The following is a 51876-nucleotide window of genomic DNA, read 5'->3' as shown; positions in this document are numbered from 1 at the left end:
CGGACTTCAACGAAGGCGGCGATTTTGCTGCTGACGATGATGATGCCTCAGTGCTCGCGCTTTATGCGCAGGCGGCGCGCCTTTATTCCAACCGTAAACCGGTCATAGCAATCGTCCAAGGTGCGGCCATTGGCGCAGGACTTGGATTGGCTTTGGTCGCGGACTTCCGGATTGCATCTGAACAAAGTCGCTTTGCTGCCAACTTCGTCAAGCTCGGTTTTCACGCGGGCTTTGGTATCTCAACCCGGTTACCTGAGATCATTGGCCAACAAAATGCTGCCCGTATGTTACTGACGGGTGAACGCGTTAACGGCGCGAATGCCCTTGATTGGGGGCTAATAGACATGCTGGCGACGACCGAAGATTTGGAAAAGTCTGCAATGCATTTTGCACTTCAGATTGCGGAGAATGCTCCGCTAGCGGTTGAGGCGACAAGGGCAACATTACGTGGGGATATCTCTGGCCGCGTGCAGTCGGCCACGCGTTTCGAAGCAGGGGTTCAAAGCCGGCTGAAGAAAACCGCGGACTTTGCTGAAGGCGTTCAGGCTGTTGCTCAGCGCCGTCGAGGACAGTTTAGCCGCAAATAGGTATTAAGTGAGGCTTTCCAGAAAGGATCGAAGCGCAGTGGGAATTGATGCTGGCCGCCTTGTCCGGGCATCTACATAGACATGCACGAAAAAGCCTTCGGCTGCCGCGATATCCTCACCATGTTTGAACAGACCAACTTCATAACGGACACTGGAGTTTCCAATATGTGCAACGCGAATGCCTGCGTCGACGGTTTCCGGAAAGCTTAGTGCAGATGCGTATCTACATCCGGTTTCAACGACCAAGCCAATGACATTGCCATTTTGTGGATCAAGCAAACCTTCGTCAATCAAGGTTGCATTGACCGCCGTGTCAAAGAAACTGTAATATACTACGTTGTTAACATGGCCATATACGTCATTGTCCATCCAGCGCGTGGTGATCGTCCGAAAGCGGGCGTAGTTGGACCGCATCCCGGACTCTTTGGAAGATTTTTGAGGGTCGGCCGGAGCGATTTTCGTACTATTGTTCACAAAAGCTTCCATGATTGACTGGAACCCGCCAATGGTCAGGGGCACCTGATTTGGGGTTGTCGGTTCAACGGGTGTAATGAGAGAGGGTTCTAAAGTGAAGGTAAAAGCTGCAATCTTGCGGGAAATGGGGGCAACAGCGCCCTATGCGTCGTCTCGGCCTTTATCCATCGAGGAAGTAGAGCTTGATGCACCCGGGTTTGGCGAGGTTCTGGTTAGAATTGCCGCCGCTGGTCTGTGCCATTCCGATCTTTCGGTTATCAACGGCAGCAGACCGCGTCCGATGCCGATGGCCATTGGCCATGAGGCCGCAGGTGAGGTGGTCGCTATTGGCGATGGGGTAGATGATCTGTTGCCGGGCGACCATGTTGTGATGGTTTTTATGCCAAGCTGTGGGCATTGCCTTCCATGTGCCGAGGGGCGCCCTGCGTTGTGCGAACCCGGAGCAGGCGCCAATGGTAAGGGCACGTTGTTGTCCGGAGGCATCCGCTTGCATCAAGAAGGCGCGGCATTGCATCATCATCTCGGCTGCTCTGCCTTTGCTGATCATGCGGTAGTTTCGCGCCGGTCGCTCGTTAAAATCGACAAGGACCTGCCGTTTCAGGAAGCTGCCCTATTCGGGTGCGCTGTTTTGACAGGGGTTGGTGCAGTGGTGAACACTGGGCGCGTTCAGGCGGGCGAAAGCGTTGCGGTAATCGGCTTGGGCGGCGTTGGCCTTGCCGCTGTCTTGGGCGCAATCGCGTGCGGCGCGTCACAAATCATTGCGGTTGATGTGTCGGATAAGAAGCTGGCGCTCGCAGCATCTATGGGCGCGACTGATACCGTTGACGCACGTGATCCTGACGCAATCGAGAAAGTCCGCCAATTAACAGGCGGTGGGGCGGATTTCGTATTTGAATTTGCCGGTGTTGGCGCGGCGTTGGAGAACGCTTACAAAATGACAAAAAGAGGCGGTACAACCGTTACCGCTGGTCTCCCGCCGCCTGACGTGAATTTGGCATTAAACATTGTCAGTTTGGTGGCCGAGGAGCGCACCGTCAAAGGAAGCTATATTGGCACCTGCGTTCCCGTGCGCGACATTCCGCGCTATGTTGCATTATACCGCGCCGGACGTTTGCCTGTGAATAAGTTGTTGAGTGGAACAATCAGCCTTGACGAGATTAATGAAGGCTTTGACCGGCTGCATGATGGGTCAGTTGTGCGGTTGATCGTTGATTTCGATAAGCATTAGAACCGCGCTCTTTATGCTTGCGGGGCATAACCTTTTGGCAGAATATCGATATTGATACCAATTCTCTCGGTCGGAACAGTCAATGGACGCTCGTAAGAGGAGTCAGAGTTGTCGCGGGCAACGACACCACTTTCCCGCAGCATAGACATGAATTCGGCTGGAACTTTCGATTGTGCCGGAACCCCGCCCCATTCGGAGACGCATTTGCGCGCTGCAATGCGCCAGACGCCGTCGCGCTTTTCCATCCGGTCAATGTACCGACCTCCGCCGATGGAAAAGGAATAATCCTTCGCATCCATTCCAGCAAACATCCAATAAGTTTCCGTATGCGCGACATCGCCATCCAGATCGCAGCTATGGTTGGTGATGATATGCTGATGCCCGGCCTGCGCGTTATTGTGATAATGGTTCACCCATTCCCAAAATGCCTCCGGCCCGCCTACGAAAAAGCCGTGATCGTCAATGGCATCGGGGTGATAACAGGATAGCAAGAGCGCGCGATCCATCCGGTCCACGCCCCGGCAATAATTTGTCACCACGTCACGAATTTTTTGCCGGTCATGCAATTCGCGGACCATATCTTCGACGCTCGGTTCCATATAAAGCTCCTGATATGCTTTTTAATTGGGAGCCTGTCCCAAAGCGTGCCGTGCGGCGACCCATCCAAAGATGAATGCAGGCGAAATACTGGCCCCGGCACCCGGGTAGGTTTTACCCATGACTGATGCGGTTGAGTTGCCGGTGGCGTAAAGCCCCTGAAGTATGCTGCCGTCTTCTTTGATGACGCGGGCAAACTCATCAGTAAGGATCCCGCCAAAGGTTCCAACGTCACCGGGGTAAATAGCAACAGCATAATATGGTGGCTTTTCAATTGCACCGAGTCCCGGATTGGGGCCATGGGACGGATCGGCAAAGACTAGGTCATAGGCCTTTGACCCGCGCCCGAAATCCTCGTCTTTGCCTTTGCGGGCGAAGCCGTTGAAACGCTCTATAGTGGCCTTCAGGTTATCAGCAGGCACATTAATCTGCGCCGCAAGTTCTTCAATGGTATCGGCTTTTTTCATATAGCCGCTATCGAAAAAGGATTGCGGCGTCTTGCCTGCCAGAAACGCCCAAGGATAACGATCGCGGTGGCGCGACTCGACGATCGCCCAAACCGGCACATCGCCGCCCGCATAAACGGCCTGGCCGTTAGCCATATAGCTTTGCGCCTCGTTGGTATAACGCTGACCTTTCTGATTGACCAAAATGCAATGCGGCTTGGGCAAATCGAGTACATGGATATAGCGTTCCCCAGTGGGCGGGGTGGATGTCAAAATCCAAACTGCACCATCCATGAAATCCAACGCAGCGCCGTGCGACTTGGCAATTTCAATCATTTCGCCGGTATCGCCAGGGTTGGCGTTCGTCCAAGCGACCGACGAAGGTTGAGGCCCATATTGTTTGCGCATGGCTTCATTGTGCGAGAAACCACCTGCGTTAATCAGCACGCCATCGCGCGCTTCAATACGCCAAGGTTTCCCGTCTTTTTGCGTAACCACGCCTGTTACTTTGCCGTTTTCTTCAATGAGTTCGGACACGCCTGAATTGACACGAATGTCTATATTCTGGCGAAGAGCCATTTGAAGCATGCGTCCCTGGATTGCCGTACCCGCTGCGACATACTCCCGGCCTAGAAGCTTTGCCTTGATTATACGCATGCCAAGGGAAAGCGCGGCCAGCTTGCCATCAAAGGTCGTCTTCATCACCATGAGGCGGCGGCCTTCAATGCCCCTGATAGGAAGGCTTGAAAGGCCACGCCGAAGCTTTGCAGCCCATTCAACCGGCAGTTCTTTTACGTTGAACGGTTCGACTGCAAGTGATCTGCTCTCAGGAAGGCCGCCGGGAAGGTCGTCATGATAATCGGACCATCCGTCGCAACGTATGAATGGCATGCCTTTGGTTTCCAAATAATCCACCAGCTTTGGACCTTGGTTTAGGAACATGTCTTTGCGATTGCGGGATGTGGCGGGGCCAATATCCCCCACAGCAGCGTCCAGATATGTGCGCCCTTTCTCAGCGCTATCGTTTATACCATCGCGCGCCTGAAGGGGGTGGTTGGGTATCCAAAACACGCCGCCAGACATCGCAGTCGATCCGCCTATCTTATCGGTTTTCTCGAGAATAAGCGGCTTCTTGCCTGAATCTGCAATCGTAAGTGCCGCCACAATCGAACCGCCGCCGCTGCCGGCAACAATGAAGTCTACACTTTCGTCCCATTGGCTCACGTCGCACTCTCCTCATCCGTCTCTAGGTCGTCGATCCTTGCCGACCACCCTATTTGGTTTTGCTTACTCTTATGTTTATCATCTAACTAATTTATATGGACGTTTGCAAGCACTGTTCTTGACGGTGATGCTTGCGAAATAGGTGGCTTTTCGGCTAACAGCGTTATCGATTATAAAGGAATTTAAATTGTCTAACGGATTTGTAGCCATTCCCGTCGGTAGCCGGAGCAACGCGGTCGCCGTCAGGGTCCCTAAAACAGCGGAACTTGTAGCCAAGCAAATACGAAATGCGATCATCAGAGGCGAGTTAAGCGACGGTGATACATTGCCGGCTGAGTCACACCTCATTGCTGAATTTGAGGTTTCGCGCCCAACAATCCGCGAGGCGGTTCGTATTTTGGAGTCGGAGGGCTTAGTTACTGTTGCCCGGGGTGCCCGGGGTGGGGCGCGTATAAGTTCGCCCGATTATGAAATGATGGAGCGGGCAGCGGGCATCATTCTGCAATCGCAAAAGGTGGCTATCGGCGATCTTTATGAGATGCGGACCCTTATTGAACCTCCTGCGGCGCGCCTTGTGGCCGAACGCAACAGCGAAGTGGCAGTTCCTATTTTGCGGCGCTTTATCGAAGACGAAATGAGCCTGATGACCGATAGGTTTGCAGTCACTATTAAGATTGCCGAATTCCACCGGCTTTTGATGGAACTTTCCGGAAACAAAACGCTAAATGTATTCTCTCAGGCGTTGCGCGGTCTGGTGGAGGGGCATCTCGCATTGGCTCAACGGCGCAGGCCGGATGCTGACTCCGAGTTCTCTCAGAAACAGCTGCGTTTCGGTTTGAAGTCGCATTCCCGTTTGGTGGATTTAATCGAAGCTAAAGACGGTGATGCTGCTGAAGCGCATTGGAAAGAGCATATGGAGGCAGCCGGTCGGGTTTGGCTGTCTCAAGTTGGCCCTGCGTCATTGGTGGATTTGTTGGACTGAAAATAGCATCTTCGCCCTCGACAGGCCCTCCCCAATCATATAACGGATATTATCGATTATCCGTGTTAGAAAAAAGGAGAGCTTCGCATGGCTGACAAGCAGTTTGTCGCAGATTCCCCCGCATTGTTGGATATTTACAAGCGGGCCGCGCTGTTGAAAGCGAACGATGAGCGCGCCCGGAAGGTGATTCTTTCAGGGCAGGTCGCAATGGCCTATTACTCCTATCGCGGCCAAGAAATTATTCCGTCAGTGATGGGTAATGTTTTGCGCGACGACGACACGATTTGTACAATCTATCGCGGTATCCACGACATGTTGGGTAAGGGCTTTCCTTTAAAGGAATTATGGGCGGAACTTGCTGGCCGCTCGACGGGCTCATGCAAGGGTAAAGGCGGCCCGATGCATTTGACCTACCCACCGAAAGGCATAATGGTTACAACCGGTATTGTCGGTTCATCGGCGCCAATTGCTAATGGCCTTGCTTGGGCGGCGCAGCTCGACAAAAGCGATCGGGTATCGGTTTGTACATTTGGCGATGGTGCATCCAATATTGGGGCAGTTCACGAGGCCATGAACCTTGCTTCGGTATGGAAACTGCCCACTATCTTTGTATGTCAGAACAATCTGTTCGCCGAGCACACGAAATTTGAAAAGATGACTGGCGGACAGAATATTGCCAATCGCGCAGACGGTTACGGAATGCCCGGTGTTCGTGTTGATGGTAATGATCCCGAAGCCATGTATTCCGCATTTGCAGAAGCAGTTGCCCGCGCCCGTGCGGGCGAAGGCCCAACGCTGCTCGAGTGCATGACATTCCGCTTTTTCGGACATAACTTCGGCGATGATGACAGCTATATTCCGCCGGAGCAAAAGGCTGCGGCAATGGAAGCAGACCCAGTACCCCGTTTCCGGGCACGTTTGATTGCCGATCGTATCGCGTCGGAAGATGAGCTTGCCGCATTCGAATCTGATGTTGAAGGACAGATTAGCGAAGCGCTCGAGTTTGCATTGTCTTCACCCTGGCCCACAGCCGATGAACTGCGGTTTGATGTATTTGAAAAGGAGATCGCGGCATGAGCGCGGCGCAAAAAGTGGCAAAGCCTACCGTTACCATATTGGCGGCTATTTCGAAGGCCTATCGCGACGCGTTGGCAGAAGATTCGAAAGTCATTACCCTTGGCGAAGACATTGGTGACGCGGAAGGTGGCGGCATTGTAAAGATCACCAAGGGCCTATCCGCTAGCTTTGGCGAGGAACGTGTTCGGTCGACCCCAATTGCCGAACAAGCCATTATGGGCGCAGCAATCGGGGCAAGCTTGGCCGGATATAAGCCGATCGCTGAAATCATGCTTATGAACTTTACAACTGTGGCGATGGACATGATTGTCAATCATGCTGCCAAGTTGCGTTTCATGTCGGGTGGACAAACCAGTGTCCCAATCGTCATTCGCACCATGACCGGGCTCGGTTTTGGTTCCGGCGGCCAGCATTGTGATTATCTGGAGGCTTGGTTCGCACATACCGCCGGTATTAAGGTATGCGCACCATCAACTCCGGAAGACGCTTATGGACTTCTGCGGGCTGCCATTGAAGATCCCGATCCGGTGATTTTCATCGAAAATCTTCCAACTTATTTTACACCCATGTCTTTTGAATTGCCAGACAACAGTCATCGTGTGCCCTTGGGCAAGGCTGCGGTTCAGCGTGAGGGCAGCGATGTCACGTTGGTTTCTTATGCGCGCATGGCAGTTGAAGCACGGATGGCGGCGGCTAAGGCTGCAGAACAGGGCATATCTGTCGAAGTTATTGACCTCCGCACGATTGCGCCGTGGGATCGCGAAACGGTGCTTGCTTCGGCCCAAAAAACCGGTCGGGTCCTGATTGCACACGAAGCGGTAAAACAACACGGCGTCGGTGCGGAAATTGCTGCTGTCATAAATGAAGAGCTTTTTGGTCAGCTGAAAAAGCCAGTGAAGCGGCTGGGCGGCGCATTTTGTGCGGTTCCCTATTCAAAACCGCTCGAATCTGCTTTTGCTCCGGATGCGGCATCGATCCTGGCGGCCATCGTCCAACTTGCAAGCTAAGGAGCCTTAACATGGCATTTCAGGTAACACTTCCAAAAATCGGCTTTTCCATGAACGAAGGCATTCTAAGCGAATGGCTCTTCGAGGACGGAGCGCAGGTGGCTGAGGGGCAGCCACTTTATTCAATTGAAAGCGACAAATCGACCAATGAAGTCGAAAGCCCCGCTTCTGGTACGCTCAAGATCATTGGGGAAATCGGTGAAACCTATGAAGTAGGGACCGTGATTGCCGAAATAGGATAAGCTAATCGCGCGGCTGGAGGCTGAACCCTCCGCCGCGCACTTGGCCGTCGTTGGTTACTGCGGTTGATGAAGATTGTTTGGCCAACAATATATCGGCATTCCAGAATAGCCAAAAAGGCAAGAAGTCCTGATATGTCCTTTGGTCCTCCATCTTGCCTCCTCAATCAAATATGAAACTTCCGTAGGGTTTCAATCACTTCACGACGTGACCGATTATACGCCTAGTCGTCCAAATGTATCATGGTCGATCATGGCCATTGCGAACCGAACCGCGGCTGCAGTGTTGTTGGCTTCTGTCTGAAATTGCGAGCTATTCAGCAGCCATATCAGCAAGCCCCAAATGACATCGCGGCGGTAAGCGGCCCAAGCACCATCAAAGGACGGGGTGTCTACGCCCTCCTGTGCAAGGCAGTGCAGATAATGCTGTAGCAATGCAGCCTCCCAACGTCGGCGGTCCACAACGTCTAGGCCTGCAATCAAGAAATAGCTGACGTCAATCGACCATGCACCGCGCCGCGGTTGCATATCGAGAAAGCCAGGGGTGCCGTCTGCGTCCAGATAGAGATTGCCTAAATGCATGTCACCATGGTTGACAACCATAGCCATTTTTTCAGTCTTATGCGCCTCTGTCATCGCCAGATGTGCGGCGCGGATCCTTTCGGGATCAAGCAACATCTTCGGCATGGCAGCGCCGCGCGGTGCGGTTGCGTAGCGCTGGAACTGGTCGGCGGTCTTGAGCAAATGGAAGTAATGTGCCACGCCATTTTCGCTGGTGTCCGGTGCCCAGGCAAAGCGCGTGTTTAATTCTGGTGCATTCCACCATTGCGCGTGAAACTTTGCCAGTCCTTCAAGATATTGTTTGGCAAGATCAAAGCCTATCGGCTCTTGCAAGGTCAGAAATTTTACGTCGCGCAGGCACAAATCCTCCAGCACCACCAGCGCCCGGCCATCTTCGTTCAAGGCAGAACCAAAGCATTTGGGAGCATTGAGCTGCACCGTAGGTAATAGATCAGCATAAGCGTGATATTCGTTCACATGCATCGCGCGCATGTTTGTGCTGTGTGGTTCAAACCCGACCTTCATCATTAGACTTGAAGGAAAATCGTTACGATTGGTGCGTGCAGCCAATCGCACCTTTGTGCAGGCTCCGTGTTGCACATCCACTATCGCAACTGAGTCAACAACTAGCCCAGGTTCGTTCGTTGCCAACAACTCGGTCAACCATACCGCTGATATATCTGTTAGGGTCGATGGGAGGTGCATATTCGCTCCTAAAAATATTATAGTTTTGGTTCTAATCAGTTAAATAAATGATATTATTCTTGTTGAGGCAAGTGCTATCTGTGATGCGATGATTATAGCCACAATTTCATCAGATTTTGCGCCATGATAGGAGAGAATTGGTGACAAGCTTGGCAGGCAAAACGCTATTTATAACTGGTGCTAGCCGCGGCATTGGCCTTTCGATTGCGCTACGTGCGGCGCGCGACGGTGCCAATATCGTGATTGCCGCCAAAACAACGGAGCCACATCCAACCCTACCCGGGACAATTTACACGGCGGCAGCGGCTATAGAAGGTGTTGGGGGAAGGGCGCTTCCAATTCCTGTGGACCTGCGTGACGATGATGCTGTCGACGCCGCTATCGCTCGGGCGGTAGACCATTTCGGCGGTATTGATATTGTCATTAACAATGCAAGCGCGATGCATCGAAAGCCTACGCTTGAAACCGATATGAAGCGGTTCGATTTACTGTTTGGCATCAATACCCGTGGTACCTATCAGTTGACACGTAAGTGCCTTCCCCATTTGCTGAAGGCGCAAAACCCGCACGTGCTGACGATCGCGCCGCTGCCGATTTTTGATCATCCGGAAAAATTCAAACCTTATCCTGCCTATATGCTATCGAAAATGAACATGACCTTGTTGAGCATGGCGTGGGCCGAGGAGTTTGAAGGGCAGGTTGCGTTCAACACTCTCTGGCCGCGGACAGCCATTTGGACCGCTGCTGTTCAAGCGTTGCGCGGTGATGATGGTGCGGCGCGTGCGCGAAGCCCTGAAATCATGGCCGATGCCGCATGGCATATACTAACCCAAGATGCCGGCAGTTTCTCTGGTCGGTTCATGCTGGATGACGATGTTCTGCGTGATGCCGGCGTAACCGATTTTACGCATTATTATCATCCGGACGCTGATCCGGCAGATATGAACTCGAGCCTTTGGGTCAGCTATGGCTTGGTATCGGTGGAAGATTCCTTGCGCAAACCAAAATGAAGGCTTCGAACAAGGCAAGCTTATATTAGATTTCTTCCATTTCAAATTCTGCCTTCAGGGCACCGCAATCAGGACATTTCCAGTCGTCGGGAACATCGTCCCAAGATGTGCCCGGCGGTATGTCACCGATTGGATCCCCCACAGCTTGGTCATAGACCCACCCGCAATTCATACACATCCATTGTTTCATAAATGCACCTCAGCCGTCGAACCGAACATGCATATGTTCCGGTGAACGCAAAATGTGCCCGATCATCTGCGGCGGCGGCATATCGGGGTCAAGGCGCAAATTAGGCAGATTATCAAGCAGCGCATTCATCGCGCGGGTCATTTCGACCCTTGCCAGATGCTGCCCGATGCACAGATGCGGTCCGCTTGCAAAAGCGAGCGAGCGGTGTTTGCGATCGCGGAAAATATCGAACTTATCGGGGTTTTCGAATTTGCGTGGGTCCCGGTTTGCCGAAGCGAGAACCAAGTTGATAAACGTACCTTTAGGAATCGTGACGCCATCAATTTCTGTATCTTGGCTTGCATATCGCAAGGTAGATGTGACCGGTCCTTCCCACCGCAAAGCTTCATCTATGGCTTGCGCAATAAGCGTTCTGTCCTCCTGCACGGCTTTCAACTGATCAGTCTTGGTCAGCAATCCGGTCAATAAAGCGCTGGTCCCGCGAAAAGTGGTGTCACCGCCAGCATTCATCAGCTGCCGCAAAAACGAAATAAGAACGATGTCGGGCAGGCGCTCTCCATCCGATTCTACTGTCGCGAGGTGGCTCACAAGATCAGTCCCAGGGCGCGCACGCCGTTGGGCAAGAAGCTCAGCGAAGAAATTGCCAAGCTTGATAGAGGCTTCGCGCCCTTGCGGTGCTCCTATAGAAGATAACAACTGAGCAATTGCTAACTTGTGAAATATTGGCCCCTGTTCTGGCTCGAGTTCCAGTTGGGCATAGATTACCTGAAACGGATAATGATGCGTGAACTGTTCAATCAGGTCCGCTTTGCCCGTGCCAATGAAGGCATCCATCAGGCGGTGTACCACCGGATCAACAACGGTTTCACCCCATTTCGAAACCACTTGCGGCAAAAATGCCTTTTGAAAAATGCGGCGATAACGTGTGTGGTCTGGTGCATCCATGACGGATACCGATTCACCAAAAGATACGCCAAGGCTCGGTAGAAAAGCCTCGCGGTTGGTGAAAATTTCTGGATGGGTCAAAACGTGCAGAACGGCGTCGTAACCCAGCACCATCATTTGCGGCAGGCCACCATGTTGCACATCAGGCACATCGGTAAACTGGTTCCGATAAACGCCCTCAACAACGCTACCTTGCTGCATAAGTTCGTGAATGCGCGGATATGGGTCGGGGCAACGGCCAGTCGACATCCGTTCCATTTCGAATGCGTTGAAAGTAGGATCAGAGAGATCCTCAAGTTTGGGCAACGTGATCATGATTTCCACTCCAGTCCTAATGCGGAGATGATGGCTTTAGATATTGGCAGGATCGGGTCGTCCTTGGGATCGCGTGCGTTAAACATGCGGTTGTGGCAAATGGCGACGGCCAAATTTTGCTCTGGGTCTGCCCAGCCCAATGATCCGCCCGCACCGGGATGCCAAATAGCGCGCGGGGTGCTGACCCTGTGCCCACCCAACCAATAGCCGCCAACGCTAATGGGAATAGGCATGCCGAACATGACAGGATCAGGCTCATCGCCATTGTCACGAACGTTAGAGAAATTCGCAACACGGTCTGCCGAAAGCAAGCGAACGCCGTCTAATTCACCGCCACCTGCGAGCATCGCCCAAAAGCGTGCCTCATCACGAGCGTTAAAAATACCGCCAACGCCTGCAATGCAGGCGCGCTGCACATCGGGGCGACCAAATACGCGTGGTACCAGATCGACGGCATGGGGCATTGAGCGCGCGTAAAGCGTTGCCTCAGGGGGAGGGGGATCATTTTCATTGCGGTTGGACATCACCGCAACCCGGTCCGCAACTGCATCGGGAATTCCAATCCACAGGTCGGCCAGCCCCAGCGGAGCAGCAATCTCTTCTTGCACAAAGACGTTCAGGTCACGGCGCTTAGGGTCCGCACGCTTCACAATTTCACCAATGATCCAACCAAAGGTCATGGATTGATAAAGGGTTTTTTCACCGGGAGGTGCCAACGGCTCCATTGCGGCAATGGCGCTTGCCATCCAGTCGCTGTCGCACATATGTTCAGGCGTTACGCCCTCCGGCATCAATGGAACCCCGGCTCGGTGGGTCAATGCGTGGCGGACGGTCGCGCTTGCTTTTCCATTTTGCGCAAATTCGGGCCAATAGTCAGCAATCGGCGCGTCATAATCGACATATCCTTTTTCCGCCTGAATATGTAGAGCCGTCGCCGCCACAGCCTTGGTAACCGAATAGACATTGTAAAGTGTATCGGCTGATGCAAGCGTGCCATTGGCTGGGTCAGCTAGTCCATCCCAAACGTTGAGCACCAATTTCCCCTGATGGTACGCAACGGCATGCACAGCCTCTTCCAGCCCATTGTAAATCGCTGTTCGTATGGCCGCTCTTACCGCGGTGTCATCAATGATGCCCATGGCTTCATACTTTCCACTTCAAAGGCAGGGCCAGAACCCCGTTAACGGGTCCTGATTTCATGATTAGTGGCTTGTCTGTCTCAATTTCGAAATCGGGGATCATTGGCAACCATTCGTCCATGAAAACCATGATCTCGCGACGGGCCAACACTGCACCTGGGCAAACATGTGGCCCGGCTCCAAATGCGGCGTGTTTAACCTCGGACGGTTTTCGATCGAAGTTGACAGTCAGCGGGTCTGCGTTCTTTCTGTCATCGAGACCGAATAGGCATTTCGGTAACTGTATCAGATCGCCTTCTCGGAACTGAATGCCCTTGTAGAGATAGTCTTTGGTCAGCACGCGGGCAGTATTAGGCAGGCCATAGCGACGCAAAAGTTCTTCAGTGGCGCGTGCGCGCATTTGTGGTTGTTCATGCAAGGCACGTCGCTGTTCTGGATTACGCGCCAAATGCATCGCGATAAAGCCTAATTGGGATGCCACTGTATCAAGGCCGCCGAACAGTAGGAGGCTAGACATTCCAAACACTTCATCGCGTGACGGGGGACGTCCATTGATGTCGCTCGTGATAACCATACTAAGCACGTCATCACCCGGGTTTTGCATCCGCGCATCGATATATGGCGTCAAATACTCCCGCATTTTCGCGTGCACTTCTGCGCGCAACGCGACGTCTGGCGAACGGACCGCAATTTCGGCCCATTCGAGCAAGAAACTACGATGCTCCAGCGGCAAAGCCACCATGCCAAGAAAGACGTTTATCGGGAGAACTTTCGCAAAATCCTCAACGAATTCGCATTCGCCGCGTGGTGCAATCTCAGCTACCAAGCTGCGCGCGGTTTCCCTTGCAATGTCCTCGAGGGTTTTGATCGTTCTGGGCTGAAACGCAGGCATGATGGCCTTGCGAAATGGTGTGTGCACGGGGGGATCAAGACCAAGCGGAAGGGAATATTGGTCATAGTCGCTACGAGGCAGATTGAAGTTTTTATGACTGAAATGTTCATAATCAACCTGCATCTCACCGATATCATCGGCGCGGGTCGCAATCCAATGACCACCATTGTGGGGAGTCCAGACAATGTCGGGTCCGTCGTGGAGAGTTGCCCAAGCAAGTTGGATGTCCTCTTTTCCAAGTTGATCCAGCGCGAAAAAATCGAAATCTACGACAAGTTCGGGCGGGACATGGTCAGGTATCAGCGCGTTGGTGGACATGATTTTCTCTCCTTATTGAAACGCAATCTGACAAAAAGGCAAAAAATGTCAATATGACTTTCAATGCGATTTGTCGCTTTTTCCATGTAGCCAATCTAAGCGGCATGAAGCTTAATCAGTTAAAGGATTAATGCTTGACTCAATCGCTCAACAAGTTTTCAGATGTTGCCTTAATAGTCTAAAGGATTAATCGATGGAATTGGACTTCGGTACTGAGTTTGACACGTTCCGTGAGGAAGTTCGCGCCTTTATCAAGGGGAACTGGCCACCTGCGGATGGCAATCTAAAATCGCACGAAAATGAGCGGGCATTCGTCATGGCGGGCGTCGACCGCGGGTATATGCATCGCAGCATTCCAAAGGCTTATGGTGGGTCTGAACAGCCATCGGATATCATAAAGGCGGAAATCATCCGCGAGGAACTAACCAAGGCACGTGCGCCTGCAGGCCGGATTCCTGGGAATGGACTTGTTGTTCCCGTATTACTCGAATGGGGAACGGAAGAGCAGAAGCAAAAATGGATTGCTCCAACCTTACGCGGCGACATTATCTGGGCGCAGGGTTTTTCAGAACCAAATGCAGGGTCTGATCTGGCTGCGCTGCGGACCAAGGCCGAGCTAACGGCCGACGGGTCCAAATGGATTATCAACGGTCAGAAGATCTGGACAACGCACGGCCACAAGGCAACGCACATGTTCTGTCTGGTGCGCACGGAACCCGATGCGCAGAAGCATGCTGGAATTTCCTATCTGCTCGTCGATATTCGCCAGCCTGGCGTGACGGTGCGCCCGCTCGTACAAATGACTGGCCAGAAAGAATTCAGTGAAGTCTTTTTTGACAACGCCGAGACGCCGGCAGACATGCTCGTTGGTGAGCGTGGCAAGGGTTGGAACGTCACGCGCTCAACATTGAAGCATGAGCGGTCCGGCATTGCCACTATGACTTGGAGCCTCTCGATGTTCCGAGACTTGGTCAAGCTTGCAAAAGAGGTTGAGCGCGACGGCCAACCTGCGATCAAGAACCCACGAATTCGTGAGGAGCTCGCTGCGATTGAAGGGCAGTTGATGAGCCTAACCTATTCCACCTATCGAGCGACGTCGCATGATGTACACGGCCGTGATGTCGGCCCGTTCCAGACGATGCCTAAAGTGTACATGACAGATTTGGCCGGACGCATATCCAAGCTGGCGCGCGACATCGTTGAAAACGACTTCGTAGACATGGGCGGCGAGCGGCTTAAATGGATCGAACGATTTATGATCTCGCTCTCTATGTCGATTGCGGGCGGCACCTCGAACATTCAACGGAACATCATTGCGGAGCGCAGCCTTGGCTTGCCCCGTGATAAAAGCCAGGGGGCAACGCCATGAATTTTCTTCTATCCGAAGAGCAGCTCGCCTTAGTTGATAGCGTGACCAATTTATTGCGGGACAAATGCGATCCATTGCGTGTCCACAAGATATTTGACGCCCTCGGCGATGCGCAGTTTGATGCGGAGCTCTGGAGTGCACTTTGTGAAATGGGCGTGCCTGCAATCATCGTTCCTGAGGAAAATAGCGGCCTTGGCCTCGAACTGGTCGATGTAGCTATTGTAGCTGAAGCACTTGGCAAAGCCGCAGCACCGGTTCCTTTGCTTGGGCATAGCCTTGCCACTATTGCCATTTCACTTGCCGGCTCCGACGCACAAAAGTCTAAATGGCTTCCGTTGCTTGCCACTGGTGAGGCGCTTGGCACCGTTGCCTTTTGTGAAGGTAAAAGCGGTTGGATGCCCGACGAATGGACTATGGCGGGGCTGAACCTGACCGGGACAAAGACATTGGTTCCCAATGCTGCTGAAGCGGACGTGATCATCGTTGGCACAGCAGATGGATTGGCATTGGTTGAAAAGGGAAGCAATTATACCACAGCGCGGGTTAACAGTGCAGACCGGACACGCCCAGTTGATACCGTCACTTTTGACGCGACTTCTGCTGAATTGCTGCCGCGCGGTAAAGAAACTGCAGCGCATCTAATGGACGCGGCTTCTGTGTTATTGGCAGCAGACTCGTTTGGCGGTGCAGAGCATTGCGTGAACATGTCTGTCGATTACGCTAAAATGCGTGAGCAATACGGACAGGCAATTGCTGGTTTCCAAGGCCTGCGTTATCAGTTGGTTGCAATGGCAATGGCCACTGAGCCTTCGCGTGGTCTTTATTGGTATGCTGCGCATGCTTGGGATGCGATACCGGACAAATCATCCCACGCGGCCTCGCAAGCCAAAGCGCACCTTACTGACATATATCTGCAAGTTACGCGCGATACGGTTGAAGCGCATGGAGGTATTGGGTTCACTTGGGAGCATGACACGCATCTCTATATGAAGCGGGCGATGCTCAATTGGGCTTGGGCGGGAACGCCATCGCGTCATCGCTTGCGCGCTGCTGATCTGGCGGGCTGGTGACTGTAAGCGGGGCAGGCTCTGTTTTATACGCCGTGGAAGACGGCGTGGCGCGGGTGACACTGAACCGGCCAGACCGGCTGAATGCTTCAAACGGGGACATGTCTCGTGGGTTGACAGAGGCTTTCTCCAAAGCTGCTGCCGATCCTGACGTGCGTGTTGCTTTGCTCTCGGGTGCTGGGCGTGGCTTTTGCGCGGGCGCCGACATGCAAGTCCTAAATGAGTTGTCTGCAGGACCGGAAGTGACGACAACACGATCAGGCGGCTTACGCTATGATGGATTGATGGCTCTGCCAAAGCCAGTGATTGCAGCAATACATGGTCCATGTGCGGGTATCGGACTTGCGATGGCATGCGCCGCGGACATTCGCATTGCCGCTGAAGATGCATTCTTCGTGGCACCATTTGCCGGGCTTGGTTTATGTGCAGAAGGGGGGCTCGCATGGTCGCTGTCGCGGCTAATTGGTCCGGGCAACGCCGCCGAGATGCTGATGTCGGCCCGTCGGTTGGACGCGCAGGAGGCCTTTGCCAAAGGGCTGGTGTCGATGACAATGCCGGTAGAAGGCTTTTCGGATGCCGCTTTTCATTATGCCCGCTCAGTTGCAAAAAATGCGCCGGCGAGTTTTGCGATGATGAAGACGCAGCTACAGGATGCCGATCTTCAGGGTTTTGAAGCGGCACGCCAGAGCGCCTATATGTTGGCACAACTGACGCTTCAGAGCGACGACTTCAAAGAAGCCATGGCCGCCAAGCGGGAAAAACGCACGCCGCAGTTCACGTCAATAACAGCAATATTTGACCCGCCAGTCAGCACTGGCTGACACACAACCCATTTGTGTTGTGATTGAAGACGCTATCCTGTGGCATCTGCCGAATTGGAGAGCATTTTAGGCAACATCTGGCACAGTATAAGTGCAATAAATGCCGTCGCGGCCACATATAAAAATGCGGTTTGATACGCTGCCTCATCGGGGAATGCGTGGTGTCCGCCTACTTTGCTCGGCGCACTGTGGCTCACTGCAAGCAACGTTGCGACCGTTTGAGCGCCGATTGCCATTGCGGTGGAACGGATAACACCCATCATGCCCGTAGCTTCGCTGGTCCGGTCGGATGGCACAGAGTGCACTACGATTACCGGCACAATGACATACAGGATCCCAAGTCCAATGCCTTGTAAGATCATGAGCAAAATGACGATGGTGACATTGTTGTTAAAGAATGCGAGCAGCACAAATGCCGAGAACATCATGCTGCAGCCAAGCCTGGCAAGGTTACGCGGCCCAAAGCGGTGAACCGCCGCGCCGACAAACGGAGTGGTCAGGCCTGCACAGATGTTAGCCGGCAAAAGCAGAAAACCTGCCATGGTTGCTGTCAAGCCAAGGCCAATACCCGTCGCAAGCGGTTGTTGACCGAATAACGACATCAGGTGGCCGCCTTGATATACGCCCAATGCGACAAAAATCATTACGATGTTGGGCCATGCAATAGCGGGCTTGGCCAGCAGGCGGACGTCCAGAAGCGGGTTTTTGACGCTCAGTTCGCGCCAAATCCAGGCACTAAAAAATACGACAGCGGCTAAGACCCATGACAATGACGTCGTAGCGAACAAGCCCTGTTTTGAAATGGTTGTGATGCCCAAAAGCAAGCTAACCACGGCAGGAATGAAGAGGAGGCCACCGAGCAAGTCCTCAAGAACACCCTTTACCGTTGAAATCTTGTCCTTTGCAATAAACAACAGGACAACAAGAAATGCGAATATGCCAAGGCCAGTCGTAATCTTGAAAATCATTGTCCAGTCGGCATGGTCAATAATCAGGCCGCCTATTACCAGCCCGGATGCCGACGCAATCGTAACCGTTGAAGAAATTAGACCTATCCCAAGTGGGACCTTTTTCAGGCTTACCCGCTCTCGGATCATGCCGAAGCATAAGGGAACGATGGCACCAGCGAAACCTTGCAGGGTGCGTCCGAGAATGAGTAACTCAAGATCTTTCGTGACGCTGCTGATCGCGGATCCAAGCGTGGACAATGCCAAAACCCACAGCAACACATTGCGCCGTCCAAGCAGATCGCCCAACCGCCCAAAAAGTGCTGCTCCAGCGGCTGCGGACAGCATGAACGACGTAACCAGCCAGCCAGCTTCCGACGTACCGCCATATTCGCGGACAAGCGTCGGTAATGCCGCATAGATCATCGTGAGTTCAAGAGCAGCCACCAGTTCCGCTATCATCAGCGGAATGACGAGCCGGTAAAAAATCTTCTTTTCTTCGGTCGCCATTTCTAGTGGTTGCATTAATCGCTCTCCTTTTGCACCATTTTCGGTCGTTCAGCGCCGAATACAGGTGCCCGTTGTCAGCCTTTCGGAAGGCCCAATATTCTCTCCGAAATGATATTACGCATAATCTCGTTTGATCCGCCGGCGATTGTCCAGCCATAACTATTCAAGAAATCATTGATCCGGAGGCGGCTGCTGTGGCTGGTCCCAGGTATCGCTGGTTGCCATTTTTGTGTCTGCAGCCCTTCAGCGCGGAGAAGAAATTCCGTGTAGCGTTGCAGGAATGGCCCCCACGTTACCTTGATATAGGTCGGTAATGTCGGCGAAGCTTTGTCTGGGTTCGCCTCCAACTCGATGAGCAGTTTTTTAATCATCAACCGCACAGATTGAAGTTCGCCATAAAGAGCGGCATATTCGCGGCGGAATTGGACGTCACGCATCCAGTTATCCCGAGCGTCTTGCCCATCAAGTTGGAATGAACGTGCAAGCCTTTCAACTTCGCCAAAAATAAGCAATCCACGTTCTGTAGACAGCGTGGATTGCGCGATGTTCCAGCCATTGCCCTCCGCGCCGATCAGGTTCGCTACAGGTATTTTGACATCGTCCATGAAAATCTCGGCAAAATGCGCTTCGCCAGTGATTTGGTTGATAGGACGGACCTCAATACCGGGCGTTTTCATGTCCATGATGAAATAGGAAATACCATCATGCTTACGGGCAACATTTGCATCGGTACGCGCCAACAAAAGGCAATAATCAGCGTGATACGCACCAGATGACCAGATTTTTTGGCCATTGATAACATAGTGATCACCTTGCAGGACCGCGCTGGTGCGCAGGCTGGCGAGGTCAGAGCCCGCTCCGGGTTCCGAAAAGCCCTGACACCAGATATCTGTGCCTTCGGTAATGCCTGTAAGATACTTATCCTTTTGTGCCTGCGTGCCATGTTCGAACAGCGTGGCTGGCGTGTGGAAAAGCGAAATTCCGAACATTTCCAACTCAGGGGCGTCAGCACGAGAAAATTCCTCATAAACCATGATTTGATAGGCAAATGGCAAGCCGGGGCCGCCCCATTCCTTTGGCCAATGGGGGGTTCCAAGTCCAACAGCTCTGCGTTCAGTCAGCCATTTTACGACTTCCGCCTTTAACGCGCTGTCGCGGACATTTTGCCATATTTGGCGCCAGTTTTTGGGTGCTTTTTCTGCTAGCCAGTCGCGCATTTCCTGACGAAATGCCTGTTCGTTTCCTACTTTGCCAAGGATATCATATGTCCGGCTCATTATGCGGCCTCCAGCATGTCTGCAATGCGATCAAGCAGCACTGATCGGGTTCCAAACAGTGCTTCGTTTAACTTTGCGCGCTTCAAATATATGTGCGGGACATATTCGGACGTGAAACCAACACCGCCGTGTAACTGAATGCAATCGCGCGCAACTTCGGCAGCTATGCGGGTTACATGCTGCTTCGCCGTTAACGCCGCGAGAAGCGCGTGCGGGGTGCCGCCCTCCATTCCTGCTGCAAACTCAACAAGGCCACGCGCGGCTTCGAGCGCCGCTTTGTGGTCGGCTACACGATGTTTAAGCGCCTGAAAGGATCCGATGACGCGACCAAATTGTTCGCGTACTTTAAGATATTCGATTGTGGCAACCAACACGGCATTACCGCCTCCAAGTGCGTCAGCAGCAAGAGCGATAGCAGCGAGGCGGAGCAATTCATTTTCCAAGGCGATCGGATTTTTCGGGACAAGGATATGAACCGAATCTAGCGACACATTTTTCAAGGTAACCGATCCAATGGATCGCGTTGTGTCCGCCAATAATGCGCGCTCAATTGACACCCCTTGCGCATCGGCAGGAATGGCAAGCCAGACTACGTGACCGGCGCGATCAGCGCGTAGTAACAAGATAGACGCAGAAGGCGCATCTAAAACATTCGCAACCGTTCCGTTCAACGTTTGGCCATCAACATTGAGTGGAGTGTCTGGGGGCTGCGATACGCATGCGCGGGTTGAGCCGTCAGCAAGACCGGAGAGCAACACTTCCTTTTGGACGTCGCTCCCCGCTGCTTCCACCAAAGCAACGGCGAGCATAGTGCCAAGCAAAGGCAATGGTGCCGCCGCATAACCCAAAGCTTCGTGCAAAGCGGCAGTTGCCTGCGTACCCATGCCGAGACCACCCATTGCTTCAGATACCGAAAGTGCAGGCCAACCAAGGGCGCTTATTTCGGACCATAAATCTGCCGCATAAGGTGCATTACTCCGCGGATAAGCCACAGCTTTTTCGCGAGGCCATTCGGCACTTAGAAATTCGTTAAAACTCTCGGACAGAACGCCGATATCGATTTGTTCAGACATTATTGAATTTCCGCTGGTTATTCGTTGGTGAATTGGGGAGGGCGCTTTTCAAGGATCGCATGTACGGCCTCTGGATGGTTCGGTGATGCCCATGAAATTGTTTCAAGCCGCAGCATCTCGTCCATATAACGCTTAGCCTTATCCAAAATATCTAGGTTCAAGGCTTGTTTCGTGGTTTGAACAGCTTTTGGCGATTGCGCCAAAAACATGTCGACCCACTCTTGCACCGCAGCATCTAACGCGTCGCGACTGACGGCGTCGGTGACCAGTCCCTTTGCTTTAGCATCAGCGCCAGACAATGGTTTGCCAGAGAGCAAATGGCGTCTTGCTTCAACAAGTCCGACCAAATTGGGCCACAATAGAGCGCCGCCATCACCAGTTGCGAGACCAACATTAACATGTGAATCACCAATTTTAGCATCATCGACTATGATGGTAATGTCTCCCGCCAACGCAATGGTGGCGCCAAGTCCCATCGCATGCCCGTTAATGCGTGAGATTACTGGTTTCGGGCATTCCAGCATACCAACAACAATGGCGTGCGCCTCGGCAATGCCAATTTGCCAGCGGCCATGATCTGGCCAACCATCAACCATTCTGTTTAAATCGCCGCCAGCACAAAAGGCGCGGTCCCCAGCGCCCGTCATCACAATCACGCGCACATCTGTATCTGTTGCCGCATCTGCCCAAATTTGCCCTAATTCGCGATGGGCATCACTCGTCATAGCATTCAGCGGAGGGTTGTTAAGCATCACCGTGAGAACGTTTCCGTCCAGTGTCACGGCCAGGCCGGTATATGACGCATAGCGTGACAACACTTTAATCCTCCTAATAGGTTACCTGATTACCTTGCATTGAAGCCAAGCAGTGAGCAAGCCTTGTTTTGTAATTTTTGGAGAGAAAAGCGCAATCGGTTTGCGAACGAATAAAAGATTTTAGAAAAGCATAATAGATTGACGGTCAGCGCTATGGAAACTTAAGATATGAAGGCGCAAGAACCCGACTTTCCTTGCGCCTCAGAAAGTTGCTTTAGATTTGTTTGATCGCGTGGTTCATCCATAATCAAAACCTAGATTGCGTTTTGGTTAGCGTCAGCCACCGCTTGTCGCATCGGGCGTAGACCTAGGGCCATAAGCAACATGATGAATGGAGGAACGACTATAAAGGCAAGCGCAAGTGCGGGGCCAAGATTTCCATCCTCACCAAATATCAAACTTGCGGCCAGCGCCACCATTGCTGGACCAAGACCAAAGCCAACAAGATTATAGACCAGCAAAAAGCTTGCCGACGCTATGCCCCGACGTTCTGGGACTGTCGCCAACTGCAAGGCCGCCGCGGCCACCGCAATAAATGGTGCGATAACGCCCAAGACCACGATGCCGCCAAATGCCACCCACATATTTGATGACGTAAAAGCTGTTATGCCCGCCACTGCAAAAATCGGCATGATAAAAACGTACATGCGCAGATGGGCGTCCTGAAGGCCACGCTTCGTGAGCCAATCTGCCAGCATTCCACCCCCAACCATACCCAACGCTCCAGCCACCATAGATTTGACGCCAAGCAAAGTGCTGACCATGGCGACAGTCCAGCCGAATTCCCGCATCATATATGTTGCCGACCACGCCGTTGTCGCCGCACCTAAGAAACAAAAGAGTGAGAATGCGGAAAAGTGGCAGGCGTAAAAACGCCAGTGCTTTTTGAAATGCCCCCGAACAGCCGCAGCCTTGTCTTCGGCCATCAGCTTGCTGTCGCGGCGGCCCGGGTCGGGAAAAGCAAAAACAAGGATTGCCATGGGAATGCCAAGCGTGCCTATTGCAAGGAACACCAATTGCCAATCATGCATCATTCCAATCAAGGGCAAGTCTATGTCGGCGTATCGCGCAAGATAACTGATGAGCAAACCACCGACGACATAAGAGAGTGAACCACCCGCTATGCCGCCTAGTGAAAACACACCCATCGCCCGTCCAAGACGTGATTTTTCCACCATGTCACTGATGATTGAGTAAGCGGCAGGTAGCAATGCTGCTTCCCCAGCACCCACGCCAAATCGCGCGAGAAGCAAATGACTATAGCTATTCGCAAACCCGCTTGCTGCAGTGCTGACAGACCAAATGAGAATACCAATAAAAATGATCAGTCGTCGGTTGTGGCGGTCAACCATCCATCCGACAAATGGCCCACAAAGTGCGTAAAATAAAGTAAAGCCTAAGCCCTGAAGGAAACCCATTTGGACGTCGCTGACACCAAGATCGTTTCGTATGGGATCAACCAGCAGTGTGAGTATCTGCCGGTCAAGATAGGCAAGTGTGTAAATGAGCAGAAGGATGATTATAGTCTGCCACTCGGCCGAGCGAAGACGTACGGAACCGTGTGGCAGACTAATTGTCATTTCTAATGTACCTTGAAAACGAAGTTCGGCCCGAATGCCGCATGTTCCCTTAGTTTCAAAACCTTTTTTGATCTAATTTTCCAAGACGCGCCGAGGCGTCCCGGCGTGGATACCATGTTTGAGTTAGTTGGAGTGCCGTCGACAACCAATAGGCCGGTTAGGCAAAGGTCACACGATCTTAGAGGCACATAACCAGGCCGGCTGCGCTTGCCTGAGGCACTCAAAATAGTTAGACGATAAAGATCTTTGCGTTTGGGTTTTAGGTGAGAGAGAAAAATGATGACAGACCAGGTGACACTTTATGCCTTCAACACAGGCTGGTTTCAGTGCAAGCCAGGATATTATATTGAAGGTGATGAAGGTCCGCACATGCGGGCCCCTGTTCCATCCTATCTTATCGATCATCCAAAAGGGCGGGCGTTGTTTGACACCGGGATGGGCGTTCGTTTTCGCCGGGAACAGGGCAATGCGTTGCCGGCTGATAAATTTGGTTTGGAATGGTTCGAAGGGATGGATATCGCCACCCGGCTGAAATCGATCGATGTTTACCCCGCAAGCATTAACTGGATCATCAATTCGCATCTCCACATCGATCATTGTGGGGGCAATGCACACCTGCCGAATGCAACCATGATTGTTCAGTTGAGCGAATATGAAACGGCTAAAAACTGTGACCAACCATTGCTCTATTCATCCGAAGATTATGAGACCGGCCAGCCAGTGAAAACTGTTTCAGGTGAACACGACCTGTTTGGCGATGGGACGGTCCGCATTATCCCGACCTTTGGCCATACGCCGGGGCATCAGAGCGTAATCGTCAAACTGGCGGGCGGCGAAGTGCTTCTCGCAGGCGATTGCTGCTATACCGAACGTAATCTGGATGTCATGGTGCTGCCCAAGGCAACCAATGATATGGAGCTTGGTATGGAGACCTATCGCCGTCTGGATGCGTTACGGAAAAATGGTACGCACATCCTGTTCGGGCATGACGGGTTGCAATGGAAAAACGTGACCGAAGGCGCTCCGTTTTCGATCAGATAGCAGCGATTATTTTTTGCTAAAACCTTGGGCAACACGCTCTTCCAAATCGGTGCCACGGCCTTTGGTGTTGAAAACCTCATGGGCAAGGCCCGCATCAAGCGGCAGATCGGCCTGCGCGATATAGAGTTCCTTATAAGCAAATATGCTATGCCGGCTTTGACCGGCAATCGCGCGTGCCATATCCATCGTCACAGTTTCAAGCTGATCGTCGGGCACGCATTTGTTGGCAAGGCCGATCCGTTCCGCTTCGCGTCCTGAAACCGGTAGGCCGGTATAGCTGATCTCACGTGCTTTGAAGCTGCCCACGCGGCGCGGCAGGCGTTGGGTCATACCCCACATGGGTACCATGGAAAATTTGCCGTGGGTGTCGGCAAAGCTTGCACTTTCGGAGGCGAGAATGATGTCCCCAGTTAAGGCCAATTCCAGCCCACCCGTAAAGCATCCCCCTTGCACGGCGACGATCAGCGGCTGAGGCAGATTGGCGATCCGCGTGACGATATGCGGTTGATAGAAAGGGCGGGGAAATGTGATGCCGCGCTCTTTAAGATCGTTGCCTGCGCAAAACACTGGTCCAGTCGAACGTAATATGACGACAGCAATGTCGCGGCCTGCGGCTTCGATGGTGTCAAGATGGCCCTCAAGCTCCTGCCAAAGTGCCAAGCTAAGGGCATTACGCTGTGCCGGACGATTGATCGTCAATATGGCAATGCCGTCAGAGCATGTATACGTCACCAAAGAAGTCATATCCGGCTCTCCTATTATTTGCCTTGTTGCGCCTTGCGGCGGCGCAACCACCAGCCATATTGCGGGGGCATAAATTTCCAACCGTTTGCTTCATCATGTTCAGCGGCAATTTGCATCGGCCAGTTCGGATTCCAAAGCAATTCGCGGCCAAGCGCAACAAGGTCGGCGCGACCATCTTGCAACGCGATGGCAGCTTGTTCGCCGGTCCGGATAAGCCCAACACCCATCGTCGGAAGCCCCGATTCCTTGCGAATTTGCTCTGAAAATGGGAGCTGAAAACCGGTTGTCCTTGCGACAAGGCTATTTTCGGCAGGCAACTTAAAGCCACCTGAGGAACAATCGATCATGTCGATACCCAGCTTTTTCAGTTCAGAAGCATAAGCAACGGAATCCTCAATCTGCCAGCCAATCCCAACGCCATCAACCGACGATACCCGAACCATGCAGGGCAGGTGATCGGGCCAAACTTCGCGCATTATGCCGGCAATACGCAAAGGGAGTTTCATACGCCCGGCGCGATCGCCGCCATATTCGTCCGTGCGTTGGTTGCCCAAGGGAGAGAGGAAGCTATGCATCAAATAGCCATGGGCACAGTGCAATTCGCAGACATCAAAGCCGGCATCGCGGGCACGGATAAAAGCAGCGCGATAATCGGCGACAACTTGCTCAATGGCGTCAAGGCTCATGTTCGTGGGTGTTGGCCAATCTTTATCGAAGGGAATTGCGCTTGGCGCGCATGCCTCCCAAGGCCCTTCGTCGCGCGCTGCAATATCGTCATTACCCAATGGGCCGCCGCCCTCCCACGGTCGTTGGGAAGACCCCTTCCGACCGGAATGCGCGATTTGAATTGCCGACGCTGCCCCTAAATCGCGGATCAATGTTGTCAGCTTTTTCAAGCCGGGCACATGTTCGTCTTTCCAGATACCCAGGCAGCCATGGGTAATCCGTCCCTGAAGGTTGACCGAGCTTTGCTCGACAAAGACAAGACCAGCGCCGCCAGCTGCCAATTTGCCGACATGTTGCACATGCCAATCGGTTACATGGCCATCAATGGCGGAATAGGTCGCCATCGGCGACACGACAATACGGTTGCGCAGCTCCAGCCCACGTAGAGTATAAGGTTGGAACAATATGTCCAGATCAACACATGTGTCGTTACCAGATGCGTTAATAGTCATTCAGCCGCCGCCTTAAGTGTTAGTTTGCCGCCGATGAGCATGGGACCAGCAAGGCCAACAACCTGATGCGGCATATATGGACTTTCCAAACGTGCAACTTCTTCAGTCGAAAGCGTCAATTGAACAGCGGCAATGGCATCGGTCAAATGCGATGGCTTTGTCGCACCAATTATAGGCGCTGTAATGCCTGGCTTGCCGAGTAGCCATGCCATAGCGATTTGTGCACGCGGTAGGCCACGTTCATTGGCCACTTCGGCAACCGCCTCAACAATCTGACGGTCATTGTCCGTGGTCGCACGATAGAGATAGGTGCTAAACATATCGGTTTCGGACCGGGCCGTTTTTTCGTTCCAATCACGCGTCAGCATGCCACGCGCCAATGGGCTCCATGGAAGAACGCCGACCCCCTGATCGATACAAAGCGGGATCATCTCACGCTCTTCCTCGCGATAGACAAGGTTTACCTGAGGTTGCATCGAGATGAACTGTGTCCATCCATTGCGCTCTGCCGTGTATTGCGCTTTGGCAAATTGCCATGCGTACATGGATGATGCTCCGATATAGCGGGCCTTTCCGGCTTTCACGATATCGTGCAGCGCTTCCATCGTTTCTTCGATTGGTACGTTGTAATCCCAGCGGTGGATCTGGAACACATCGACATAATCGGTACCCAAGCGTTGCAGACTGTCGTCAATTGCTTGAAACAAGGCTTTGCGGGACAGGCCACCCGTATTTGGGGCGCCGCGCCAAGGGGCATAGGCCTTTGTCGCCAGCACAATCTCATCACGGTGCGCGAAGTCCGCCATGGCACGGCCTACGATCCTCTCGGAATCTCCCGCCGAATATTCGTTCGCGGTATCGAGAAAGTTTATCCCTGCTTCCAAAGCCTGCCGGATGATAATGCGGCTTTCCTCTTCATCAACGGTCCATTCGTGGCGTCCAGCGTCCGGACGACCAAAACTCATGCAGCCTAATGAAAGCCTCGATACGATGAGGCCGGACTTGCCCAGATTACGATATTCCATAATTTTCCTTACTTCCGTTCGAGCGGGATGACGGCGATCGTAAATCGCGAAATACAGACCAGTTTTTCATTTTCATCAGTGATACGGATCGACCAAATTTGGGTCGTTCGGCCAATGGATTCAGGCCGCGCTGTGCCTGTTACCCAACCTGTATGGACAGGGCGGATATGATTTGCGTTTATCTCCATGCCCACGGCGATGAACTTGTCTAAGTCGATAACATGGGCAGCTCCCAGAGAACCTAAGGTTTCTGCTAGCGCGAGCGAGGCGCCCCCGTGCAGGCGGCCCCATGGTTGGTGGGTGCGAACATCAACCGGCATGCGTCCGGCCAACCAGTCGTCACCAACCGCTGTAACTTCAATACCCAGCAAAGCTTGCATCGAATTAATCCCGAGCAGATTGAGCGCATCGGGGTTTGGGTTGATTGCCTGCCACCAAATTGATTGAGGTACGGTTACATCCACCACTTGCGACGCGTTCACTTTGCTTCGTTCTTCAATTCAGCAGCGACCGCTGCAATGACGCTGTTCACCTCATAACGGTCTTCGTTCCGTTCCCAAGGCGCTTGTTTCGCAAATGCAGCCTTCATCTCATCCAATCGCTTTTCCGCTGCTTTGATAGTGTGTGAATGAGTGACGATGTAAAAGTCACCTCGCAGGGCACCATCTACGGCATCGCGCGCCGCTTCTTCAACGGGCATACCGCGTGCTTGAATGCGCGCGCTCATATCAAGATTACGTTCCTGAACAGGAAGTCCGTCGGGTCGTGGTCCGCCACCCAACGCCGTTCCCACAAGGCCGGGGCAGAAAACACTAACTGAGATATTCTCCGGTGTCTCGGCGCGTAACACTTCGGCCAATCCCAAAACGGCGTGCTTTGATGCAGTATAGACCGCTGCATTGGCGTGTTGGAAACCAAGTGAATGTTCGGAGCCCGTAAAGCAAATCCGGCCGCCCTCTTGCTGCTGCTCCATCATGCGGGCAAATGTTGCGGTGGTATCCCATACGCCGCGAATGTTGACGCTTAATATCCAGTCCGCCTCGGGAACAGTCATTTTGGTGTAGCGGCCAGCGGCAATCACACCTGCATTGGCGAACAACATGTCGCAACCGCCCAGCGTGTCTTTTGTATGTGTTGCCAGGGCTTCAACCTGTTCGTGCTTGGAAACGTCGCAGACGAAGCTGCTGCAGCCCGAGTTCAGGCTGGCCCGCGTTTCTGTAAGCCCAGCCTCATTTACATCTGCGACAATAACCTTTGCACCACGGGCCGATAGTTCCTGCGCGATAGCGCAGCCTATGCCCGACGCGCCGCCGGTTACGACGGCCCGTTTGTTCGCAAGAGATGAAGACATTTTGTGCTCTCCGTGTTTTAATTATCAATGGTGATGGTGATGATGGGGCAGGGTCGAGCGCAGCGGCACCGCAATGGCTTCCACCAGATCGCGCCTGTCTAACTTCGCTTTCAAACCATCCATTATGACGGGCAGGGCCAGTTTAACTTCATGCGTAGGTCCGGGCAGAGCAAAGATCGTCGACCAACCAAGCTGTCCGATAGCAATCCGCACCGCATCTTTTACATGCCTGCCATGGCCACGCTTATACTGCGCCAATATAGCTGTAGAAAGGTCTGGGTCGAGCCGTTCAATCGCCTCAATCGTGTGGTCCTTGTTCTCTGCGCCAACACCGCCGGTGGTGATAATGATGCCGAAGCCTTCACCTGACAATCGGGCCACAATGCCGGCGATCTCCGCTTCGCTGTCACCAGCGATGCCACCAAATTCAACCTCAAAACCAGCATCGTCCATCGCACTGCGAATGGCCGCAAAATTTGTATCCTCTATCTCGCCAGCGAGTAACTCGCTGCCTGTGCTGACCACAGCGACGCGGCGCGATGCATAATGAGCGATCTGGTTTTCCAACTTGCGCGCATCGGCCAGATAACGGTCAACCTCGGCACGTGGCGTTCCGATGACGCCCAAAATGCCTTCGGAATGAATGGATGCATTATCTGCGACGTGAACACCAGATATGTCGGCGATCGCCTCAAGCAGTTCGCCCTGCTTACCGGTAATATTTTCCAGCTCAACACGTGGCACCAAAATGTCCAAGACGACCAAATCTGCCCGGACGTCGGTCACGAACACTTTATCACGCGGCAACATGAGTATGTCGGCAACGACATTAGCCAAATTCGGAAGGTTCGCGTTGGCAAGGCTGATCCCATGAAGCCAGACCTCTGTTTTTTCCAACAATTGAACCGACGTCATAGTGCTAACCCGCGTTGACGTAACCATTTGGGTAGGAATTCATTCTCGACCCGATCGCGAACATGCGGTGCGCGTGACATGAGGTGCTCGCCTAGCTTTCGGCTAACCCTGAAGGCACCGGGGGTGCGGTCAAACACGATGATATTGTCAGTCCCTCCATCGCGGCAGGCCGCTTCAACGGCCTCATCCAACGTCGGCCAGACAGGAGCCTTTGCACGATCAAAATGATAGTTGGATGGATCGTTCAACATCCATCTGTTTACCGTGTCACCAACGACATGGATCGGATAATTATCCCAAAGAAATGGCTGAGGCACACCACCCGCCATATAGTTGACTACAATCGCTTTAATGGCATTGTTTTTGCCCATGGTTAGGCCCGGTTCGGCGCTATCGTGACGTTCTGCCGCCAGCAAAGATAAGTTGTCTAGATCCATGAAATCGACGTCGGCGCAGAGCATATTGTCGAATGCAATTCCGCCAGCATAACAATAAACGCCGCAGCCATGGTCATCGAATACCACCACGCAATCCTCTATTTCGCCCAAAATTTTCATAGCCATGGCGTAGTTGCGCATGATCCCTGCGGCCAAACGACGATCAAGTGCCTTTAAATCATTATCGGCCTCGACGCTGACCACCCCTTCCGATGTGGTATCAAGCACCATGGTGCCGACATAACGTTGCTGGATGAAGTCGCTTTCAAATATGCAGCGCGACACAATCTGGCCTGTGCGCGGGCCAAAGCCGAAATGATAAGCTGAGCGCGATTCCAGCCGGGCATATGCCATGCCAAACGGTTTCATCAGCCGATCGAGCATGCGGTGCAAATAGCCCTCGCGCATTTCGGTCACATGGGTGTGAATAAAATAGGGTGCATCGAACAATTTTTTGGTGACGTACATGTCGCCAAGTTTTGTATCGACTTTGGTTCCGGCACCCATTTGCGGGCATTCTTCGACATCTCCGAACCGCTCTTCGAGCCGGTAGATTTTTACCCAATCGGGATTTTCGATATGCCCCATCGATTCCGCGATACGCAGACGAACTTTCGCGCCACGGGTCTTTTTGACATGCTCGGCAATCACCTCAAGCATTGTCACATAGGCCTCGCCGCATAATTGCAAGCCATGCGGATTGGCAATGAGATTGACCATGCGACCAGCTTCAATTTTAGACCAGTCCAGCGCTTCTGCTCTGACCTGTGCCTGCCGCCGCACCTCATCGAGATTTGTTGGCCCAAGCAAAGCATCTTCGGACCAGATCGTCTGCGGCAGGTCCGGCATCAAAGAACGGATGGGCAGGGCGGTCATACCGGGAAGATCAGCTGCACGCTTAGCGACCACCTTGGCGGGCTCGCGCTTGTTCCATGTGCGGTGAAAGGCTGGCGGACGCAACGCGTCCATAAATGGTGAAAGCAACGCCATTCTGATTAACGCCTTTTCAATTTCGCCATGTCACCAAATTCCTTGTCGAGCGGATATTCAGGGAAGGCGTTACGGATCGCTTCGGGGAGCGAGCCGTCGGGCTGCACATGTTGCCATAAAGTTGCTGACTCGCCATACCATTGGAACCCATTTTTGGGGTTACGTGGAGCATCTCCGTGCCCTGCACAAGCGAGCAAATGCAAGATGGGTTGCATACATAATTCGACACATCCTGTTCGGGCACCGGTCGCAAGCGAAACCGCTTCAGGAGAATGTGCACCCGCGATAATGGCCGTCGCGATGTCCCCGGCTTTGGTATCGGTACAAACACAAATTTGCATATTGCGGCCATAGCCTGCTTTTCGGCATAATGTTTTTACGGCGTCTTCGTCGACTTGGGGTAGTTCAAAACCGACATCAAAAGGTTCGTCTAACTCGACCATCTCGATGGCATCATCAGGACAGATTTCGACACATGCCTGTGCATTGTAGCAGGCTTCTGGTTCTAAGACGGCTATGTTGCGTCCTGTACCAGGCTCATCCGCGCGGCGTGGCCGCATACCAATCGCAACCGTTGGGCACACTTGCTCACACAGGCGGCAGCCTGTGCATTTATCGACGATGATTTGTGCCACCATGCGAACGCGTTTGGGCAAGCGCTCCTCCTGTCAAAGTCATAAACTTGGCTGATGCAGCCAAAAAGGAATCAATCAATTTTATTTACTGTCTGACAGTAAGTTTGTAGATTGTTGAGAGCAAGAGGATTCGGGGCAGGTGAATATGGTAAGTGTTGCCGTTATCTCTCGTACGCAAGAAGAACGTACAGAAGCAGCAAAGGAGCGGATTCGCGACACTGCATTGTTGTTATTTGGCGAAAACGGATATGATGCGACAACATTAGCGGCCATCAGCCTAAAAGCGGGATTTAGCCGGACGCTTGCACAATATCATTATCCTGAGAAATCGGACCTAGCACTAGAACTTCTCGATGAACGCATTCGGCGTGACAATCATTTGGAACTCTTGAATTGTGCCGATGAATTAAGCGCGCAAGGTGCTTGGGATTGCCTCATGCGGCATCTCGAATCTGTAAGTGATTATTATGGCAAGCTTCACGGGGCATGCGATCACAGTATTGTCGTGCGCGGAGAAATGGCCTTACATGCAGCGGCGCTTATGCATGCTGATGCCGCTTTGTCTGCCCGCGTGCACAATCTTACCGTTGATTTAATTGCGCGGATAGAACGCTTGTTCGAAATTTGCCGCAAAGCAAATTTTATTCCAGTTAATTCCGATCCTCATGCGTTGGCGATCCTGCATGTTCACTCGATATGGGGATTGGCACAGGCTTTGTTTGCAAATCCGAAAGGTAGCAAGCCTATAGCTGCCGCCTTCGAACAAATTCATGTTTTGCTCGAGGCGCTTCGAACGCCCGAGAAATTGTGAGGGAGAGCGAAAGTGGCCACGATAAAACTTGTCGCAGATTATAACGCGGATCCATGCACTGGTTGCAAATTATGTGACATCGTCTGCCCAAGTGGTGCCATTAAAATGGAAGCGCGTAAGCCTGTTATTGACGAAGCCTTGTGCATTGGCTGTGGACGCTGCGTTGATCGCTGCCCCGAAGATATCATGTGGATGATACAGCGTTCAGAACCGTTGGTGACAACCGTTCATCCTGACGAAGTGGATCAGGAGGCAGTGACCGCTCTGCTCGAGAAAGCAGGTATTGAAGCCGCCATGTCAGTATGTGTGTGCACATTGACGCCGGGATCGGAAATCGCAGCTTCGATTATCAAAGGTGCGAAAAATCTAGAAGAAGTCTGTGCAGCAACCGGTATGCGGTCGGGGTGTGGCATTTACTGCGTGGCTCCAGCGCTGCGTCTGCTTGAAGCTGCAGGATGCGATATGACGCCGCCGGGTCAACACCGTTGGTATCCCTCAACGCTCTCGCTTTATGATCTAAGCGATGAAGTGTGTGCCAAATATCCTGACGCCTATATTGAAGAAGACAGGGCGGTTTTTGATCCCGAACACAAATATGGGCCACTTTCGAAGGAGATATTGTGATGAATGCTCATACCGCGATCAAGCCTCCTGCATTCATGCACTCAGATTACGGGCCAGCGCTTCAGCCGCATGTTTCCGAGACGATTGAGTCCATGGTTTCGGTACCGCTGACAGAATTCTTCCCAAACTTTGCGCCTGCTATAACGTCGGGATATCCCGAAACACTCGAAGCTGATCTAGAGCGGGTACGCGCTGAAACGCGCAAATCGCTTGCCCTCGTTGATATGTCGAGCATTGCGGCGACGGATAGCGTTAACATTCTCGCTTCGGAGCATGGCTTTGGCTTGATGGGCGGCTGGCCTTATGCCGAAATGATCAAAACGATCCGCGAAGTTGTGATAGAGCGCACGGGGTGTACAAAAATCCATTTGCGGCTGGCCATTTATCGGGGCTTCAAAGAGGCAGAAGAAGTTGCCGAGCATTTCGGATTTAACGAGGCATTCGAGGGACGGGTAAAAGGCCTCGGGCCATTTGACCAAGGCGTTGAAGTCGAAACTGTTGTAGGTCCGATGTACCTCATCAAACGGGCCTTTGATGCGACAAAGTTCATCCACGCTTATTATGACGATCCGCGCGAAATGTACTTCAATCGGTTGTTGTACAAATCGTTCAAGTCGTTTTGCATGTCTTATGCGCGGTATGAAACGCGGTCTGTTTATCATAGCATGTTCGGCAATCGCAGCGGCAGCGTCATCCCCCGCGCACTGTTCGATAGCGACTTCATCCAGCAACGTTATACATTTAGTTCAGTATTGTGCACGACGCCCATGGGGGTCATTGGGGTCGATGCGACAACCGATTTATATGCCATTGATCGACGCATTACCAAAAGCCATCTTGAAACCTATGGCCGAATGCAGCGATTATTCGCGGAGATAAAGGATTGTGTTGCCATTTGGGACGGCGGTCGCTGGGGCTATTATCTTCATGGCGGCGGTTTGATTTTTGGCACGCTTCTTACCAACCATTCGGATGCGTTCGACCTTGACCAACCTGTAGTTGCAGGATTCATGCAATCGCCCACTGCGCCAGTAAACTTCTCGCGGAATAAAAATTTGCGCGGGGTTGTTGTCAATCAGGCTTGGGTTGGTGCAGGCATTCCTTATGTGACCATGCCCTTTACAACGCCAATGTATATTGTCGGCGAAGAACAAGCTCAGATGTGGCGTGAAGACCCTACTAACCCGTTGTTGATGGACCGCGCCACTGTGGTTGACAGTTTGCATCAGGGCGTCGCGATGGCGTGTGAAAAGGGACAGACAGACAAATTGATCGTTTTTGACGGAAGCTATGGCCATTTGACCTGCAATCAAGCCTTAGCCGACTTGTTGAAGGCACGTGCGCCAGCGGTCGATAAAATGGTTGGTGAAGAGTTATTGCCCAAATGGCTGGCACAGCGCGGACTTTCCTGACCCGTGGCAACTGACCTTGACCTTCTCTCCAAGACCGAGCTTTGGGTAGAAGACATCATTCTTGATGATGTGGATCTCACCCGCCTCGCTCTATGTGCCGGCGATATATTAGGTTTAGGACCGGAAGACATATTTGTGACCGACGTCCGTGACCAAAGGGTCGTGTTTGACGTGGTGTCTCAGACCGTCATCCTCGACGCAATTGCGGGCAAAGAAGCCGCGCTGCTTGCTGCACTCGCAGCTTTTTCAGGTGTCACACTGGGTAACCAAGCATCAGTGCATAGCTTCGGCGTGCTAGGAGTGATAGGTGCGCCCGCCGAGCAGGCCGCAGATATATTGGCTAATGCGGCAAATCTTGAGGCGGGATTGCAAGCTTATGTGGCTCGGTCCGTTGTGGTGCTGTCCACCGGTGGCGAAGTGGCGCGCGGGGAAATTGAGGATACAAACTACGCCGCTGTGAAATCTATAATGGGTGATCAAGGCTATCGGGTCGATCATGCCGGCGTGATCGAAGATGATGAAGCGCTGATCGCGGCGCGTATTGGCCATTTGCTTGAAGAAGGTTATGGCATGATCATCACGACTGGTGGCGTCGGGGCAGAAGATAAAGACAAAACGATCGAGGCGATGCAGCGCCTTGCTCCGGAGCTTTCGACAGCCGTTTTAGCAGAATATAAGGTGGGCCATGGCCGCCATGTTAAACCCCATGTCCGTGTAGCATGTGGGCGCATTGGCAATATATTGCTTGTCGCCCTGCCGGGACCAACGCGGGAAGTCTTGGCCGCCCTACCAGTACTTGTAAAGGCAGTGGCCGAAGGGCAGGCACCTGCCACATTGGCAGAAACAATTGCAACACCCATTCGGGCACTTTGGAAGGCCCATAAAATGGAGCTCGCACATATATGATATCATTCGAATTTCTCACGGTCCTTGTGGCTGGCCTTGGCATGGGCATTTTGCATGCTTTTGATCCTGATCATGTGATGACCATGTCGTCGCTTGGCGCGCGCCCTGACGCGCGGGGTGCAACGAAGCGATATGCGTTTTCTTGGGGAATTGGCCATGGGGGCATCTTGGTAATTGCCGCGCTTGCCTTGCTGTTGTTTAAAACACCTCTGCCCGAAACCTTGCCAACAGGCGCGGAGCGTATTGTCGGAGTTATCCTGATTGCCGCCGGTGGTAGCCTTGCTCTCGCGTTATGGCGGAACAATAGCCCCAAAACATTATTGCCCGGAACACGCGCACCATTTTTGATTGGGATGGTCCATGGCACCGCGGGAAGTGCGGCGGTTTTTGCCTTACTTCCCATCGGATTGCTGTCGCCAGTTCATGGGGTTTTCTATGTTCTTGTTTTTTCGTTCGGTGTGCTTGTCGGGATGATTGGGTTTGGTCACGCTTTTGACCGGTTACAGGCGCTGATTGCTCAGCGCGGACAGACTTTTGTCAAACCGATCCGCGCTTGCGTTGCAACCCTTGCTATCGGCATGGGTGGTTATTGGCTGGTGGGCGCATAAATATGCGTGTTGGCCTATATGGAGGTTGTTTCAACCCCGTCCATGAAGGTCATGTTGCGGCAGCGCGTAATGCCCAAGAAGCCGTGTTGCTTGACGAAGTAGTTTTCATCCCGTCCGGTCACCCGCCGCTTAAGGGGAATACCGGCCTTGCCGATGGCAAACACCGCGTTGCTATGCTGAACTTTGCTATTCAAAGCGAAAAAGCTATGCGCGTCAGCACGATTGAAATTGACCGGATCGGGCCAAGTTTTACAGTCGACACCGTAAGGAGTTTACAAGCGACCTTTCCTAAAGGAACGGAGCTTTTCTTTTTATTGGGGGATGACTGTGTCGACCGCCTGCAGCATTGGAAAGGGATAGCCGATCTGCATAGCATGTTACGTTTCGCGATCCTGCCGAGAAATAAAATATATGCCGCGACACCTGACGAGCGGTTGATTTGGTTGGAGTTCGCCTCTGTAGCAACATCCTCGAGTTCGGTCAGGGCAATTTTGTCTTCCGGTGGACGACCATCGGAGGGCATGATGCATGCCAGTGTCCTAGATTATATCACGCGCCATAAACTTTATGCTGGACCAGTTGTACATGCCTGTCTCTGACCATATTCAGGAAATTCAAATCGTTTTGGACGGCATCGATCATGCCGTTATCGCGTGTAGCGGCGGGATAGATTCCACGCTGCTCGCTCTGGTCGCACATCGTCATGCCCCTAAAAAGGTAACAGTTGCGCACGCAATCAGCCCAGCCGTTCCGCCAGAGGCGACTGAACGGGTGCGGACGCTTGCGGAGCAGGAGGGGTGGCAGCTATCGATTGTTCTGTCTGGCGAATTTCAGGATGAAAACTATCTCTCGAACCCGGTAAACCGCTGTTATTTTTGTAAATCCAATCTGTATGATAGCCTCATGCAAATTGCGTCGGCGCATAACAATGGAACAGTCCTCAGCGGCGCCAATCTGGATGATCTTGGCGAATACAGGCCTGGTCTTGATGCCGCGGCGGAACGCGGCGTGCGTCATCCTTGGATCGAAGCTGAATATGCCAAGGCGGACATTCGGACGCTAGCGCGTTTACTTGGAGTGCCCTTTGCCGAGCTTCCTTCGTCGCCGTGCCTTGCCAGTCGCTTGTATACAGGAACAAGGGTGACCGCAGAACGCCTGCGTGCCGTGCATGCTTGCGAAAAGCGGGTGAAAGAAGTCACCGGTATCATTGTCGTAAGGTGCCGCGTGAAAGATGATCAGCTTATCGTTGAAGTGACGGATGATGACCGTAATTTCATTACGGCGCGGCTGCTTCGCGAATTGGGCGAACTTGCGGCAACTTTCGAACCAAGCATTCAAATGGCGCATCTGGATGCGCAGTCTTATAAGCCCGGCCGGGCCTTTGTGGAGGCAAAATGAACAGCGGATTTGTGCATGATGAAGACCGCCTAACAAGATTGGGAATGCCGGAAGCTATTTTCTGCGAGGGTAAAGACCCGATTGCGTTAGACGCAATCTATCAGGAGCTTTCGAAGAACATTAGTGCGCCCGCTCTGTTTACAAGGCTGTTGCCTGATCAATATTCAGATCTCACGATCAATAGCGGGGCGTCGTTGGATTATGATATACAATCGCACACAGCCTACTTGCATGGCACTCTTCCACCGCGGCCATTTTCAGTCGCAGTGGTAACAGCAGGAACATCGGACCTACGCGTAGCGGGTGAGGCGATGCGCACATTGCAATTTTCGGGTATCCATGCGGAACGTATTGCCGATGTTGGTGTCGCGGGCATCCACCGCTTGTTGGCGCGGATAGACCATATCAAAACATTTGATCTTGTGATTGTTGTGGCGGGATGGGATGCTGCTCTTGCCTCTGTGATGGGCGGATTAACTGGACAGCCCGTCATCGCGGTTCCGTCTTCGACTGGATATGGTGTGGCAGCAGGCGGAACGAGCGCATTGCATTCCATGTTATCAAGCTGCGGGCAGGGCGTTTTGGTGACCAACATCGACAATGGCTTTGGTGCGGCGTGCGGCGCGATCCGGATACTCAATATGATTTCAAGGAACACGACATGAAGCGCCAATCGATCGTTTTGCGCACACCTTCGGGGATTAGCGGCGATATGCTGCTGACGGGCCTTGCCCGACTGGCAGGGGTAAGCAATGCCGAACTGTCGGCTCTGGTCGATAGTATCGGGGTGGAAGCGCTGCATGATTGCGTGACCGTTGAACCGCATCATGTGAATTGGATTACCGGATTTCAGGCGCGCATTACCCTTCCGCATGAACACCACCACCGCACGCCAAAAACGATTTATGACATCATAGAACGCAGCGGGTTGACCGATGCGGCAAAATCGCTGGCAACAAAAGCGTTTGCGATATTGGCCGAAGCAGAAGCCACCGTGCATGGATGTTCGGTGGACGAAGTGCATTTTCATGAGGTTGGCGCTCTCGATTCTATTTTAGACACCTGCGTTGCTGCAGCGCTGTTCACAAAGATTGACCCGGCCGAGTTCCATTGCAGCCCTCTGCCGATGTGTGATGGCATAATCCGTTGCGAACATGGACTATTGGCCAGCCTGCCACCCGCGGTTCAGGAGATGCTCAACGGCGTTCCAGTATACGGAGCGGACGCTAGCGGTGAAACGGTCACACCGACCGCATTGGCTTTTTTGAAAGCGGCTGGTGCGCGTTTTGGCAAGTGGCCGCAATGTAAAGTGGTCACCTCTGCGCGTGCTTATGGCGGCAAGGTGTTCGAAAACCTCCCCAACGGCGCGAATTTCTTTTTGGTGACAATGTGAACCCAGCACCTGCGGCAGCAGACATCGCCGGAAGCCTGCTTGGCGGCGCAACGGGCCTTTATCGTGCCATTGTCGAAGCCTGCGAGGATGGCATCATTGCAGGCACTGGTTTTGTCGACCCGTCGGACTCGTTAGGACCGAACGGATCGTGGAGATTGCTGGTGGCGGAAGGAGATGCCGTATCCGCAGGACAGCCACTTATCGAACTGATTGGTGAGGCAGCGCATTTGGGCGTTGCGGAAGACTATGTGCTTGGGCCTCTCGGTTTTGCTTCGGGAATTGCGACGCGCGCGAAGACGTTTCGCGAATCTGCGCCTGCCGGCCTTTCCATTGCTTGCGGCGGATGGAAGAAATTGCCTTTGGCTTTGAAGCAATTGCTGCGCGCCGGGCTTGCTGTTTCTGGTATCTTGCCGCGGCTTGTTGCTGGCGATTTTGTCTATGTCGGTAAAAACGCTGTTATCATGCTGGGTGGTGTGGATGCCGCGATTAAGGCGGGCGTTGCCGTCGGTCATGGTCCGGTGGCCGTGCAGGTTAAATCAGTCGCCGAAGCCGTTTCGTCGGTGCGTACGGGCGCAGGGATCATCATGGTTGATACCGCCGACCTAGCCGATTTAGCCGACGTGCACGCCGAACTCACGCGGCTTGGATTGCGGCGGGACGTGCGGCTGGCATTTGGTGGCGGTGTCCGTTTGCAGGATCTGGTGCCAGCGGCAGAGGCAGGGGCCGATGCAGTCGACGTCGGCCGCGCCATATTGGATGCGCCCTTACTCGACCTGCGCCTTCGGGTTGTTTCCAAACACCCTGCCTGACAAAGGATCTAGCCATGAACCACCCCGCCATTGCCGCTGGTAACATAGCCGTCATTATCGGAGCCGCCGATGGCATTGGCCTTGCTGTTGCACAGAGGCTCGCCGGTCTGGGCATGATTGTCGTGCTTGCAGACCGTGATGCTGACAAGCTCTCGGCAGCGCGGGATGCGATAGGCGGAAACGCGGTTGCCATAGCCACCGATGTGTCGGACCGTGATGCGGTCAATGCATTGGCGGCGCACGTGTCGCAGAATGTGGGGCCTGTATCTGTACTGATGAACAATGCTGGAACAGGGCGGGGCGGAAACGCATACTCCAATCCTGACGGTTGGGACCGAGTGATTGGCACCAATCTGATGGGTGTTGCATATGGTGTGCAAGCGTTTGTCCCTGCTATGGTTGCAGGGGATGCCCCCGGCTTAGTCATCAATACCGGATCGAAGCAGGGTATCACACAACCACCTGGTGACACGGCCTATAATGTTAGCAAATCAGGTGTTAAAGCGCTGACTGAAGGGCTGGCACACAGCTTGCGTGAAGAAACGCAGGGACGAGTGAGTGCACATCTGCTGGTTCCCGGATTTACCTATACGGGCATGATGAAGGCCCATTTTGGCACGAAGCCTGATGGAGCTTGGATGCCGGAAGAAGTCGTCGATGTCATGATGGCCGGTATTTCGCGTGGCGATTTTTATTTGTGGTGCCTCGACAACGAAACAAGCCGCGAGGTTGATAACGCACGCATTCTGTGGAGCGCTGGCGATATTACCGAGAACCGTCCTGCACTCTCCCGCTGGTACACTGATTACAAGCAGGCCTTTTCCGAATTCATGCCAAAAGGTTGAAGCAGGTCTTTATTCGTCGAAGCCGATAAATGTAACGGCTTTCTCAATCGGTTTCCGTTCTGACACGACCGCATTCGCCGGAAAACTATCGTCTGGCCAGCCCATGGCGACGCACATCATGATCAACTGGTCGTCGGGAATCTGTGCATGTTCACGCACTACAGGTGATTGCATGATGCCTTGGCTGTTGATGACGCAGCCGAGCCCGCGTGACCATGCTGCGTTGACCAGAGCATTAATCACCGCGCCGCAGTCAAACGGTGCGATGTCATTACCTTTCAGTATCTTATCATAGGTCACGATGATTGAAACCGGCGCGTCGAACTGGCGGAACCCACGCAAGACCCACTCTTTACGCTTAACTTTGTCATCACGGGCAATGTCCATTGCCGCGAACAATTGCTTGGCTACACCAATTTGGCGTTCGCGGTGGGCGCCTTCATAGCCCTCGCTGGCGGTAAATTCCCGCGACGATGGCACGCCGGCAAGATTGCGTTCGGTGTTACCTTGGCGGATGGCGTCCAGTGCTGCACCGCTCACCACCGTAAAGTTCCAGGGCTGCGTGTTGAGTGACGACGGCGCGCGCATGGCCAAAGCGATCACTTCGCGGACGAGCGCCATCGGAACGGCGTCCGGCTTGTAGCCCCTGATGCTTCGGCGTCCCATGACAACGGCTTCATAGGCTTCAGCGATTTTTGAATCAGTGCTCAATTCCATGCCCTCCATAATCCGGCGCATGCGCCAACACACGTCGATATCCTCTTGCCATACGGATGCTTAAATATCTATACGATTAAACTGAATACAAAAAGCTATCAAACTTAGAGGAATGCCCTTTTTATGGCGCTTGACCATTCATTTCGAGACCGCATGAACTTACCTGCTGTATGTGCGCCGATGTTTCGCGTTTCAAGTCCCGCGCTGGTGCGTGAGGCATGTAAAGGCGGCCTTATCGGAGCGCTGCCGCGTCAAAACGCAAAGGATTTCGGAACTTTCGAGGCATGGCTGGAGCAAATCGGCGAAGCGCTGAAAATTCATAAGGGGGAGAACCCTGAAGCGCGGATCGGACCGATCGCGGTCAACCTCTCGCGCTTACCAGATGATGAGATGCGCAGGCATCTTGAGGTCTGCGCAAAGCACGGAGTCGAAATCATAATAAGCGCGATGGGCGATCCCACTGATCTCATTCGCCAAGTGCATGATTGGGGTGGGAAGGTCTTTCATGATGTGACCAACATCCGTTTTGCAGAAAAGGCGATCGAGGCGAAGGCAGACGGGTTGACATGCATCGGTTCGGGCGGCGGCGGCCATTCAGGGCAAATCAATCACCTGGCATTCATCCCCAGGGTGCGAGAGATGTTTGATGGCACTATCATCATGGCCGGCTGCATTGGCAACGGTGCCGCCATCCGTGCGGCTGAAATTCTTGGTGCGGATCTTGCCTATCTCGGCACCCGTTTCATCGCCACGCAGGAATCCAACGCGCCGGATGATTATAAAGCGATGCTGGTTTCGAGCGCATCAAACGACCTTATCTTCACGCCGCGCGTGGCAGGAGGTGCAGCAAACTGGCTTAAGAAATCATTGGTGCGGGTGGGAATTGATCCCGACAATCTGCCCGAAATACCACCAGGAGCTATCCGGCCTGAATTGCCCGAGGGTGCGGTCCCATGGGTGACAATCTGGAGTGCGGGCCAAGGGGTTGAACTGATTGACGACATTCCGACTACGGCAGAGTTAATCAATCGCTTACGGCGTGAATATGTCGCAGCCTGTGATACGCCAAGCTATGCCGACGTTGCGCGCCTTGTTGACCAGGCACTTGACGCAAAATCCGTTGATTGAGAGGAAAATCCATGAACCGCATTCCGCTTGTTGCCGTTGAAGATCTCACCCCTGAGCAACGCGATCGTTATGACAATGCCCCCGGCGGGAAGCTAAGTATGAGCCGCCTGCTTGCCCATGCGGTGTCAATGCAGCCTGGCGTCGGCATGGCCGTGCAGGGGATGATGTCAGGCATCGAAATTCCGCCACTGGAGCGCCAGATTTGCGTGCTTGCCGTGCTTCACCTTGACCGTGGCGAATATGAATGGGCGCAGCATCTTCAAGTTTCCAAATCCATGGGCATTCCCGACGAAAAAGTTGCGGCAATCGCCAATGATCGCTTTGGCGATCCCATGTTTAACGAGCGTGAACGCGCATTGCTCGCCTTCACCCGTCAGGTCGTAAAGACAGTACGCGTGGATGACTTTGTCTTCAACGCTGTCGCCGCATTCTATAGCCCACGCCAGATTGTGGAATTGATCCACGTTATCGGCATATATATGCTTTTCGTGCGCGTTTCCGAGGTCGCTGAGCTTGAAATTGATGCAGTTCTGGGCGGGGATTTCTGGAAAAAAGCAAATGAGGCAGCTAGATTGTCCAAGGACTAACACTAGCCGACTATTAAATAAAAAGGGAAATTAGTTTTGGAAAACGCAGCAGTTGAAACAATCGACTATCCTTTCGTTCGGCTTGAATTTGATGGCCCGCTTGCGATTATGACATTGAATGATCCAGAGCGTTTAAACGCGATGGGCCAGGACATGGGCGAATCCATTGCAACTGTGCTGAACGAAATTGCAAAGCCCCGCCGCAAATGCCGCGCTTTGATGATCACAGGGGAGGGGCGTGCTTTTTGTGCCGGTGTGAACCTGATGGGTAATCGCAAGGCGTTAGCGGAAGGCAATAACAAACTTCCCGTTATGGGCGGCGTTGAAACATTTTTTCATCCGTTGCTGCGTCGTCTGCACGCAGTATCTATTCCAGTAATTGCTGCGCCAAACGGTCTTGCCGTTGGTATTGGTATGGGCATGTGCCTTGCCGCCGATTATGTGATCGCGTCTGACAAAGCATGGTTTCAAGCGCCGTTCAAAAATCTGGCTTCCGCGACCGATTCAGGCCTTGGCTGGCTTTTGTCCCGCAATGTCGGGATATTGCGGACCAAGCGGATTTTGATGCGCGCCGAACGCATTGATGCGGCAACTGCACTTGATTGGGGCATGGTGTGTGAAGTCGCGCCTGCTGATGATTTTGTGGCGCGCGCGCGCGAAGTGGCCATGGAAATCGCCAATGACGCGACGATTGCCCTGTCGGAGATCAAACAGATTGTCGGGCTTGCCCAACGTATCGATCTGCATTCGGCTTTTGAAACGGAAGCACAAGCTGTGAATAGGACGTCACGTACCAAGGATAATGTCGCGGCTATCCGCGTGTTTGGCTCTAAGGAAAAACCAATATTCTCAGGGGAATGATCGTCGTTTTCAATTTGGATTATTAATTATATCGCTGCGGGGCCGTGTTCTCAACCAGAGTGCGCGGCCCTGCTGGTTTGAAAGCGGCGACCGCTGTGCTATTTACAGCTTGTATAAAACTGCGTGTATCGGCTTTGACTGCCCTCCCATGTACATAGCGCCTAGATCGACATGCCGTTAAAAATTTCTAATCTCTTTGATTGTTTGACGTTCTGACGAAATTCGTCGTAACGTTCAATCCTGCTTGGCGAAAGGCAGAGGGACCATAATGAGATTTACGAGTTTTCTATGGCAGATGAAAAGTTAACACGGACTGTTGAAGCTGCTGGTGAAGTTTTCCTCCGCTACGGATATGCGCGGACGACTATGGGGGACATCGCCAAGGCGGCGGGCATGTCGCGGCCTGCCTTATATCTGTTGTTTCCTGGTAAAGAGCAGGTTTTTTCTGCTGCAACGATGCATATGGCAAATCAGCGGTTGGAAGAAATCCGGCAAGCCATCGCGCAGTGCGATGGTATTGAACAAAAGCTGGTTACGGCCTGTGAGATGCTGCTGTTACGCGTGTACGATCTTCAACAAACCGCGCCGGATGCAAGGGATATGGACGATCTCAAATTTCCAGTCGTGCGCGAAATATACACAATGTTTGTGGACTTTTTTGCTGATATTGTTTTGGACAGCGACGTGACAAGCACGACCCCAGCGCGCGAAATTGCCAACGTACTGCTTTATGGTGCACGTGGACTGCGCAATGTCGCCACGAGTGCCGATGAGTTTCGTGACATGATAAAGCTACATACCGTATTGCTTTGCGCCGGTTTACCGAAAGCATGACAACGGTTCCAAAGCACTTTGGAGGAAATGGACCACTCAGCAATTCAAGTTGGCGGGCGTACTCGTAGAATCATAGATTGACTGGCAACGGCCAAAATGGATCCGTCTTGTGAAAATATGTTGGTCCCGATGTGGGTCAACCCATTTTGCACCGACGCCACTTGGGTGCAGGACAATATCCACTCGCTGTCTGCTTCTCTCACGAACCTAATATTGTTGTCGAGGCTGTTGCCGCTTGCCGGCTTTCCCATCGCGCTCGGCAAGGCCATCGCCGCGAGGTCTGCAATGACTGGCAACTCCATACGCGATACAGGGATGCCAGACCGCTTGCGTATCCAAAAAGCAGTGTCTTGCCCAATGGCGCCCGTCCAGTCCCGCTGATCAGGAAGTTGACCGCTAGCAAGCCGAAATTCGAAAAGCGCATTCAGATTACTTGAAATTTGCCGGGCAACGGATCGCTCTTCGCATTCGTGCGGTTGAAGAACATTTGGCGCTTTAACACCTTGATGCACTGTATCGTCGTCGCGTGCACCGGTGGCACCCAACAGGGTCGCAAAAGGTGCATCTCCAATCTGCGCGCGTAGCCAGCATTGTTTGATGCTATTTCCGCCCGAAATATATTCTGGCAAAATGCTGATGATATCCCCATTGCGGCCTTTGCCCGTGAATTGCGCCGACGCGAATATCGCGGGCAGGCCGGTGAAATATTCCATAGCCGCCACGCACGCAGCAAACCCGCTTCCACCGTATAAAAACGGTTCGGCAGCGCCGCCCACACAGAGATGTTCCGGAACAACGAATTTTAGGCAATCAGCAATGTCTGTTGGTTCGGGCTTTGGGTAAGTAGTTTCAAAAATCATAAGAATTATCGAGTTCAAGCTTGCGCTGGGGCTTCCTGAACAACACGCTCATAAGCAGCCATCGGTCCCACAACCGTGACGCCGCCATCAACCGGCAATGTAATGCCTGTTATAAAACGGCTCTCCGAACCAGCCAAGAATAAGGCTGCTTGGGCAATGTCCCACGCATCACCTTCAATCCCGATTGGCGCTATGGCGCTACGAACTCTGCGTCCTTCTCCTTTAACATATGCTTCAACCATAGGGGTCATGATATGGCCCGGAGCGACACAATTGGCGCGAATTCCGTCACGACCATACATCACAGCCAGTTCGGCGGTCAGTTGAATCACTGCAGCTTTGCTTGGACCATATGCTGAATTGCCATGCGCCAATATGCCCGCAACCGATGAGATATTAACGATCGACTTACCATTACCAGCAAGCAAAGCTGGCATCGCTTCGCGGCACATGTTGATGACTGTACCGAGGTTTACGGACAAAACCCTATCAATGTCGTCAGGCGCAACAACATGCAACTGACCAGCCCCAGCACCAATTCCTATATTGTTGACAAGCGTATCAAGCCCACCAAGCCATTCCAGCGCCTCTCCAGTCATTCGCTTGGCATCCTGTGCATCTGCAACGTTGCCGGTAAAGATGCAGGCATCACCCTTCATGCTGTTAATCAATTCCAACGTGGTTCGCGCCCGCGCTTCATCCAGATCGAATAGTGCAACCTTAGCGCCTTCAGCGGCGAACAAAGTCGCAATGGCTTTACCTGTACCAACGCCGTCGCCAAGCGTGCCTGCACCGGTTACGATAGCGCGCCAACCTGTCATGCGTCCGTGAAAGATATGTGGCTGAGGCATTTAAAACTCCTGTAGCAGTAATTTGATTTACGAATGAATTTTTTGGATCAATCTGTTCCAACCACGATTTCACGTAATCGTGGCTTGATGACCTTACCCATGGCGTTTCGCGGCAGCTCATCCATAAAACGCCACTCGTCCGGCATTTTATAGCGGACCAGTTTTTCGGCGCACAGCGCACGCAATTCGTCTTGAAGCATGGTGACATCATGGTTCAAGTCGGCCCGCTGAATGCACGCCACGGTTAGCATGCCCATGCGCATATCGGGTTTGCCGACGATCGCACAATCAGCAACACCATCGTGCGAATGTAAGATACGTTCTATTTCAGCAGGGTATACGTTTGATCCACCGCGTAGGATTAGTTCGGAACTGCGGTCTGCGATACTCAGCCAGCCATTGTCGTCTAGGCTGCCATGGTCGCCCGAATGCACTACGCCTCCGCGTAACAGCGCGGCCGTCTTTTCACCGTCGCGCCAATAACCGAGCGGGGGGGTGTAAACATGTGCCCAAGGGCCAGTCGATACTGGTCCAAAACAGACTTCGCCAACCTCACCATTCGGCAAAATACGACCTTCGTCATCGCGGATGGTAATTTCAAGATGCGGAAGCGCCCGTCCACTTGCACCCTCGGGGGCGACCTCATCCATGGGATGTGCAACAACCGTTGGCGCTTCGGTAAGGCCATAGCTCGTCATTATATGAAACCCGTGCCGATTAAAAAATGCTTCACGCATAACGTGTGGCAGCGGCGCACCGCCGCAACCCAACCACAGGTTTTCAGGCAAATCGCGGTCTGACTGAAGCAGATCATAAACTATGGTCGGAACAAGCGCGATGGATTCTACGCGCTTTTCATGAAACCAATCCACCAAAAGATCGATTTTCGGCGAAGGCGCAAACAAAAATGGTTTGCACGACAAATACGCCGAAATTGGACCGATTATCATTACGTTTGTGATCGTCAGCGGTAAGCAAGAGCCCCTGCGCGCATCTGGTTGCAAAATCCCGTGCGCGAATTCGCCGGCGGGAACGACCACCATATTATGCTGGCTGTGAACGACGCCTTTGGGTACACCAGTAGTGCCGCTGGTATACATAATTGCCGCAGGCGCAAACGGGTCAATCTCGGGTTTGGGTGCATCGACCGCAGGCAAGGTCGCCAACGCATGTGCCCAGCCGCCGTCATCGTTGCTGGCATCAAGATACCAAACAACATCCAGTGCCGAGATATCTTTTCGTAAGCTTTCGATCTGATCCCGCAACGAGGTGTCCGTCAGCAGCAGTTTTGTTCCGCTATGGTCGAGTATAAAACGCTTGTCGTCCGCTGGAAGGATTTTGTTTATTCCAACCCAAACGGCACCAAGGCGCATCGCTGCAAAAAAAGCGATGATGAGATTAGCCTCATTACCCAATGATGCAGCAATGCGATCGCCGCCCCGGATACCTGCCGAGTGCAGAAGCAACGCTGCTGCAGATACGGCGTCGGCCAATTGTTTGAAGGTGAGGCTTTGGTGTCCGTCATCGAGCGCTTCATTATCCGAACAATTCGCTGCAGCTCGATCGATCAACGATGCGACGTCGCGGGGCGCCCCGGGAGGGTCGATTCGTGATGCCGGCGCCTGCAGGCCAAGCGCGGCATATTCATTATCTGTCATCACTCTCCCAGATCCTCGCCATCTTCGTTTGAATTTAAAGTATATATGATTATGATGTATGTGCGCAAGCGTTGCAAGTGCGCCTGCGCAAAAGGTAAAGCTATGACGAAAGTTGAAAGGAAGACAATGACTGAACCAAAGTTTGAGGACCAATTTGCTCCATTTGGTTCGATTGAAAGTGTCGCTTTGACCAACTTCCAAAAAGTTGTGGCGCGCCGTTTGACGAAGAGCTGGACCGAGATACCCCACGTTACCCATAATGATGATGTAGATGTCACGGCGTTAGAGGCATTTCGAAAGTCACTTGCGAAAGATGTCAAACTCTCGCCATTGATATTCCTCGCCAAGGCTTTGGCGATAGCGCTGGGCGAATTCCCAACGTTTAACTCCTCCTTGGCGGATGACGGCAAGACGCTGGTGCTCAAAAAATATTTTAACATCGGCATAGCCGTCGACGGCCCGCTGGGTCTTTTGGTGCCCGTGTTGCGCGATGTTGATACCAAAGATTTGCCAACATTAAGTACGGAACTGGCTGAATTGAGTGCACTGGCGCGCGACAAGGGACTGCCCATGAGCGCGATGACAGGTGGCTGTATGACGATCTCGTCTTTGGGGGGGATTGGTGGAACCGGATTTACGCCGATCGTCAATCAGCCTGAAGTTGCAATTCTTGGGGTAACGCAATCGCGTATGATGCCCGTTTGGGATGGCGCTACGTTCCAACCGCGGTTAATGATGCCACTGTCGCTTAGCTATGATCATCGTGTGATTAATGGTGCCGACGCAGCGCGCTTCGTTCGTCGACTTGGTGCGCTCCTGAATGATCCTGCTGCGTTATAAATGCACTATGCAACCCGGAATTGAACATGTTTGAGTTGAACGCGACACATAACCCGCATCGTTGGTATCTTCAGGTTGAGCGCAATTTGTGCACTGGCCCTGCGGATAGGCAATTTTTGTTTGGGGGGGTCGGCATGGCCGCGTCGATTCAAGCGATGGAGCAAACATGTGGGCGGCCTGTTATTTGGGCAACCGCGCAATATTTGTCCTTCGCTCGTCCGGGGAAGATTGTTGATCTGGACGTGGTCGTCCCGGTCGCTGGACGAATGACAACACAGGCCAATGTCCTGCTGCATATTGACGATCAGAAAATCATTACCGTTAATGCTGCATTGGGCGCGAGAGATGCCCCGGAATCAGACCAATGGGTGACTATGCCCGATGTTAATCAGCCGGATGATTGCCCAGAGGCCAATTATTGGCGTGGAGACGGCTCAGGGTTGAACGCACGTTTGGAAATCCGTGTCGCGAAAGGCCATTTCCACGGCGATAAATCGATCAATGCACGAAGCGACGGACGATTGGTGTTTTGGCTCCGTTCGCGCGAAGGGCATATTGCTGACGCGCGCATTCTTGCTATTGCTGCTGATTATGTAGCGTCGGGAATCGCGGGTGCGACGGGGCTTCATGCAGGCGGAAACAGTCTGGATAATACCATCCGTTACGGTCGTATCGTCCCGTGCGAATGGATGTTATGCGACGTTCAGATCGAAGCACTCGTGCAGGGCATCGTGCATGGCCGGATGCGCCTTTACTCGCCCGATGGGGTCTTAATGGCCACCGCCAGCCAATCGATGATTATGCGGGTTCATCCTAAGGCCGAATAAGCGCCACCTAAACGTTCATTGGGGGCGTCGCAAACTTTAAGTGGCGGCTGGAGTCGCGCGCGGAGCATTACTCTCTATTTCTGCCGGTTCGATTGATTCTTTTTGTATGACAGCGCTTTCTACGGCGCAATATTCGAAGCCCTATGCACTAGAGGTGTTGCGTTTTAGCCACAGAAAAATAAAAATTTCAACTTTCTGCGGCACTTCTCATTGAATGTTAAAATCTTGGGTGGACTTGTGTTCTGAACATCGTAATCATCTAACTATGTTCGATAATAGACATGTAAATGTCACCGGACCATCGACATAAAGGAGAGGACTATGAAAAAGTACCAGTTTTTGGGCGGAGCTGCGTTTATTGCGGCCGCAACACTATCTATCCCAGTATATGCTCAGTCTTCTGAACCAGCCGAAAATGATGGCGGAATTGCTGAGATTATTGTTACCGCACGTAAGACGAGCGAAAGCCTGCAGACGACGCCTGTCGCCGTGAGTGCGCTTTCCGGAGAAGCACTGGCGGAGCAGGCGATTGTTAATATTCAGCAAATTCAGGCGTCGTCGCCTAACTTGACATTTTCAAGCGCTGTTGCCCAACCTGGCTCTTCTACTGTCTTTATCCGCGGACAAGGTTCGGCGGACGGTCTGATTGCAATCGATCAGGCGGTGGGTGTCTATGTTGACGGTGTATATGCTGCGCGATCAACAGGTGGTGCAACCGATCTTCTCGATGTTCAGCGGGTCGAGGTCCTCCGTGGCCCGCAAGGTACGCTGTTCGGACGCAACACGACGGGTGGTGCAATCAACATCATTGCCAACAAGCCGAGCGACGAATTTGAAGGTTCCATGCGGTTCGACTATGGTAACTTCAATAGCATATTGGCTCAAGGCGTGGTTAACGTTCCGCTGGGTTCTGGCGTCGCCGTGCGCGCTGCGTATCAGCGCCGTGAGCATGATGGCTACGGTCGGACGGTTACGCGTAACGCACCTTTGGCCGACCTGAAATCTGACTATGCCCGCTTTACAATGGGTATCAACCCAGACGGTAGCAAGTTCTCAGCACTTATCTCAGGCGATTTTTCGAAGTTCCGCAATTCGGGTGAGCTTGTTGGACTAAAGTCCTATTCCGCTCCCAATGCATTTGCACCGACAGAGCTGCTCGCTGCTGCTTGCGGTACTCAAGCACTTCCGGCCGGACTTCCTGCTTCAACCGCTGGATTTCTTGGCGGCCTGAAGGCCGGCGCCATCCCACTTTGCCCAACATTGTTAACCCGTCCAGGTCCGGTTGCTAGCTACGTTTACGGGCAAAATGGCAACACTGACATTTACCGGACTTTTGGCGGCACGCCAGCTTATGGTAAGTCGGACAGCTATGGTGCTTCCGCGGTGCTGGAGTATGCGTTCTCTGACGCTGCTGTCTTGAAGTCGACGACGGCTTGGCGCGGTGTTGAATTGGAGTCTTCGACTGACAATGACGGTACTCCATATTGGTTCAGCGGCGGCTTGCCGCCAGTGGCCGGTAACCGTATCAACCAAGATCAGTTTTCTCAGGAGCTCCAACTCTCTGGTAAATCGGGGCAGTTGCAGTACATTGTAGGCGGATTTTACTTTGTTGAAAATGGAACCGACCGCTCCGACAGCGGCAGCCTGTTCCCACTTAGCCCTTCGGTGGCATCTGTTGATGGCACCGTTAAGAACCGCAGCGCAGCAGCATATGGCCAATTGATCTATAATGTGACGGATTCGGTTCGTCTTACTGGCGGCTTGCGTTATACGGATGACAAGCGCGACATGGTGCTTCGCAACAAAGACCGAAACGTTCTAACCAATGTTGTGACATCCTCGCTGGGCACGGTTGCTGATGGTCTCTTGGACGGCGATGCGAGCGATCCGCTCCGTGCCACATTGCAACGTAAGTTCAATTATATGTCGTATCTAGTTAGTGCAGATTGGCAGGCTTCTGATGATTTGTTCGTCTATGTAAAGACAAGCAGATCGCAGCGTTCGGGCGGCCTTAACACCCGCGCGGTTACAGGTGGTGTGCCTCCAGTTAGCTTTGTTCCTGAAGTCGTAACCGACTATGAAGCTGGCGCGAAGATTGACCTACTCGACCGTCGTGTCCGAATGAACTTGGCGGCATTCAATTCAAATATTGATGACGTGCAACGTAACGTGATCGGTGCTGTGGGCACGCGGCTT

Annotated in this window: 54 protein-coding genes (1 of these 54 cut by a window edge); 29 read left to right on the top strand and 25 right to left on the bottom strand. The window is 52.9% G+C overall.

The genetic code is table 11. The features are described from left to right. On the top strand, nt 1-587 hold a 587-nt coding region (locus Q0O33_RS01980), incomplete at its 5' end, for an enoyl-CoA hydratase/isomerase family protein (protein WP_295495321.1). 3 nt (nt 588-590) lie between these two features. On the opposite strand, the gene Q0O33_RS01975 is transcribed toward Q0O33_RS01980, so the two are convergent. Further along, nucleotides 591-1061 (bottom strand): thioesterase family protein, encoded by a 471-nt coding sequence (locus Q0O33_RS01975; protein WP_295495318.1) that lies wholly within the window; start codon nt 1059-1061, stop codon nt 591-593. A gap of 76 nt (nt 1062-1137) precedes the next feature. On the opposite strand from Q0O33_RS01975, the gene Q0O33_RS01970 reads away from it, so the two are divergent. After that, nucleotides 1138-2289 carry a zinc-dependent alcohol dehydrogenase family protein gene (locus tag Q0O33_RS01970; RefSeq protein ID WP_295495316.1) on the top strand — a complete coding sequence of 384 codons (1152 nt, stop codon included), beginning with the start codon at nt 1138-1140 and terminating at the stop codon, nt 2287-2289. Nucleotides 2290-2300: 11 nt separating this feature from the next. Here Q0O33_RS01970 and Q0O33_RS01965 read toward each other — a convergent pair whose 3' ends face one another. Continuing rightward, nucleotides 2301-2888 carry a nuclear transport factor 2 family protein gene (locus tag Q0O33_RS01965; protein ID WP_295495313.1) on the bottom strand — a complete coding sequence of 196 codons (588 nt, stop codon included), beginning with the start codon at nt 2886-2888 and terminating at the stop codon, nt 2301-2303. Nucleotides 2889-2909: 21 nt separating this feature from the next. Further along, entirely contained in the window at nt 2910-4556 is a 1647-nt protein-coding gene (locus tag Q0O33_RS01960) for an FAD-binding protein (protein WP_295495311.1), read from the bottom strand. A 187-nt stretch (nt 4557-4743) separates the two neighbouring features. On the opposite strand from Q0O33_RS01960, the gene Q0O33_RS01955 reads away from it, so the two are divergent. From Q0O33_RS01955 to Q0O33_RS01940, 4 genes are all read left to right on the top strand, one after another. Continuing rightward, entirely contained in the window at nt 4744-5538 is a 795-nt protein-coding gene (locus tag Q0O33_RS01955; RefSeq protein ID WP_295495309.1) for a GntR family transcriptional regulator, read from the top strand. Nucleotides 5539-5625: 87 nt separating this feature from the next. Further along, on the top strand, nt 5626-6615 hold the full coding sequence (locus tag Q0O33_RS01950) for a thiamine pyrophosphate-dependent dehydrogenase E1 component subunit alpha (protein WP_295495307.1): 990 nt from the start codon (nt 5626-5628) through the stop codon (nt 6613-6615). Then, a complete protein-coding gene (locus tag Q0O33_RS01945) occupies nt 6612-7622 on the top strand; it encodes an alpha-ketoacid dehydrogenase subunit beta (protein WP_295495304.1) in 1011 nt (336 codons plus the stop codon). Before Q0O33_RS01950 ends, Q0O33_RS01945 begins: the two co-directional genes overlap by 4 nt. 11 nt (nt 7623-7633) lie before the next feature. Continuing rightward, nucleotides 7634-7864, top strand: coding sequence for a biotin/lipoyl-containing protein (locus tag Q0O33_RS01940; protein WP_295495303.1), 231 nt, complete (start codon nt 7634-7636; stop codon nt 7862-7864). A gap of 213 nt (nt 7865-8077) precedes the next feature. Here the strand turns inward: Q0O33_RS01940 and Q0O33_RS01935 are convergent, their stop codons facing one another. Beyond that, complete coding sequence (locus tag Q0O33_RS01935) at nt 8078-9127, bottom strand: phosphotransferase (protein ID WP_295495302.1); 1050 nt, start codon at nt 9125-9127, stop codon at nt 8078-8080. A gap of 140 nt (nt 9128-9267) precedes the next feature. Here Q0O33_RS01935 and Q0O33_RS01930 point away from each other — a divergent pair, with 140 nt between their 5' ends. Continuing rightward, the gene (locus Q0O33_RS01930; RefSeq protein ID WP_295495300.1) at nt 9268-10137 is read left to right on the top strand and encodes an SDR family oxidoreductase; all 870 of its coding nucleotides are present in this window, start codon (nt 9268-9270) and stop codon (nt 10135-10137) included. A gap of 25 nt (nt 10138-10162) precedes the next feature. Here the strand turns inward: Q0O33_RS01930 and Q0O33_RS01925 are convergent, their stop codons facing one another. The 4 genes from Q0O33_RS01925 to Q0O33_RS01910 are packed head-to-tail and all read right to left on the bottom strand — an operon-like array spanning nt 10163 to nt 13936. After that, on the bottom strand, nt 10163-10327 hold the full coding sequence (locus tag Q0O33_RS01925; protein WP_295495297.1) for a rubredoxin: 165 nt from the start codon (nt 10325-10327) through the stop codon (nt 10163-10165). A 9-nt stretch (nt 10328-10336) separates the two neighbouring features. After that, a complete protein-coding gene (locus Q0O33_RS01920; RefSeq protein WP_295495295.1) occupies nt 10337-11587 on the bottom strand; it encodes a cytochrome P450 in 1251 nt (416 codons plus the stop codon). Beyond that, on the bottom strand, nt 11584-12726 hold the full coding sequence (locus Q0O33_RS01915; protein WP_295495292.1) for a serine hydrolase domain-containing protein: 1143 nt from the start codon (nt 12724-12726) through the stop codon (nt 11584-11586). Before Q0O33_RS01915 ends, Q0O33_RS01920 begins: the two co-directional genes overlap by 4 nt. A 4-nt stretch (nt 12727-12730) precedes the next feature. Then, nucleotides 12731-13936: a cytochrome P450 gene (locus Q0O33_RS01910; protein WP_295495290.1), complete on the bottom strand. Its 1206-nt coding sequence runs from the start codon at nt 13934-13936 to the stop codon at nt 12731-12733. A gap of 193 nt (nt 13937-14129) precedes the next feature. Between Q0O33_RS01910 and Q0O33_RS01905 the strand changes: the two genes are divergently transcribed. From Q0O33_RS01905 to Q0O33_RS01895, 3 genes are read left to right on the top strand one after another with little or no spacing between them, the layout of a single operon-like run. After that, nucleotides 14130-15305, top strand: coding sequence for an acyl-CoA dehydrogenase family protein (locus tag Q0O33_RS01905; RefSeq protein WP_295495288.1), 1176 nt, complete (start codon nt 14130-14132; stop codon nt 15303-15305). After that, nucleotides 15302-16375: an acyl-CoA dehydrogenase family protein gene (locus tag Q0O33_RS01900; RefSeq protein WP_295495285.1), complete on the top strand. Its 1074-nt coding sequence runs from the start codon at nt 15302-15304 to the stop codon at nt 16373-16375. Before Q0O33_RS01905 ends, Q0O33_RS01900 begins: the two co-directional genes overlap by 4 nt. Next, nucleotides 16372-17193 carry an enoyl-CoA hydratase-related protein gene (locus tag Q0O33_RS01895; RefSeq protein ID WP_295495284.1) on the top strand — a complete coding sequence of 274 codons (822 nt, stop codon included), beginning with the start codon at nt 16372-16374 and terminating at the stop codon, nt 17191-17193. The genes Q0O33_RS01900 and Q0O33_RS01895 overlap by 4 nt, the downstream gene beginning before the upstream one ends. 32 nt (nt 17194-17225) lie before the next feature. On the opposite strand, the gene Q0O33_RS01890 is transcribed toward Q0O33_RS01895, so the two are convergent. The 5 genes from Q0O33_RS01890 to Q0O33_RS01870 all read right to left on the bottom strand — a co-directional run bounded on the left by Q0O33_RS01890 (nt 17226) and on the right by Q0O33_RS01870 (nt 23395). Next, nucleotides 17226-18665, bottom strand: coding sequence for an MFS transporter (locus tag Q0O33_RS01890; RefSeq protein ID WP_295495281.1), 1440 nt, complete (start codon nt 18663-18665; stop codon nt 17226-17228). A 59-nt stretch (nt 18666-18724) separates the two neighbouring features. Next, nucleotides 18725-19927, bottom strand: coding sequence for an acyl-CoA dehydrogenase family protein (locus Q0O33_RS01885; RefSeq protein WP_295495278.1), 1203 nt, complete (start codon nt 19925-19927; stop codon nt 18725-18727). Next, the gene (locus tag Q0O33_RS01880; RefSeq protein WP_295495277.1) at nt 19927-21000 is read right to left on the bottom strand and encodes an acyl-CoA dehydrogenase family protein; all 1074 of its coding nucleotides are present in this window, start codon (nt 20998-21000) and stop codon (nt 19927-19929) included. The genes Q0O33_RS01885 and Q0O33_RS01880 overlap by 1 nt, the downstream gene beginning before the upstream one ends. A gap of 17 nt (nt 21001-21017) precedes the next feature. Continuing rightward, the gene (locus Q0O33_RS01875) at nt 21018-21818 is read right to left on the bottom strand and encodes an enoyl-CoA hydratase-related protein (protein ID WP_295495275.1); all 801 of its coding nucleotides are present in this window, start codon (nt 21816-21818) and stop codon (nt 21018-21020) included. A 251-nt stretch (nt 21819-22069) separates the two neighbouring features. Further along, entirely contained in the window at nt 22070-23395 is a 1326-nt protein-coding gene (locus tag Q0O33_RS01870) for an MFS transporter (RefSeq protein ID WP_295495273.1), read from the bottom strand. Nucleotides 23396-23671: 276 nt separating this feature from the next. Here Q0O33_RS01870 and Q0O33_RS01865 point away from each other — a divergent pair, with 276 nt between their 5' ends. Then, complete coding sequence (locus Q0O33_RS01865) at nt 23672-24436, top strand: N-acyl homoserine lactonase family protein (protein ID WP_295495270.1); 765 nt, start codon at nt 23672-23674, stop codon at nt 24434-24436. A 6-nt stretch (nt 24437-24442) separates the two neighbouring features. Here the strand turns inward: Q0O33_RS01865 and Q0O33_RS01860 are convergent, their stop codons facing one another. Genes Q0O33_RS01860 through Q0O33_RS01825 form a run of 8 tightly spaced genes read right to left on the bottom strand, consistent with a single transcriptional unit; the run spans nt 24443 to nt 31732 of the window. Continuing rightward, nucleotides 24443-25180 carry an enoyl-CoA hydratase/isomerase family protein gene (locus tag Q0O33_RS01860; protein WP_295495267.1) on the bottom strand — a complete coding sequence of 246 codons (738 nt, stop codon included), beginning with the start codon at nt 25178-25180 and terminating at the stop codon, nt 24443-24445. A gap of 14 nt (nt 25181-25194) precedes the next feature. Next, nucleotides 25195-26358, bottom strand: a complete 1164-nt coding sequence (locus Q0O33_RS01855; protein ID WP_295495264.1) for an NADH:flavin oxidoreductase/NADH oxidase — start codon at nt 26356-26358, stop codon at nt 25195-25197. After that, the gene (locus Q0O33_RS01850) at nt 26355-27383 is read right to left on the bottom strand and encodes an aldo/keto reductase (RefSeq protein ID WP_295495261.1); all 1029 of its coding nucleotides are present in this window, start codon (nt 27381-27383) and stop codon (nt 26355-26357) included. The genes Q0O33_RS01855 and Q0O33_RS01850 overlap by 4 nt, the downstream gene beginning before the upstream one ends. An 8-nt stretch (nt 27384-27391) precedes the next feature. Next, the gene (locus Q0O33_RS01845) at nt 27392-27865 is read right to left on the bottom strand and encodes a hotdog fold thioesterase (RefSeq protein ID WP_295495258.1); all 474 of its coding nucleotides are present in this window, start codon (nt 27863-27865) and stop codon (nt 27392-27394) included. Next, on the bottom strand, nt 27862-28734 hold the full coding sequence (locus Q0O33_RS01840) for an SDR family oxidoreductase (protein ID WP_295495256.1): 873 nt from the start codon (nt 28732-28734) through the stop codon (nt 27862-27864). The genes Q0O33_RS01845 and Q0O33_RS01840 overlap by 4 nt, the downstream gene beginning before the upstream one ends. A gap of 24 nt (nt 28735-28758) precedes the next feature. Next, nucleotides 28759-29649: a molybdopterin-binding protein gene (locus Q0O33_RS01835; RefSeq protein ID WP_295495254.1), complete on the bottom strand. Its 891-nt coding sequence runs from the start codon at nt 29647-29649 to the stop codon at nt 28759-28761. After that, complete coding sequence (locus tag Q0O33_RS01830) at nt 29646-31076, bottom strand: hypothetical protein (protein ID WP_295495252.1); 1431 nt, start codon at nt 31074-31076, stop codon at nt 29646-29648. The genes Q0O33_RS01835 and Q0O33_RS01830 overlap by 4 nt, the downstream gene beginning before the upstream one ends. Nucleotides 31077-31081: 5 nt before the next feature. Beyond that, nucleotides 31082-31732, bottom strand: a complete 651-nt coding sequence (locus tag Q0O33_RS01825; RefSeq protein WP_295495251.1) for a 4Fe-4S dicluster domain-containing protein — start codon at nt 31730-31732, stop codon at nt 31082-31084. Between the two features lie 124 nt (nt 31733-31856). On the opposite strand from Q0O33_RS01825, the gene Q0O33_RS01820 reads away from it, so the two are divergent. From Q0O33_RS01820 to Q0O33_RS01770, 11 genes are read left to right on the top strand one after another with little or no spacing between them, the layout of a single operon-like run. Continuing rightward, nucleotides 31857-32522, top strand: coding sequence for a TetR/AcrR family transcriptional regulator (locus Q0O33_RS01820; protein WP_295495248.1), 666 nt, complete (start codon nt 31857-31859; stop codon nt 32520-32522). A 12-nt stretch (nt 32523-32534) separates the two neighbouring features. Further along, nucleotides 32535-33146, top strand: a complete 612-nt coding sequence (locus Q0O33_RS01815) for a 4Fe-4S binding protein (protein ID WP_295495245.1) — start codon at nt 32535-32537, stop codon at nt 33144-33146. Further along, entirely contained in the window at nt 33143-34558 is a 1416-nt protein-coding gene (locus tag Q0O33_RS01810; RefSeq protein ID WP_295495242.1) for a hypothetical protein, read from the top strand. The genes Q0O33_RS01815 and Q0O33_RS01810 overlap by 4 nt, the downstream gene beginning before the upstream one ends. Nucleotides 34559-34561: 3 nt before the next feature. After that, a complete protein-coding gene (locus tag Q0O33_RS01805; protein ID WP_295495240.1) occupies nt 34562-35464 on the top strand; it encodes a molybdopterin-binding protein in 903 nt (300 codons plus the stop codon). Continuing rightward, complete coding sequence (locus Q0O33_RS01800) at nt 35461-36072, top strand: hypothetical protein (protein WP_295495238.1); 612 nt, start codon at nt 35461-35463, stop codon at nt 36070-36072. Before Q0O33_RS01805 ends, Q0O33_RS01800 begins: the two co-directional genes overlap by 4 nt. A gap of 2 nt (nt 36073-36074) precedes the next feature. Then, nucleotides 36075-36671: a nicotinate-nucleotide adenylyltransferase gene (gene nadD / locus Q0O33_RS01795; protein ID WP_295495236.1), complete on the top strand. Its 597-nt coding sequence runs from the start codon at nt 36075-36077 to the stop codon at nt 36669-36671. Continuing rightward, a complete protein-coding gene (larE, locus tag Q0O33_RS01790; RefSeq protein ID WP_295495234.1) occupies nt 36658-37470 on the top strand; it encodes an ATP-dependent sacrificial sulfur transferase LarE in 813 nt (270 codons plus the stop codon). The genes nadD and larE overlap by 14 nt, the downstream gene beginning before the upstream one ends. Beyond that, entirely contained in the window at nt 37467-38135 is a 669-nt protein-coding gene (gene larB / locus Q0O33_RS01785) for a nickel pincer cofactor biosynthesis protein LarB (RefSeq protein WP_295495232.1), read from the top strand. The genes larE and larB overlap by 4 nt, the downstream gene beginning before the upstream one ends. Continuing rightward, nucleotides 38132-38863: a nickel insertion protein gene (gene larC, locus Q0O33_RS01780; RefSeq protein WP_295495230.1), complete on the top strand. Its 732-nt coding sequence runs from the start codon at nt 38132-38134 to the stop codon at nt 38861-38863. The genes larB and larC overlap by 4 nt, the downstream gene beginning before the upstream one ends. After that, a complete protein-coding gene (locus tag Q0O33_RS01775; protein WP_295495229.1) occupies nt 38860-39672 on the top strand; it encodes a hypothetical protein in 813 nt (270 codons plus the stop codon). Before larC ends, Q0O33_RS01775 begins: the two co-directional genes overlap by 4 nt. 14 nt (nt 39673-39686) lie before the next feature. Then, complete coding sequence (locus Q0O33_RS01770; protein WP_295495228.1) at nt 39687-40517, top strand: SDR family NAD(P)-dependent oxidoreductase; 831 nt, start codon at nt 39687-39689, stop codon at nt 40515-40517. Between the two features lie 9 nt (nt 40518-40526). On the opposite strand, the gene Q0O33_RS01765 is transcribed toward Q0O33_RS01770, so the two are convergent. Beyond that, entirely contained in the window at nt 40527-41183 is a 657-nt protein-coding gene (locus tag Q0O33_RS01765; RefSeq protein ID WP_295495338.1) for a nitroreductase family protein, read from the bottom strand. Nucleotides 41184-41387: 204 nt separating this feature from the next. On the opposite strand from Q0O33_RS01765, the gene Q0O33_RS01760 reads away from it, so the two are divergent. The 4 genes from Q0O33_RS01760 to Q0O33_RS01745 all read left to right on the top strand — a co-directional run bounded on the left by Q0O33_RS01760 (nt 41388) and on the right by Q0O33_RS01745 (nt 44644). Continuing rightward, complete coding sequence (locus Q0O33_RS01760; RefSeq protein WP_295495227.1) at nt 41388-42362, top strand: nitronate monooxygenase; 975 nt, start codon at nt 41388-41390, stop codon at nt 42360-42362. 11 nt (nt 42363-42373) lie between these two features. Continuing rightward, nucleotides 42374-42949: a hypothetical protein gene (locus Q0O33_RS01755; RefSeq protein ID WP_295495226.1), complete on the top strand. Its 576-nt coding sequence runs from the start codon at nt 42374-42376 to the stop codon at nt 42947-42949. Between the two features lie 36 nt (nt 42950-42985). Then, complete coding sequence (locus Q0O33_RS01750) at nt 42986-43810, top strand: enoyl-CoA hydratase-related protein (RefSeq protein ID WP_295495224.1); 825 nt, start codon at nt 42986-42988, stop codon at nt 43808-43810. Nucleotides 43811-44098: 288 nt separating this feature from the next. Then, a complete protein-coding gene (locus Q0O33_RS01745) occupies nt 44099-44644 on the top strand; it encodes a TetR/AcrR family transcriptional regulator (protein WP_295495222.1) in 546 nt (181 codons plus the stop codon). Between the two features lie 44 nt (nt 44645-44688). Here Q0O33_RS01745 and Q0O33_RS01740 read toward each other — a convergent pair whose 3' ends face one another. From Q0O33_RS01740 to Q0O33_RS01730, 3 genes are read right to left on the bottom strand one after another with little or no spacing between them, the layout of a single operon-like run. Then, nucleotides 44689-45504 carry an acyl-CoA thioesterase domain-containing protein gene (locus tag Q0O33_RS01740; protein WP_295495220.1) on the bottom strand — a complete coding sequence of 272 codons (816 nt, stop codon included), beginning with the start codon at nt 45502-45504 and terminating at the stop codon, nt 44689-44691. 14 nt (nt 45505-45518) lie between these two features. Next, a complete protein-coding gene (locus Q0O33_RS01735) occupies nt 45519-46355 on the bottom strand; it encodes an SDR family oxidoreductase (RefSeq protein WP_295495219.1) in 837 nt (278 codons plus the stop codon). A 47-nt stretch (nt 46356-46402) separates the two neighbouring features. Further along, nucleotides 46403-48013 (bottom strand): class I adenylate-forming enzyme family protein, encoded by a 1611-nt coding sequence (locus tag Q0O33_RS01730; RefSeq protein WP_295495217.1) that lies wholly within the window; start codon nt 48011-48013, stop codon nt 46403-46405. Between the two features lie 126 nt (nt 48014-48139). Here Q0O33_RS01730 and Q0O33_RS01725 point away from each other — a divergent pair, with 126 nt between their 5' ends. The 3 genes from Q0O33_RS01725 to Q0O33_RS01715 form a co-directional block, all read left to right on the top strand. Beyond that, nucleotides 48140-48853 carry a 2-oxo acid dehydrogenase subunit E2 gene (locus tag Q0O33_RS01725; RefSeq protein ID WP_295495216.1) on the top strand — a complete coding sequence of 238 codons (714 nt, stop codon included), beginning with the start codon at nt 48140-48142 and terminating at the stop codon, nt 48851-48853. A 26-nt stretch (nt 48854-48879) separates the two neighbouring features. Then, on the top strand, nt 48880-49680 hold the full coding sequence (locus Q0O33_RS01720) for an acyl-CoA thioesterase domain-containing protein (RefSeq protein ID WP_295495213.1): 801 nt from the start codon (nt 48880-48882) through the stop codon (nt 49678-49680). Nucleotides 49681-50001: 321 nt separating this feature from the next. Then, on the top strand, nt 50002-51876 hold the 5' portion of the coding sequence (locus Q0O33_RS01715) for a TonB-dependent receptor (RefSeq protein ID WP_295495211.1). 573 nt of this gene lie beyond the right edge of the window; the window shows 1875 of its 2448 coding nt (coding positions 1-1875); the start codon lies at nt 50002-50004; its stop codon lies beyond the right edge, outside the window.

The sequence above is a fragment of the Sphingorhabdus sp. EL138 genome (assembly GCF_945862485.1).
In the GTDB taxonomy this organism is placed as follows: domain Bacteria; phylum Pseudomonadota; class Alphaproteobacteria; order Sphingomonadales; family Sphingomonadaceae; genus Sphingorhabdus_B.
Note: the sequence above shows the minus strand (reverse complement) of the source record. Positions and strands in the feature narration are given on the sequence as shown.

What these genes read in the sequence shown, in the direction of transcription:
- Q0O33_RS01970 (WP_295495316.1), top strand. Translation starts at nt 1,138, where the DNA reads ATGAGAGAGGGTTCTAAAGTGAAGGTAAAAGCTGCAATCTTGCGGGAA.
- Q0O33_RS01965 (WP_295495313.1), bottom strand. Translation starts at nt 2,888, where the DNA reads ATGGAACCGAGCGTCGAAGATATGGTCCGCGAATTGCATGACCGGCAA.
- Q0O33_RS01950 (WP_295495307.1), top strand. Translation starts at nt 5,626, where the DNA reads ATGGCTGACAAGCAGTTTGTCGCAGATTCCCCCGCATTGTTGGATATT.
- Q0O33_RS01945 (WP_295495304.1), top strand. Translation starts at nt 6,612, where the DNA reads ATGAGCGCGGCGCAAAAAGTGGCAAAGCCTACCGTTACCATATTGGCG.
- Q0O33_RS01940 (WP_295495303.1), top strand. Translation starts at nt 7,634, where the DNA reads ATGGCATTTCAGGTAACACTTCCAAAAATCGGCTTTTCCATGAACGAA.
- Q0O33_RS01935 (WP_295495302.1), bottom strand. Translation starts at nt 9,127, where the DNA reads ATGCACCTCCCATCGACCCTAACAGATATATCAGCGGTATGGTTGACC.
- Q0O33_RS01925 (WP_295495297.1), bottom strand. Translation starts at nt 10,327, where the DNA reads ATGAAACAATGGATGTGTATGAATTGCGGGTGGGTCTATGACCAAGCT.
- Q0O33_RS01920 (WP_295495295.1), bottom strand. Translation starts at nt 11,587, where the DNA reads ATGATCACGTTGCCCAAACTTGAGGATCTCTCTGATCCTACTTTCAAC.
- Q0O33_RS01915 (WP_295495292.1), bottom strand. Translation starts at nt 12,726, where the DNA reads ATGGGCATCATTGATGACACCGCGGTAAGAGCGGCCATACGAACAGCG.
- Q0O33_RS01910 (WP_295495290.1), bottom strand. Translation starts at nt 13,936, where the DNA reads ATGTCCACCAACGCGCTGATACCTGACCATGTCCCGCCCGAACTTGTC.
- Q0O33_RS01905 (WP_295495288.1), top strand. Translation starts at nt 14,130, where the DNA reads ATGGAATTGGACTTCGGTACTGAGTTTGACACGTTCCGTGAGGAAGTT.
- Q0O33_RS01900 (WP_295495285.1), top strand. Translation starts at nt 15,302, where the DNA reads ATGAATTTTCTTCTATCCGAAGAGCAGCTCGCCTTAGTTGATAGCGTG.
- Q0O33_RS01890 (WP_295495281.1), bottom strand. Translation starts at nt 18,665, where the DNA reads ATGCAACCACTAGAAATGGCGACCGAAGAAAAGAAGATTTTTTACCGG.
- Q0O33_RS01885 (WP_295495278.1), bottom strand. Translation starts at nt 19,927, where the DNA reads ATGAGCCGGACATATGATATCCTTGGCAAAGTAGGAAACGAACAGGCA.
- Q0O33_RS01880 (WP_295495277.1), bottom strand. Translation starts at nt 21,000, where the DNA reads ATGTCTGAACAAATCGATATCGGCGTTCTGTCCGAGAGTTTTAACGAA.
- Q0O33_RS01870 (WP_295495273.1), bottom strand. Translation starts at nt 23,395, where the DNA reads ATGACAATTAGTCTGCCACACGGTTCCGTACGTCTTCGCTCGGCCGAG.
- Q0O33_RS01865 (WP_295495270.1), top strand. Translation starts at nt 23,672, where the DNA reads ATGATGACAGACCAGGTGACACTTTATGCCTTCAACACAGGCTGGTTT.
- Q0O33_RS01860 (WP_295495267.1), bottom strand. Translation starts at nt 25,180, where the DNA reads ATGACTTCTTTGGTGACGTATACATGCTCTGACGGCATTGCCATATTG.
- Q0O33_RS01855 (WP_295495264.1), bottom strand. Translation starts at nt 26,358, where the DNA reads ATGACTATTAACGCATCTGGTAACGACACATGTGTTGATCTGGACATA.
- Q0O33_RS01850 (WP_295495261.1), bottom strand. Translation starts at nt 27,383, where the DNA reads ATGGAATATCGTAATCTGGGCAAGTCCGGCCTCATCGTATCGAGGCTT.
- Q0O33_RS01840 (WP_295495256.1), bottom strand. Translation starts at nt 28,734, where the DNA reads ATGTCTTCATCTCTTGCGAACAAACGGGCCGTCGTAACCGGCGGCGCG.
- Q0O33_RS01835 (WP_295495254.1), bottom strand. Translation starts at nt 29,649, where the DNA reads ATGACGTCGGTTCAATTGTTGGAAAAAACAGAGGTCTGGCTTCATGGG.
- Q0O33_RS01830 (WP_295495252.1), bottom strand. Translation starts at nt 31,076, where the DNA reads ATGGCGTTGCTTTCACCATTTATGGACGCGTTGCGTCCGCCAGCCTTT.
- Q0O33_RS01820 (WP_295495248.1), top strand. Translation starts at nt 31,857, where the DNA reads ATGGTAAGTGTTGCCGTTATCTCTCGTACGCAAGAAGAACGTACAGAA.
- Q0O33_RS01800 (WP_295495238.1), top strand. Translation starts at nt 35,461, where the DNA reads ATGATATCATTCGAATTTCTCACGGTCCTTGTGGCTGGCCTTGGCATG.
- nadD (WP_295495236.1), top strand. Translation starts at nt 36,075, where the DNA reads ATGCGTGTTGGCCTATATGGAGGTTGTTTCAACCCCGTCCATGAAGGT.
- larE (WP_295495234.1), top strand. Translation starts at nt 36,658, where the DNA reads ATGCCTGTCTCTGACCATATTCAGGAAATTCAAATCGTTTTGGACGGC.
- larB (WP_295495232.1), top strand. Translation starts at nt 37,467, where the DNA reads ATGAACAGCGGATTTGTGCATGATGAAGACCGCCTAACAAGATTGGGA.
- larC (WP_295495230.1), top strand. Translation starts at nt 38,132, where the DNA reads ATGAAGCGCCAATCGATCGTTTTGCGCACACCTTCGGGGATTAGCGGC.
- Q0O33_RS01770 (WP_295495228.1), top strand. Translation starts at nt 39,687, where the DNA reads ATGAACCACCCCGCCATTGCCGCTGGTAACATAGCCGTCATTATCGGA.
- Q0O33_RS01765 (WP_295495338.1), bottom strand. Translation starts at nt 41,183, where the DNA reads ATGGGACGCCGAAGCATCAGGGGCTACAAGCCGGACGCCGTTCCGATG.
- Q0O33_RS01760 (WP_295495227.1), top strand. Translation starts at nt 41,388, where the DNA reads ATGAACTTACCTGCTGTATGTGCGCCGATGTTTCGCGTTTCAAGTCCC.
- Q0O33_RS01755 (WP_295495226.1), top strand. Translation starts at nt 42,374, where the DNA reads ATGAACCGCATTCCGCTTGTTGCCGTTGAAGATCTCACCCCTGAGCAA.
- Q0O33_RS01745 (WP_295495222.1), top strand. Translation starts at nt 44,099, where the DNA reads ATGGCAGATGAAAAGTTAACACGGACTGTTGAAGCTGCTGGTGAAGTT.
- Q0O33_RS01740 (WP_295495220.1), bottom strand. Translation starts at nt 45,504, where the DNA reads ATGATTTTTGAAACTACTTACCCAAAGCCCGAACCAACAGACATTGCT.
- Q0O33_RS01735 (WP_295495219.1), bottom strand. Translation starts at nt 46,355, where the DNA reads ATGCCTCAGCCACATATCTTTCACGGACGCATGACAGGTTGGCGCGCT.
- Q0O33_RS01730 (WP_295495217.1), bottom strand. Translation starts at nt 48,013, where the DNA reads ATGACAGATAATGAATATGCCGCGCTTGGCCTGCAGGCGCCGGCATCA.
- Q0O33_RS01725 (WP_295495216.1), top strand. Translation starts at nt 48,140, where the DNA reads ATGACTGAACCAAAGTTTGAGGACCAATTTGCTCCATTTGGTTCGATT.
- Q0O33_RS01720 (WP_295495213.1), top strand. Translation starts at nt 48,880, where the DNA reads ATGTTTGAGTTGAACGCGACACATAACCCGCATCGTTGGTATCTTCAG.